We start from the raw sequence: 44,831 nt of genomic DNA, 5'->3' as shown, positions 1-44,831 counted from the left end.
CAACACAACCACTCACGAGCACGCGTTTCCCCAGGTCAACGTGGTTACTCAGGACACAGTGCCAGCACGGTCAGTTAGTTGTAGCATGTTAATGATTGTAGAACTACAACGATTGGAGCCGGGTTGAGCGAGCTCTCGCGCCGTCGGCGGCTACTCATCCTCGCGATCTGCTGCATGAGCCTGTTCATCGTCGGGCTGGACAACACGATCGTGAACCTCGCGCTGCCGTCCATCAAACGCGAGCTCGGTTCCTCGCTGTCCAGCCTGCAGTGGACCATCGACGCTTACACGATCGTGCTCGCGAGCCTGCTGATGCTCTCCGGTTCGGTTGCCGACCGGGTGGGCCGCAAGCGCACCTTCCAGATCGGCCTCGTGCTGTTCGGCATCGGCTCGCTGCTCTGCGGCATTGCCCCGAACACCGGCCTGCTCATCGCGTTCCGCGCGCTGCAGGCGATCGGCGGCTCGATGCTGAACCCGGTGGCCATGTCGATCATCACGAACACCTTCACCGACCCGCGCGAGCGGGCGAACGCGATCGGCGTCTGGGGCGGGGTGATCGGGCTGAGCATGGCGCTCGGACCGGTGCTCGGCGGGGTGCTCGTGGACGCGGTGAGCTGGCGTTCGGTGTTCTGGATCAACGTCCCGATCGCCGCGCTCGCGGTGCTGCTCGTGGCCCTGTTCGTGCCCGAATCGCGCGCCCAGCACGCCCGCAGGCTCGACCCGGTCGGCCAGGTCTCGGTGATGCTCGTGCTGCTCGGCCTGACCTTCGGCATCATCGAGGGCCCGCACACCGGCTGGACGAGCCCGTTGATCCTCGGCTGTTTCGCGGTGGCCCTCGCCGCGCTCGTGTTCCTGATCGGCTACGAGCGCCGGATCGCCGAACCACTGCTCAATCCGCGGTTCTTCCGCAGCATCCCGTTCTCCGGGGCCACGCTGATCGCCATCTGCGCGTTCGCCGCGCTGTCCGGATTCCTGTTCCTCAACATGATGTATCTGCAGTCGGTGCGCGGATTCTCGGCGCTGCACGCGGGGCTGCTCACCATTCCGATGGCCGCGGCGAACGCGATCTTCGCGCCGCTCTCCGGCCGGATCGTCGGCAGCGTCGGGCCGCGGATCCCGCTGCTCATCGCGGGCGCGAGCATCCTCGGCGGCGGGATCATGCTCACCGGGATCGGCACCCAGACCTCGCTGCTCTACCTCGGCGTGGCCTACCTGCTGTTCGGTATCGGGTTCGGCATGGTCAACGCCCCGATCACGAACGCGGCCGTCTCCGGAATGCCGCGCGCGCAGGCGGGTACCGCGGCCGCGGTCGCCTCCACGAGCAGGCAGGTCGGCGCCTCGCTCGGGGTCGCGGTCCTCGGCTCGGTGGTGACCTCGAACATCACCGGCCCGTTCGGCAGCGGTTTCGTCGACGCGAGCAGGCTGACGTGGTGGATCATGGCCGCGATCGGCGTGGCTATCGTGGTGCTCGCGCTCCTGACCACCGGCCGCAGGGCCGTCGCGAGCGCCGCAGCCGTCGTTCCCCAGGAGCCAAGCGAGGTCCGGTCCGCATGACGACACCCACCGAGGTATGGCTGCTCATGCGCGGCTTCACGATGGACCGCCATGAGCGCAGGCGCGAGGTCAGCGAGGCCACCGATCTGCCGTTCGTCCGGGTCAAGGCGCTGCGCTGGATCGCCCGTGAACCGGTCACCCTCGGCGAACTCTCCCGGATGCTCGTCAACGACCGCCCCTACACCACACTGATCGTGAACGCCCTCGAGGAACGCGGACTCGTGACCCGCGAGGCGCATCCCGAGGACCGCAGGCGCAAGCTCGTCACCATCACCGAGGCCGGAAAACGGGTCGTGGAGAAGGCCGAGGCGATCCTGTTCGCGCCTCCCCCGGAGCTGAGCGCGCTCGACCCGGATGACCTCGCCACCCTCGACCGGATCATGCGCAAGCTCTGATCATGCCGTCCCAGCCGAGCATCGCCGCATCGATCACCTTGTGCAGCCCTGCCACCGAGGCACCGTCCTTGGCCTGCACGGACAAGCCGAAGAGCACGGTCATCGCGTAGTCGGCGAGCGCGTCGAGATCAGCACAGGCGGGGATCTCCCCTTCGGCCGCGGCGAGCCGGGCGCGCACCGATTCGCCGACCGCGCGCCGCCGCTGCTCGAGGAACAGCCGCACCGATTCGTTGTCCGCGCTGACATTCGTGGCCGAGAGCACCACCATGCAGCCGCGCGGACTTTCCGGATCGGCGTAGATCTCCGCGTTGTCGCGCAACATCGCCTCGATCGCGGCGCGCGCGCTCGGTGCCGTCTCGAGTGCCCGCTCGGTCGCGGTGCCCAGCCCCGGGGTGCATCCGTAGAGCTCCACCGCTTCCCGGAACAGCTCCTCCTTGCAGCCGAAGGCCGTGTACAGGCTGCGCGCGCCGATCCCCATCGCCTCGGTGAGTTCGCTGATCGAGACGGCCTCGTAGCCACGCTCCCAGAACAGGCGCAGCGCCGAACGCAGTGCCGCGTCGCGGTCGAATCCGCGTGGCCGGCCGGGTGCTGGCATGGCGCTCCTCTCCGTTGTTGACCTCCTAGCCTAGTCGATGCTATCCATTGTGCAGTGACCGTTGCAGAATTACGAGGAGTTCAGATGGGTATTGCAGGTAAGGTTGCGCTCGTCACCGGCGGCAGCAGGGGAATCGGCGCGGCCATCGCGACCCGGCTCGCCGAGGAGGGGGCGGATGTCGCGCTCACCTACAACAGCTCGGCCGAGCGGGCCCAGGAAGTGGCGGGCAAGATCGGTGCGCTGGGCCGGAAAAGCCGCGCGATCCCCGCACCCGCGCGGGACATGGCCGCGGTGCGCGATGCCGTCACCCGTACCGTTGACGAGTTCGGCAGGCTCGACATCCTGGTCAACAGCGCGGGAATCTTCCCGACCGGGCGCATCGACGAGATCGGGCTTGACCAGTTCGACGAGGCCATCGACGTGCACCTGCGTTCGGTGTTCGTGGCCGTGCGCGCGGCGGTGGACCACCTCGGCGACGGCGGGCGCATCATCAGCATCGGCAGCTGCCTCGCCGAATACGTCGGCACCGAGGGACTGACCAGCTATGCGACGAGCAAATCCGCGCTGAGCGGGTTCACCAAGGCCATCGCGCGTGACCTCGCCCCGCGCGGCATCACCGCCAACCTGGTGCACCCCGGGAACACCGACACCGAGATGAACCCGGCCAGCGGGGCCGACCAGAGCAAACTGGCGAGCATCCCGATCGGGCACTACGGCGCCGCCGAGGACATCGCCGCCACGGTCGCCCACCTCGCAGGCGATGGCGGCAAGGTCATCACCGGTACCGCGATCACCGTGGACGGCGGGGTCAACGCGTAGCGGTCCGGGAATGCCGGAGCGGGTGCGCCGTGTTCGTGATCACATGGAGCTTGGGATCTCACTGCCGCAGTTCGGCGCACACGCACAGTACGCGGACCGGGTCGGCTGGTTCGCCGACCGAGCGGAACAGCTGGGGGTGCACAGCCTGTGGGTCGCCGAGCGGCTGATCGCCCCGGCGCAGCCGTCCGTGCCCTATCCGGGAACCTCCGGGATCCCGAAGCAGTACCGGCAGCGGCTCGATCCGTTCGCGCTGCTCAGCGTGGCCGCGGCACACACGGACCGGGTCCGGCTCGGCAGCAATGTGCTGGTCTCCCCGCTGTACCCGCCCGCGTTCCTGGCCCGCATCCTGACCACGATCGACCTGATCAGCGCGGGACGGTTGCTCGCGGGTTTCGGCATCGGCTGGTCCCCAGAGGAGTACGCGGCCATGGGAGTGCCGTTCGAACGGCGCGGCAAACGGCTCGACGAGAGCCTGGACGCGCTGGAAACCCTGTGGACGGAGAGCACCGCGGAGTACACGGGGCAGTTGTGGACCGTCCCGGCGACCCGGGAGGAACTGCGGCCCGCGCAGCGACCGCATCCGCCGGTCTACCTCTCGGCGTTCGGCGATGCGGCGCTCGACCGGATCGGGAAACGCGCGGACGGCTGGCTGCCCATGGTGACCGATGCCGAGCCGGACACCATCCGGCTACTGCGCGAGCGGCGGGAGCGGATCGACGAGCAGGCGCGCGCGGCGGGCCGGGATCCCGCGCGCATCGAGACGGTGCTGCGGATCAACCCGCCGGCAAGCGCGGACCTCGATACGGTCATCGCGCTCACCGGCGGGCTACTCGACGGAACCGGAATCGAGCATGTGCTGGTCAACCTGCAGAGTGTGACCGGGGAACCGGAACAAACCCTCGATCACGCCGAGAAGTTGCTCGCGGCCCTGCGCTGAACCGCTGCCTGCTCACATGCCGCGGCAGGGGTTCGGGAAGTCGGGCAGGCCGATGTCCGGGCCGTTCGGGATGCCGATCTTGAGCATCAGCTCGTAGGCGGTGTTCAGCACGGTGTTCACCACATCGCAGAGCGGGTTGCCCGCGGTGACCTTCGGCTGTGCGAGCACCGAGTTCAGCATCGAGCGCGCCGCGTCGACCTGCGCCTGCTTCGGGGAGTTCGCCGGAAGCTTGACCGCTTCGAGCTTGCCGAGCAGCGCGCGGGCCTTGTCCTGCAGGCTGTGCGCCTGATCGGCGGCGGGCTGCACCACGGCGACCGGGTTCACCGGCTGCTCCTGCGCGCTCGCCGTCGCCGCACCCACCGCACCGAAGGTGCCGAAGGTCAGGGCGGTAAGGGCCGCGGTCGCGATGGTCCGTTTCCACATATCGATACTCCCTATTGATGACGACTGCGCCGGAACCTATCGCACGAAATTGATCCAGCAAGCCGAAACCACCCGAAGGAGGGGCGCCCGAATCGACGGGCGCCCCTCGCGGTATGGGAGTGAGTTTCGGTTCTCAGCCTGCCGGGACCGGCTTCGGCAGATCCGGTGCGCCGGGTACCGAGGCGCACAGTTTGCCCACATCGGGCAACGGAAGCCCGGCACCGAGCAGGCTGTTCAACAGGTTGCCGACCACACCGGCAACCGAGGCGATCAGCCCGCACAATGGATTGCTACCACCTGCTTTCAGCGTACGATCGGGCAACTTCGCGGTCAGGGAGCGCGCCTTGGTGAACTCCTTCGCCTGGGCAGGCGAACGGGTCTGCGGGAGACCGTCGAGGATGTGGCTCGCGGTCTGTTTCACCGTAGGGGCGTCCCGCTGCTCGGCCGCCGAAGTCAGTTCGTGCCACAGCTTTTTCGCCGTGCCCTTGTCGAGAACGTGGGTCGAACTCGTGGCCACCCCGCTTCCGGCCTGTGGCGCCGCGCTCGCTACGCTGACGCCCGATACGGCGATGACAGCGGCGGTCGTGGTCGCGACCAGCGCCTTCATCAAAGGTTTCGTGGACACCGATGCCCTCCCGGGGTTCGGAAAAACGTCGTGGACGGCACATATCTTGCGGCCGCACTCGACCCGCGCACCACCCCCGGGAAAATGCGTCACGCCTTTTTCGAATACGGTGCGCTACCGCGATATTCACTCACTATCGGTTCGGGTACTCCCCTGGCGTGTGACGCGTAATCGCGATTGTGCGCGTGCTGAACCCACACGGGTGGAAACCGTCACCGCGGCAGGGAATCAATTTCCCCGAACGAATTATTCGACGGGAGCCCCGATCGTGCGTACCTCGATCGCACTTTCCTTTCCAGTAGGAATAACAATACGGATTGGTAACCGCTAAAATCACGCACCCTGCCGGGCAACCGCGCCCGGACAACCGAACGGCCCGGCGACCATGGAGGTCACCGGGCCGTTGTGGCTACCGCGAACGCGGAAGGATCACTTGCCGAAGCTGCTCGCGATCCGGTCGCCGATCGTCTTGTCGACATTGCGCCAGTACTGCAGCGCACGGTCGAGGACCTCGCCTTCCACGCCGCCGGAGAGGTGCCCGGTCACATTGCCGATGAGGCGCTCGCGCTCTTCCTCGTTCATCACCTTGTTCACCAGGGTGTTCGGCTGACCGAAGTCGTCGTCCTCGGAGTGCAGGCGGTAGGCGGAGCGGACGATCTCCTGCTCGATGCCGTAGGTCGCCACATCGTCGTTCACGGCCGCGCGCGCCCCGCCGAAGGAGTTCGGCGAGTACACCGGGTCGCCGGTGTTCTGGAACCGCATCGCGCCGTCCTTGGCGTACGAGTGCACCGGGGACTGCGGACGGTTGACCGGAAGGTCCATGTAGTTCGTGCCGATGCGGTAGCGGTGCGCGTCCGCGTAACCGAACAGCCGGCCCTGCAGCATCTTGTCCGGGGAGGTCCCGATTCCGGGCACCAGGTTGGACGGCTCGAACGAGGCGAGCTCGATGTCGGTGTGGTAGTTCTCCGGGTTGCGGTTGAGCACCCAGCGGCCGACCTTGATCAGCGGGTAGTCGCCGTGCGGCCACACCTTGGTCAGGTCGAACGGGTTGAACCGGTAGTCCGCCGCGTCCTCGTACGGCATGACCTGCACGTACACGGTCCAGCTCGGGTGGTCCCCGCGCTTGATCGCGTCATAGAGGTCCCGGATGTGGTAGTCCGCATCGGTTCCGGCGAGCTCATCGGCCTGGGACTGGGTGAGGTAGCCGATGCCCTGGTCGGTCTTGAAGTGGTACTTGACCCAGAACTTCTCGCCGCCGGCGTTCTCCCACAGGTAGGTGTGCGAGCCGTAGCCGTTCATGTTCCGCCAGGAATCCGGCAGCCCGCGATCCCCCATCAGCCAGGTCACCTGGTGCGCCGACTCCGGGGTGAGCGACCAGAAGTCCCACTGCATGTTGTTGTCCCGCAGGTGGGTGTCCGCGCGGCGCTTCTGCGAGTGGATGAAGTCGGGGAACTTGATGGTGTCCCGGATGAAGAACACCGGGGTGTTGTTCCCGACGAGGTCGTAGTTGCCCTCTTCGGTGTAGAACTTCATCGCGAAACCGCGCGGGTCCCGCCAGGTGTCCGGGGAACCGTTCTCGCCCGCGACGGTGGAGAACCGCACCAGGGAGTCGGTCTTGGCACCCTTCTGGAAAAGCGCGGCCTTGGTGAACTGGCTGACGTCCTCGGTGACCTCGAGGAAACCGAACGCGCCACCGCCCTTGGCGTGCACGACCCGCTCCGGCACGCGCTCCCGGTTGAACTGGGCCAGCTTCTCGATCAGGTAGTGGTCCTGCAGCAGGATCGGGCCGTTCGTGCCCGCGGTGAGCGAATGGTCATCGCTGCCTACCGGAATACCGGCGTTCGTGGTGGTTGGCTTGGCGGCAGTCACGCCGATGCCTCCTTCATCATCGTGGTGGGTGTTCCGTCGATTTCCCGTACACGGCGGCAGTCCGGGCAGTAGCCCCAGAAGATCACCTCGGCCTCGTCGAGGCTGAAGCCCGCGGTGTCGGCCGGTTCGAGACAGGGCGCCGGACCGACCGTGCAGTCCACATCCTCGGTACGGCCGCAGCCCCGGCACACCAGGTGATGGTGATTGTCCCCGGTTCGCGTCTCGTACCTCGCGGGATGCCCGGCCGGTTCGATCCGGCGCACCAGCCGCGCGCGATTGCACGCGTGCAGCACGTCGTAGATCGCCTGCGTGGACACCGTGCCGAGTTCATCGCGCACCCCGCCGGCGACCTGATCCGCCGTGGTGTGCGGGTGATCGGCGAGCCAGCGCAGCACCGCGAGCCGGGGCGCGGTGACCCGCAGACCGGCCGCGCGGAGTCGTTCGACATCCGCGTTGTCTGCGTAGTGGATCGAGGGAACCATGATGCCCCAACCACATCACGTTTTCTGGAATTAGTCAAGTTAACTCGCCCGGAGGTGCGGCCGGAACCCGCTTGCACCTGCGTACCAGAATGGAGGGTGTGTCGCTGAGGTCGTATCGGGAAGTGTTCGCCGCCAAGGGAGCGGTGACGTTGTTCGCCACGCTGATGTTCGCCCGCATCCCGCTCGTGGCGACGGGCATGGTGATGACCCTGCACGTGGTGCTCGGCCTCAAACACGGCTACGCCGCTGCGGGGTTCGCCGCCGCCTCGGTGACGATCGGGGTCGCGGTCGGCTCGCCGTTGCTCGGCAGGGTGCTCGATTCGGCGGGCCTGTACAAGCTGCTCGTGGTGACCGCGGCAGCCGAGGCGGCGTTCTGGGGCTTCGCCTGGATGCTGCCCTACGGCGCGCTGTTGCCCGCCGCGTTCGTCAGCGGGGTGCTCGCCCTGCCGGTGATGTCGGTCGGCAGGCAGGCGGTCGCCGCACTGGTGCCGATCGCGCAGCGCCGCTCGGCCCTTTCGCTCGACTCCATCTCGGTCGAGCTGACCTACATGATCGGGCCCGCGCTCGGGGTCTGGTTGTGTACCACGCTTTCCACGAACATCGCGATGATCGCGGTCGGGGCCGCGATGGTGCTCGCCGCGATCGCGCTCGGCGTGCTCAACCCGAGCATCCGGCGCGGGGACGAACAGGTCGAGGAGGCCCGCCCACCGCGGCGCACCTGGCTGCGCGGGCCGATCATCGGGATGTTCGCCATCGGGATCGGCGCGATGTTCACCCTCACCGGGGCGGAGCTCGCCGCGGTCGCGATGCTGCGCGAGGGCGGCGAGGTCGGCTGGACGGGTCTGGTCGTCGCGCTGATGTGCGTGGCATCCGCGACCGGCGGGATCATCTACGGGGCGCGGCCGAGCGGAATCTCCCCGGTGATCCTGCTGCTCGTGCTCGCCGGGCTCACCGTTCCGGTCGGGCTCGCCGGGCACGACTGGTGGGTGCTCGCCATCGTCTGGTTCCCCAGCAATCTCGCCTGTGCCCCGACGATCGCCACCTACAACGAACGGGTCATGGCGCTGGCTCCGGTGCAGGCGCGCGGTGAGGCGATGGGCCTCGCGGCCTCGGCGAACACCCTCGGGCTCGCCATCGGCCAGCCGCTGATCGGTGCCGTGCTCGACGCGGCCGGTCCGGTGTGGGGCTTCGTCGCGTCCGGGGCGGGCGGGCTGCTGCTCGCCGGGGTCGGGGGAATCCTGCAGATGTCTCGGGGTCGGGATCAGCCCAGAGGGGCACCCGAGGTGCGACCGCAGATCGATGCGGGCTGACTAGCGCACCCAGGAAAGTGGTCCGCGCACCGATTACCGGAAGGGACCACCGATGAAAGGCGTCTATCTCGGCCTCGGCCTCGTCATCCTGCTCGGCGCGGGCCTTGCCGTGGCGGAGATCTTCGGCGTCGGCGCGCTGCGTGCCGCCGCGCAGCGCTTCGGCGAACAGGCACTGCGCGGCGCCCGGCTGACCGATGTGGAACTGCACGGGTTCCCCAGGATTCTCCAGGAAGTCGCGCACGAGTCCGAGCAGATCGATTTCCTCGGCGAGACCGTGGACAACACCGCGGACATCCACGCCATCGCGTCCACTGTGGACCTTCGCGGGCAGCACGCGCGCAAGCTGAGCTATGTCATCACCGTGCGGAACTTCGCGGCGGGCGCGCAACCGACGGCGAGCACCAACTCCCCGGCCTTCGCCCTCGGGAACCGGCACTATCGGGCCATGGTGGCGCGGGACGGCGCGGCCGTTCAGGTCCGTGCTCACCCCGAGGACCAGACGCTCAGCGATATCGGCCCGCTGACCGTGCGGCTGCCGTTCCTGCCACCCGAGGCCCGTATCGGCGCCCCGTCCGTGGTGCCCGCGGGAATCCGCTTCGAGGCGACGGTCGATGCACGGTAGACCGACCGTGGTCCAATGGATCCATGCGAGAACTGTGGAGCCAGGTGGACCAGTTCATCGACGGCGCGCTGATCGATTCCGACCCGGCGGCGCCGGCCAGGGCTGCCGCGGAGGACGCGGGACTACCGCCGATCGCCGTCACCGCCGGAATGGGCAAGTTCCTCTCCCTGATCGCGGGTTCCATCGGGGCCCGCTCGGTGCTGGAGATCGGCACGCTTGCCGGGTACTCGACGATCTGGTTCGCCGAGGGAATCGGCGAACAGGGGCGCGTGGTGACCTTGGAGGCGGACCCGAGGCACGCCGAGCTCGCCTGGTCGAACCTGCAGGCCGCGGGGGTCGCCGACCGGGTGCGGCTCGAGGTCGGGCCCGCACTGGACGCGCTGCCCAAACTGGAGGCCGAATCGGTCGGCCCGTTCGACCTCGTGTTCATCGACGCGGACCGGAAGAACAACCCCGAATACCTCGGCTGGGCACTGCGCCTGTCCCGGGTGGGAACCGTGATCATCGTGGACAACGTTGTCCGTGCGGGCGCGGTGCTCGACGAGGAGACCGAGGATCCGGACATCCAGGGTGTCCGCGGCAGCTACGAACTGCTCGCCGCCCACCCGCGGATCGAGGCCACCGCGCTGCAGACGGTGAGCGGAAAGAACTACGACGGCTTCATCTACGCCGTGGTCCGGCGGTGAAATCCGGGATGTCCCCGATCAGCTTTTCGCCGGTATCGGGCAGACTGACGCACGGTTGTCCACAACCCGAAGGGGGCACATGAACATCGACGCGTGGCTTATCCACATCCCGCACCTCGCCGTGTACCTGCTCGTCGGTGTCGTGGTCGGGATCGAAAGCCTCGGCATCCCCATTCCCGGCGAGATCGTCCTGGTCAGCGCGGCACTGCTGTCCGCGCGGGCCGAGCTCAACGTCGCCTGGGAATGGATCGCGCTCTCCGGGGTGATCGGCGCTGTCGTCGGTGACTCGATCGGCTACGCGCTGGGCCGCAAATTCGGGCACAAGCTGTTCGACTGGCTGGGCAAGAAATTCCCCCGGCACTTCGGTGAGGACCACGTCGCCTATGCCGAGCACATCTTCAGCAAATGGGGCGCGCTCGCGGTGTACTTCGGCCGGTGGATCGCGATCCTGCGGATCTTCGCCGGGCCGCTCGCCGGTGCGCTGCGCATGCCCTACCCGCGGTTCCTGTTCGCGAACGTGCTCGGCGGGATCACCTGGGCGGCGGGCACCACCGCGGCCATCTACTACCTCGGCCAGGCAGCCGAGGTGTTCCTCAAGCGCTTCTCCTACATCGGACTCGGGGTCGCCGTGCTCGCCGGGATCGCCATCGGTCTGCTGCTCAAGCGCAAGATGAACAGCCTCGTCAAGGCGTACGCGGAGAAGCGCCGCGCCGAGCAGGACCAGCCGGCGAACTAGATGAACCGGACGGCACTGCCCGCGCTGCTGATCATCGGCGCACTCGCCGTTGCGGGATGCGGCGGTGCGCCATCCGGGCATGCGGGCGACCACCAGGCGGCGCCCTCCAGCACGGCCGCGAGCAGCACCACCCAGCCACCCGCGAGTGGATCCGCCTTCACCATCGAGTACGAGAATGGCTATCGCACCGTGGTGACCTTCACTGCCGAGCAGCTCGGCAGGCTCACCGGCCAGCGGCTCGAGGCAGGCACGGTCGAAGCCGTCACCGCCGAACTTGGGAAGGCAGAGACCTGGACTGCCCAGGGGAAACTGGCCGGATACGCAGGCCAGCTCAGCAGCGCAGCGCGAGCCGAACAGTCCCGGATCAAGCGGACGCTCGGTGACCTCGTCTCCGGCAAGGCCGACCGGCTACGCGCGCACATCGGGCACAACCGGCACCAGACGCGCGCCCACTTCGGCACCGAGCACGGTTAGCCGGGGGAGGTCAGGAAGCCGAGGTCTCCAGCGTGCGGGCGAGATTGCGCCGCGGCAGGCGCTTGCCGATCAGGCCCGAGACCGCGGCGAGCAGCATCGCCAGGCCGAGGCCGACACCGATGCCCAGCAGCGGGCGGCCGGTGATCGAGGTGCCGAGGTAGCCGAGCAACGCGGCGTACACCGTCCACATCCCGGCGCCGAGCAACGAGATCGGCAGGAACTTGCGCATCGGGAACCGGGTCGTTCCGCACAGTGCCGCGGCCAGGATCCCGCCCATCGGCAGGAACCGCGCCGCGACCAGGATCAGCACCGGCCTGGTGTGGATGCGCTCGGATACCCAGTCGAGCACCGCGGCCGAGGCCTTGCGGCGCCGCGCCCTGGTGACCGCGAGCGGACCGATGAACCGCCCGATTCCGTAATTCACCAGGTCCGAGGTCGCGCAGCCGAGCGCGCCGACCACGAGCACCAAGGGGAACGAGAGCGTGCCACCCGCGGCCAGCGCACTCGCCGAGATCAGTACCGCCTCGGTCGGGGCGAACGGCACCGCGGCGACCACGAACAGAGTCGTCAGGATGGCAAACGTCGTTCCCGGAATGAGCTCGCTCCCCGCGTTTTGATCGCGATTCGGTATCACGATCCTGCCGACCAGGTTAACGACCCTGGCGCAGCCGCCACCGAACGGGTGACAGATGGGCTCGTGCGTGGTTGTGTTGGTTAGAACCAACACAACCACGCACAAGGGGCTGTTTACCCTGGTCAGCGCGGTGCGAGGTAGCCCAGGGTGAGCAGGATGTTGGCGTAGAGGCGGTCGTCACCGGAGGCGATGCACACGGTGAGGTCGGGCTCGCGGCAGCGTTCGTAGAAGGCGAACCGTTCCAGTGGCCGCAGCGGGAGTTCGGGGCCGAGCAGGTCCCGGTAACGAGCGAACACGGCCGGGGTTGTGCCGTCATCCGGGCTCATCACCTGAACCGACTCCACGGGGACTGCGGTGAGCAGGGTTTCCAGGATGTCGTCGGCGGCGACCAGTCCGGGGCGCAGGTTGAGGTGGATGCGCTCGGCACGCGGGTGGGCGTTCGCGTCGTGCGCGTAGTTGGCATCGGCGATGAGCACCTTGGAGCCATGCCCCGCGGTGGCCAGGGCGCGCAGCAGCGGCGGATGCAACAGCGGGTAGCGCAGCATGATCAGGCTCCGATCCGGTAGACGTGCGCGGCGGTTCCGGTCCAGACACGTTCGCGTTCGGCAGGTCCGAGCCCGGCAAGCAGCTGCCCGGTGAGTTCGACGACCCGCGGGTAGTCGGCGGCGAGCAGGCACACCGGCCAGTCCGAGCCGAACAGCAACCGGTCCGGCCCGAACACCTCGATCGCATGGGAGGCATAGGGCTGGATCGTGGCCCGGTCCGCTGTGCCCGCCTCGGTGACCAGGCCGGAGAGCTTCGCGTACACATTGGGGGCCTGCGCGAGCACCCGGATCCGGGCCGCCCAGGGCTCGAAGCCGCCCGAGGCGATCGGTGGTTTGCCGAGGTGATCGAGCACGAAGGTCAGCTCGGGCAGCGCACGCGTCACCTCGATCGCGGCGGGCACTTGGTGCGGCAGCACGAGCAGTTCGTAGACCAGTCCGGCCGCGGCGACCGCGCGCAGTCCGTTCCGCACATCCGCGCGGCCGAGCCAGTCCGGATCGGGCTCGCCCTGCACCTGGTGCCGGATCCCCTTGAGCAGCGGTCCGTGCACCGCGGCCAGCCGCTCGGCCATATCCGGGGCGGTCAGGTCGACCCAGCCGACGACCCCGGCGACCAGTTCGGTCCGTTCGGCGATGGCGAGCAGTTCCGGGGTCTCCTCGGGCACGGTCACCGTCTGCACCAGGATGGTCCGGTCCACACCAGCGGCGGCGGCCTGCGGCAGGAGTTCGGTGACCGGGAAATCCCGCAGGATCGGGCCCATCGTGCCCGGGTCGATCCACTCCTGTGGTCGTACGCCCAGGTCCCAGACGTGATGGTGCGCGTCGATCATGCGAGCTCCGCCCAGACGACCTGCGGAATGTCAACATTCAGAAGTTCGACATCCAGACGTAGTTCCTCCGGAGTGCGCACTCCGACGACCACCGAGGTGACGGCCGGATGGCGCAGTGGGAACTGAATGGCCGCGGCCGCGAGCGGAACCCCGTGCCGGGCACACACCGCGGCGAGTTCGCGCGCCCGCTCGAGCGTGGCCGGATCGGCGGGCCGGTAGTCGAACCGGGCCCCCTCGGCCGGATCGGCGAGGATGCCGCCGTTGAACACTCCGGCCACCAGCACCCCGACCTGCCGCTGCGCGCACAGCGGGAGCAGTTCGTCCGCGCCGGTACGGTCGAGCAGGCTGTACCGGCCGGCGAGCATCACGCAGTCGATATCGGTCTCGCGCACGAACCGCGCGGGCATCTCGGCCTGCATCATCCCCACCCCGATCGCCCGCACGGCACCTTCGGCGCGCAATCGCTCGAGCGCCGGGTAGGCCTCGTCGATCGCCTGTTCCCAGTGCTCATCGGGATCGTGGATCAACAGGATGTCGAACCGCTCGAGCCCGGTGCGCTCCAGGCTTTCCGCGACCGAGGCGTACACCCCCTCCGTGCGGTAATCGCGCACCCGCACCAGATCCGGGGTGCCCCAGAACTCGGCGTCCCCCTGCCGCGCCCGGCCGGGCCGCAGCAATCGTCCGACCTTCGTGGACACCACCGCGCCGGTCTGCTGCTCACCCAGGAAGGCACCGAGCCTGCGTTCGGCAAGCCCGAGCCCATAGTGCGGTGCGGTGTCGAAATGCCGGATCCCCGCTTTCCAGGCCGCCTCCAGGGTCGCCGCGGCCAGTTCGGGTTCGACCTCGGCGTACAGCCCGGCGATGGGCGCGGTACCGAAACCGAGCTGGGTCACCGAAACCCCGCTGCGGCCGAGCTCGCGCTCGACCCGGTGCCGCCCGCTCATGCCGCGCCGAACACCTGCCTGGCCCGGCCGAGCCGGTCGATCTCCAGCTCGACCACGTCCCCGGCGCGCAGGAAGGGGCCACCGCGGCCGAGCGCAACTCCGGCCGGGGTTCCGGTGTTGACCACATCGCCGGGCCGCAGCACCAGGAACTGGCTCAGATACCAGATGATGTGGTGCACCCCGAAGATCATGTTCGCGGTGGTCCCGTCCTGGCGCTGTTCCCCGTTGACCCACAGCCGCATGCCGAGCCGCTGCGGATCGCCCACTTCGTCCGGAGTCACCAGCCACGGACCGAGCGGATTGAACGTCTCGCAGCACTTGCCCTTGTCCCACTGGCCACCGCGGTCCAGCTGGAAACTGCGCTCACTCACATCATTGGCGATCGCGTACCCGGCGATCACCGCCGCCGCCTCGGACTCATCGCGCAGATAGCGCGCCGTCGCACCGATCACGACCGCGAGCTCCACCTCGTAATCGGTGCGCTCACTGCCTCTCGGCACGAGTACCTCATCGTTCGGGCCGATCACGGTATCGCTGGTTTTCAAGAACAGCACCGGTTCGGCGGGCGGGTTCGCCCCGGTTTCCGCCGCATGATCGGAATAGTTCAGCCCGATGCAGGCGACCTTGCCCGGCCGCGCGATCGGCGCCCCGATGCGCTGCCCGGCCGGATCGAGCTCCGGCAGCTTCCCCTCGGCCAGCGCACGGGCCGCCCGGTCCAGCCCGCCATCGGCGAGCGCCGCGCCGTCGATGTCCCCGAGTACCCCGGACACATCCCAGCAGCGCCCCGCCTCGTCGAGTACCGCGGGCCGTTCGGCGCCGACCGCACCGATGCGCAGGAACCTCATAACCCCAGGACGGTACAGAGATCAGATGTATCAAGTCAACGGGCTCAGCTCTGTCGGGAAACTGGACAGGAACGCCTCGGTGCAGCTAGAAATACATCAGATGTTTGGTGAAGGAGCGTGGGCATGGCGGACGTGATCGAGGCCCTGGAGACCGAGGATGTCCGGTTCCCGACCTCGCGGCAACTCGACGGCTCGGACGCGATGAACCCGGCGCCGGACTACTCGGCCGCCTACTGTGTCCTGCGCACATCCGCCGGGGAACGCGGCCACGGCCTCGTGTTCACCATCGGCAGGGGCAACGAGGTGGAGCTCGCCGCGCTGCGCGCCCTCGAACCGCTGGTGCTCGGCCGTTCCGTGGAGGAGATCACCGCGGACCTCGGTGGTTTCGCCCGCAGGCTGGTCTGGGACAGCCCGTTGCGCTGGCTCGGTCCGGAAAAGGGTGCGATGCACATGGCCGCAGGGGCGGTGATCAACGCGGCCTGGGACCTCGCCGCTCGCCGAGCGGGGAAACCTGGCTGGCAGTTCCTCGCCGAACTCTCCCCCGAGCAACTGGTGGACACGGTCGATTTCCGCTACCTGACCGACGCGCTGACCCCGGATGAGGCCCTGGATCTGCTGCGTGCGGCCGCGATCGGACGCTCCGAGCGCACCGAGCGACTGCGCGCGGACGGCTACCCCGCCTACACCACCACTCCCGGCTGGCTCGGTTACGACGATGCGCAACTGGTGCGCCGCTGCACCGAGGCGGTCGCCGAGGGCTTCGACCTGATCAAGCTGAAGGTCGGCGCCGACCTCGACGCGGACCGGCGAAGGCTGCGCCTGGCACGGGAAACCGTCGGGGACAAGGTGCGCATCGCGATCGACGCCAACCAGGTGTGGGGGGTGCCGGACGCGATCGGCTGGCTGCGCGCGCTCGCCGAATTCGAGCCATACTGGATCGAGGAACCCACCGCCCCGGACGATGTGCTCGGGCACGCGGCGATCCGCAAGGGCGTGCACCCGATGCGCGTGGCCACCGGGGAACACGTGCAGAACCGGGTGATGTTCAAGCAGTTCCTGCAGTCCGAGGCGCTCGATGTGGTGCAGTTGGACGCCTGCCGGGTCGGCGGGATCAACGAGAACCTGGCGATCCTGTTGCTGGCGGCCAAATTCGGTGTTCCCGTCTGCCCGCACGCGGGTGGGGTCGGGCTGTGCGAACAGGTGCAGCACCTCTCCATGTTCGACTACCTCGCCGTCTCCGGAACCACCGAGCAGCGCGCCATCGAGTACATGGATCACCTGCACGAACACTTCATCACACCGGTACGTATCGAATCCGGGCGCTACCTCGTCCCGGCCGAGCCCGGTTTCGGCGCGGCCATGCATCCGGAATCCGTTGCCGCGTACCGGTTTCCCGATGGACCGAAGTGGACGGAGGTACGGTAATGGAATTCACCGGGTTGCGTGCCCTGATCACCGGCGGAGCATCCGGAATCGGTGCGGCCACGGCGGAACTGCTCGCCGAATCGGGCGCCGCGGTCGCGGTGCTCGACCGGGAGACCGAGACCGGATACCGCGCCGATGTCACCGATGACGCAGCCGTCCGCGCCGCGGTGGATGCGGCCGCGCGTGATCTCGGCGGCATCGACATCCTGGTCAACAACGCCGGAATCGGTGCACAGGGCGGGATCGCGGACAACGATGACGAGCAGTGGCGGCAGGTGCTCGACGTGAACGTGCTCGGTATGGTCCGGGTGCTGCGCGCCGCACTGCCCTATCTGCGCGAGTCCGCGAACGCCGCGGTGGTGAACACCGGTTCGATCGCGGCCACCGCCGGGCTTCCGGACCGCGTGCTGTACTCCGCGAGTAAGGGTGCGGTGCTCGCGATGAGCCGTGCCATGGCCGCGGACCTCGTCGGTGAGGGAATCCGGGTCAACTGCGTGAATCCGGGAACCGCGGACACCCCGTGGATCGGCCGGTTGCTCGACGCGGCACCGGATCCCACTGCCGAACGCGCCGCACTCGAGGCGCGGCAGCCCATGGGCAGGCTGGTCAGCGCGCGCGAGGTGGCCTCGGCGATCGCCTACCTCGCCAGCCCGCGCAATGCCGCGACGACCGGGGCCGAACTCGCCGTCGACGGAGGAATGCAGGGTTTGCGGTTGCGCAAGTAGGGAGCGGAAGCCATGGCAGGTTCGGAGTTGTCCCGGCGAACGATGCTCGCCGGTGGTACGGCCGGTATCGCGGCACTGCTGACCGGGGCTCCCGCGGCGGCGGCACCAGTCCACAATGGACCGGTCCGGCAGGTCGCGCCAGGCGATCCGGCGGCCCGCAGGCTGGCCAAGGCCGCACACGTGGCACCCCGCCCGGAACAACTCGCCTGGCAGCGCAGGGAAATCACCGCGTTCACCCATTTCGGCATGAACACCTTCACCGACCGGGAGTGGGGTTCGGGCACCGAGGACGAGGCCTGGTTCGCCCCGGACCGTGTCGAGATCGAGCAGTGGATGCGCGCCTATGCTTCGGCAGGTGCGAAACAGGTCATGCTGACCGTGAAACACCACGACGGCTTCGTGCTCTATCCGAGCCGCTACACCAACCATTCGATCATCGCCAGTCCATGGTGGACACCGCGGGCCGATCCGGCCCGGGACCGGGCTGCGGCACGCCGCGGGCACGATCAGTCGGCGTACTGGCAGGCTCGGCGGGCCGGGCAACCGAATCCACAGGGTGACCTCCTGCGGTCATATGTGGACTCCGCACGGCGCAACGGACTGCGGGTCGGCGTCTACCTCTCCCCCGCGGACGGCGCCGAACTGCCCCACGACTGGCATGCCGGGTTCGTGCGCACGATCGTCGCCAAACACGATTCGGGACAACCGCTCAGCATCGAGGAACAGGCCACCTATGCCGACCGGGCGCGTCGTCCCGCGGGAATGGGCCGGTACGGCGACCGCAGCCCGCGCGTCCCGCGCCCGATCCCCACCCCGGTTCCCGGCGAGGATCGCGCGCCCTGGCGCACGGTCACCGCAGACAACTACAACGCCTACTACCTCAACCAGCTCTACGAACTGCTCACCGAGTACGGCCCCATCGACGAACTCTGGCTGGACGGCGCGAATCCCTGGCGGGACTACGGAATCGAGCAGGAGTACGACTTCGCGGAGTGGTTCCGGCTCATCGCCGAACTCTCCCCGAGCACCCTCGTGTTCGGCGGACCGGCCGGGATCCGCTGGGTCGGCAATGAGGACGGCATCGCGCGCGAAACCGAATGGAGCGTCATCCCCACCGAGCTCGATCCACGCACCGCCAAGGATCCCTTGGTGGGCAACGACTTTCCCGAGCACGATGCCACCGCCTACGATCCGGCGAAGCCCGCCCCGGACATCGCCTCCCGCGCCGTGCTCGAAGACCCGCGCACCCGGTACCTGGAATGGTTCCCCGCCGAGGCCGACGTCTGCCTTCGCGGGCATCACTGGTTCTGGCATGCCGGAGAACAGCCGAAAACCGTGCCCGAACTCCTGGATCGCTACGAGACCACGGTCGGCCGCAATGCGGTGCTCCTGCTCAACGCCGGACCGGACGTGCACGGCAGGATCGAGGAGAACGACGTGCGCGCACTCGCCGAATTCGGTACCGCACTGCGCACCTGCTACGGACACGATCTGCTTGCCGAGACCGCGGCCGCACCACGGGAAACCGTCCGGGCACTCACATCCGGGCGGCTGCACACCGCATGGCGCCCCGGGCCGGACAACCTGCTGGAGCTCGGTTTCGACAGGCCGCTGCGCTTCGATCGCATCCGGATCGGCGAGGACATCACGCACGGCCAGCGGGTGGAATCCTTCGCCGTGCACGCGAGTACGGACGGGGTGCACTGGTCACGTCTCGCCGAGGGGACCACGATCGGCTACGCGCGCATCCTCCCGGTGCACGAGGAAGGCATCCGGGCGCTGCGCCTGGAAATCGGTTCGGCGCGGGCCCGGCCGCGGATCTCCAGCCTCGGCCTTTACCTGCGATCGCGCTGATCCTCAGGCCAGGGTGCTGCGCAGCCACTGCTCCACCCCGGCAACGTGCACCGTCGCCCAGGAGCGGGCCAGATCCGGCTGGCGCGCCGCGATCGCCGCGTAGATCATCTCGTGCTGTTCGTGGGTGCGGCGCACCGCGTCCTCCTCGGTGATCCCCCGCCACACCCGCGCCCGCGCGGTCGGGCCCGAGATCCCGTCGAGCATCGAGGACAGCACCGTGTTCCCCGAACCGTCCGCGATCAACCGGTGGAACTCCAGATCGTTCTGTACCAGTTCCTCCACGGTCGGCGACTCGTCCACCGCGTCCAGCACCGTGCGCAATCGCTGCAGCTGCTCGGCGTCCATGTGCTGCGCCGCGAGCGCGGTGGCCGCCGGTTCCAGGATTCCGCGCACCTGCAACAGATCCAGCACCGTGTCGTCCTGGTGGAAGTCCACCACGAAGCTCATCGCCCCGAGCAGCAGCGAAGGCTCCAGACTGGTCACATAGGTCGCATCGCCCTGACGCACATCGAGCACGTGGATCAGCGAGAGCGCCCGCACCGCCTCCCGCAGCGAACTGCGGGAAAGGCCGAGCTGGCGGGCGAGCTCGGGCTCCTTCGGCAACCGGTCACCGGGCCGCAGCTCGCCGGAGACGATCATGCCCTTGATCTTTTCGATGGCCTCGTCGGTGACCGGCAACCGCGCTCCCCTTACTCTCCACCCTGCATCATTCCAACGATCGTTGATTCTCACGATCGTTGGAATATGGGCGATGTTCTGTGCACACTCATTATCGGGTCAGCTTGCCGTGGCCGCGGCCCGGTCTCGCCAGTAGCCCTCGATCTCCTCGAGTGAGCGGCCCTTGGTCTCCGGAACCCGGGCACGGATGTACCAGGCCGCGATTGCCGAGAGGACCGCGAAAAACCCGAAGACCGCACTGCCGGACCAGGCGAGCACGCTCGGGAAGACCAGCGCGGAAAGGGAGTTGAACAGGTACTGGGTGAAGGTGATGACGCCCATGCCGAGAGCCCGTGCACGCAGCGGCAGGATCTCCGGGCAGAACAGCCAGAACACCGGGCCGAGACCGAAGCCGAACGCGCAGGTGTAGACGAACACGCACACGATCGCCAGCCAGGTCACGTGCGGGAAAATGGCGAGCACGATCATCGGCGGCACTTGCCCGGCCAGGCTCGCCGTCAGCAGCGGAACCCGGCCGAGTCGTTCGATCAGCGGGAGCGCGACGGCCGTGGAGAGCACGAGCGCGGTCCCCACGCCGTAGTTGGCGATGGTGCCCGCCGAAGTACCGCTGCCGGTCGCGTCCTCGAAGATGATCGGCGCGTAGTAGACGACCGAGTTGATCCCGGTGAACACCTGGAAGAAGGTGAGAATCAGCGCCATCACCACGGCGGGCCGGTAAGTGCCCAGCAGGTCCCGGAATCCGGCGTTTTGCCTGCGCAGGCTGCCCTGGATCTCGCGCAGTTCCTCCTCGACCCCGCTGGCGCGCAGCCTGCCGAGCACCGCGCGCGCCTGCGCTTCCCGCTCGCGCATCAGCAGCCAGCGCGGGCTCGCCGGGGAGATCGTGATGCCGATACCGAACACCAGCGCGGGGAGCGCGCCGAGTCCGAGGATCCACTCCCACGCCCCCGAGGAGGCGAACACGCTGCCGACCACGTACGCGCCGAGGATCCCGATATTCACCGCGAGCTGATAGAGCGCGGTGAGCAGTCCGCGAATGCGTTTCGGGGCGAGCTCGCTGAGGTAGATCAGGCCGAACTGGTTCGCGATCCCGCACGCGGTACCGAGCACGAAGCGGAACACCATCAGGGTGCCCGCGTTCGGGGCGAGCGCACAGCCGATCGAACCGAGAGTGAACACCGCTCCGGCCACCATGAGCAGATGCCTCCGGTCGAAGCGGCGTGCTGCCAGCGTGGCACCGACGATCGCGGGCAGCGCACCGAACAACAGCATGCTGGTGACCAGGCCCTGACCGGTCGAACTGAGCCCGAAGTCCTTGGTGACCAGCGGAAGCGCACCGGACATGGAGCCCGAGTCGTAGCCGTACAGGATCCCGGACATGCCACCGAGAACCGCGACGAGGTAGACGAACCTCGGAATCGGTTCCCGGACCGCGGACTGCTCCGTGGAGACGTTCGACATCCTTGTCCTCTCGCCGCGTCAGCACGACGCCCGCACCGTAAACCTCCGATGTCTGGGTACGCAACGGCCATCCTGGTGATAGCGCGGCAATTCCTGGCCGCTCACTGATTTTGGAGGGTTCGATACCCACATTGACCCGATGAATAGGACGCTTGACGCCGAACATAGCGCCCTGCCACAGTATTTTGCCGGAGATACATCGGACGAATGACAGGATCCACGGGGGACACACCTGGAGGAGTCCATGACCGCGCACGAACCGCATTCGCGTCCCGCTCCGTTCGACAGGAGGCGGTTGCTCGCCGCAGGTGGCCTCGCGGCGGGCGGACTCGCCGCCGGTGCCCTGTTCGGCTCCCCGGCCACACCGGCCTTCGCCGGGCAAAAGAGCTGGGTACCTACCTCGACCGGGCCGTACACACCCACCGTCGACTCGCTGCGCGGCCACCCGCTGCCCGACTGGTTCGACGACCGCAAGTTCGGCATCTTCGTGCACTGGGGGCTCTATTCGGTCCCCGCATGGGCACCGGTCGGCAAAGAGTACGCCGAATGGTACTGGTCGCAGATGAACGACCGCAGTGATCCGACGTTTCGACACGAGTTGGACACCTACGGACCGCGAGCGGCCTACGACGACTTCATCGCCGGGTTCACCGCCGAACGGTTCGCCCCGCACTCCTGGGTGCGGTTGTTCGAACGTGCCGGGGCCGGCTACTTCGTGTTCGTCACCAAGCACCACGACGGGTTCGCCCTGTTCGACACCGCGGCGAGCGGGCGCAGCTCGACCAGGCTCGGTCCACGGCGCGACCTGCTCGGCGAACTGTTCCAGGCGGCGCGGACCAGCGCACCCGGCCTCAAGCGCGGCACCTACTACTCGCTTCCCGAGTGGTACAACCCGGCCTATCCGGGGTACCAGGACAACTTCCCCGGTGGCGCCCCGAAGCAGTACTACACCGGCGAACCGCTGCCCTACACCGGAGCGACCCCGATCCGCGATTACGTCGAGGAACTCCAGGTCCGGCAGATGGTCGAACTGATCGAGCGCTACGACACCGACATCCTGTGGGGCGATATCGGCGGGCCGAACAACAGCCTCCCGCTGCTGGCCCACTACTACAACCGCGCGGCACAGCGCGGCAAAGAAGTCGTGGTCAACGACCGGATGGGGGTCGAGGTCGCCGACTTCACCACCCCGGAGTACGAACCGAACCCGCCGTTCCACGCGAAGAAATGGGAGGGCACCCGGGGCATCGACCCACACTCCTTCGGCTACAACGCGGCCACCCCGATCAGCGAGTACGCCACTGCGGAGAACCTGGTGCACACCCTCGTGGACAGCGTCAGCAAGAACGGCAACCTGCTGCTGGACATCGGCCCGCGCGCGGACGGCACCATTCCCCGAGTCATGGTCGAACGCCTGGAGAGCATCGGCGACTGGCTGCGAATCAACGGCCCGGCGATCTACCGTTCCCGCTACTGGAGCACCCAGGCCGAAGGCAAGCTGCGGTTCACCACCACACCCGGGGCCTTCCACATCATCAGCCTCGGCTGGCCGGGGCGAACCCTCGAGGTGAACGCACCCGTCCCGATCGCCGCGCACGCACCCATCCGTCTGCTCGGCCACCACGGACCGTCACTGCCCTGGTCGCGGTCAACAGGCAAACTCGTGGTCACCCTCCCCGAGGAAGGCCCCGCCTCGACCACCAGCAAGTACGCCTACACCTTCACATTCCCGACAAAGCACTCGTGAGTGGTTGTGTTGGTTAGAACCAACACAACCACTCACGAGCACCCGTTTGTCCAGGTCAGCGATTGGCTCGGTTGATCGCGGATGTGACGGCGCGCAGGGAGGCGGTGACGATCGAGGGGTCGATGCCCACGCCCCAGAGCACGGTCCCGTCCACGGCGCACTCGATGTAGGAGGCGGCGCGGGCGTCGTCACCCGGAGTCATGGTGTGTTCGGAGTAGTCGAGCAGCCGGACGTCGTAGCCGATGCTGGCGAGCCCGTCGAAGAAGGCGGCGATCGGGCCGTTGCCGTGGCCGCTGATCTCCTGGGTGTCCCCGTCCACCCGCACGGTCGCGCTCAGCGAGTACTCGCCGTGCCCTTCATCGGTGACGTGCTGGCGCACCAGTTCGAGCGGGGTGCGCTGCTGGAGGTACTCGGTGGAGAAGATGTCCCACAACCGCTCGGGCTCGACCTCGCCGCCCTCGTCATCGGTGTAGCGCTGCACCACCTTGGAGAACTCGACCTGCAGTTTGCGCGGCAGTTCGAGCTGGTGCTCGGTCTTCATCAGATAGGCGACGCCGCCCTTGCCGGACTGGGAGTTCACCCGGATCACGGCCTCGTAGGTGCGGCCCACGTCCTTGGGGTCGATCGGCAGGTACGGCACTTCCCAGGGGTGCTCGTCGATCGGCACCCCGGCCGCTTCGGCCTCGCGGGACAGCGCGTCCAGTCCCTTGTTGATGGCGTCCTGGTGTGAACCCGAGAACGCGGTGTACACCAGGTCGCCGCCCCAGGGATGCCGCTCGTGCACCGGCAGCTGGTTGCAGTACTCGACGGTGCGCCGGATCTCGTCGATGTCGGCGAGGTCGATCTGCGGGTCCACGCCCTGGCTGAACAGGTTCATACCGAGCGCGATCAGATCGACGTTCCCGGTGCGCTCACCGTTGCCGAACAGGCAGCCCTCGATCCGGTCGGCCCCAGCCTGGTAGCCGAGCTCGGCGGCGGCGATCCCGGTGCCCCGGTCGTTGTGCGGGTGCAGGGACAGGATGATCGAGTCGCGGCGTGCCAGGTTCCGGCTCATCCACTCGATCGAGTCCGCGTACACGTTCGGCGTGGCCATCTCCACGGTGGAGGGCAGGTTCACGATCACCGGCTTTTCCGGGGTCGGCTGCCAGATCTCGGTCACCGCATCGCAGATCTCCACCGCGAAGGACAGTTCCGTTCCGGTGTAGGACTCCGGGGAGTACTGGAAGATGAAATCGGTGTCCGGCTGCTTCTCGGCGAGCTCGCGCACCAGGGTCGCGGCCTCGGTGGCGATCTTCTTGATGCCTTCCTTTTCCTCCCGGAACACGACCTTACGCTGCAGGATCGAGGTGGAGTTGTAGATGTGCACGATGGCGTTCGGTGCCCCGCGCAGCGCCTCGAAGGTGCGCTCGATCAGTTCACCGCGGCACTGGGTGAGCACCTGAATGTGCACATCCTGCGGGATCGCGCCCTCTTCGATCAGCTCGCGCACGAAGTCGTAGTCGGTCTGGCTCGCCGCGGGGAACCCGACCTCGATCTGCTTGTAGCCCATGCGCACGAGCAGGTCGAACATCTTGCGCTTGCGGGCCGGGGACATCGGGTCGACCAGCGCCTGGTTCCCGTCCCGCAGGTCGACGGCACACCACAGCGGTGCGGTGTCGATGACCTTGTCCGGCCAGGTCCGATCGGGTACGGACACCGGCTCGACCAGTTCGGCGAACGGCCGGTACCGGTGGAACGGCATCGAGGAACCGCGCTGGTTGTTCCACGGGCGCTGCCCGGGAGCCGGCGGCCGGGACGGTGTTCCGCCCTTGCGCGCACTGGATTCGTGGCTGTTGATCAGGGAAGTCATAACGGAGAACTCCTGCTTGGTCGTCTGTTCCAACCGGGCTGACGACCGGCGTCACAAAACTCCGCGGCGAGGCGCCGGTCTGGTCAGACCTCGTCGCGGCAGCGAAGCAGGAGGGCACGTGCCACGTCTTCGACCGTACCCGCCCGAACCCGTCCTCGTGAAACGGGGGCGGAATCACCCTGCTGGGGACGGTCATCAATTTGTTGTTACGGCTGAGTAGCCATCCGCCGTTCAGCGTGTAAGACTGCGCGCATGGCAGCGCACGAACAGAAGCCCGACAACGAGGCCGCGGCCGCGAGAGAGGCGGCAACGGAGGAGCCGAAGACCACCGTCGCCAAGCCCGTCGGCAAGTCGGCCGGTCAGCGTGCGCTCGAGCTCCGCGCCCCGATCATCAATCTGGTCGCGGGCCTCGTGCGCTGGGTCGGCGTGATCTTCGCCGTCGTGCTCGTCGTGCACATCATCCTGGTCATCGGCGAGGCCAACCCCAACAACGGCATCACCGGGTTCGTCCGCAGCTTCGCGGACACGGTCGCGATCGGGTTCAAGGACCTGTTCACCCCGGACGACGCCAAGCTCGCGGTGCTCGTCAACTACGGCATCGCGGCGATCTTCTGGCTCATCGTCAGCGCGCTCGTGGCCCGCATCCTCAAGCGGTTCGCCTAGAGAGCGGGTTCGCCCCAGGTCCGCCCGAACGCGAGCTCGCCAAGCTCCAGCCGCTTGCGGGGGGCTCGTTCGCGGTCCCGCTTGTCCTCGGGGAGCAGGTCCACCGGTCCGAGGCGGCCGACCGCGATCGCGACCAGCGGGCTCGCCCAATCCGGGACCGCGAAGGCGGCGCGCACCGCTTCCGGATCGAACCCGGCCATCTGGTGCGCGACCAGTCCCTCGTGCACCGCCTGCAGCACGAGGTTCTCCACCGCGAGGCCGAGGCCGTACTCCGCGTAGGGCACCTCGCCCTTCTCGTTGCGCCGCACCGCGATACCCACGAGCAGCAGCGCGGCCCGGTGTGCCCAGCGCTGATTCCCCGGAGCGAGCGCATCCAGGATCGCCTGGAACGCCGGGTCCGCACGCCTGCCGAGCACGAATCGGGCGGGCTGCGTGTTGCCGTAGGACGGAGCCCAGCGCGCCGCTTCGAGCAGGGCGTGCAGCGATTCCGTGCCGACCACCGCCTCCGGGTCGAGTGCCCGCGGACTCCATCGCGCCGCCATCAGTTCGTGCACGAATCCTCCTCGTGCGTGGTTGTGTTGGTTAGAACCAACACAACCACTCACAAGCACCTCCCCGACGCTCGGCCCTCGCGCGTGACCACGGCTGTGTCTTCGGTTCGCCTCGCGAGCCCGGCTCACGACATTTCTCAGATCGCGTAGGGCCAGACGTTGAGGGCATAGGCGCCGAGCCATCCGGAGGCGAGCAGCAACCCGAGCACGGTGCAGATCGCGGTGGGCCTGCTGCGCTTGGCCAGGCCGACCGCGACCGGGATGAGGAGCACGAACGCGGGCAGCAGCAGCCGGGCCCGCGCGCCCATGAGCCCGTTCATGCCCAGGTCCATCACCAGGATCCCGGCCGCGTACACGAGCAGTGGCCAGGGCAGCCGCCGGTAGATCGCGACCGCGAACAGCACCAGCGCGGCAAGGGCGAGCCCGACGGTGATCACCTCGAAGGCATTGCGCTGGGTGGTCAGCGCGGTGATGGCGAACCGAACCCCGGAGATGCCCCAGTCGAAGTAGGTGTCCCAGCCCATCCGTTGCAGCATCGGGTACCCGAAAACCGATCCCATCCGCGCGCCGACATAGGCCGCATAACCGACCACCCCGATCGGGGCGAGCAGGCCACCGAGCCAGATGCGCCAGCTCCGCGGCGAACGGATGACCCCGGCAAGGGCCGCGAGCATCACCGCGGCGGCGAGGGCGAGCCCGGAGGGCCGGACCAGTCCGGCGAACGAGCAGAGCAGCCCGGCGAGCACCCACTGCCTGCGCAGCAGGAAGACGAGGGACCACACCGCGAGGGCGCAGAACATCGCCTCGGCGTAGGCCATGGAGAACACGATCGACATGGGCATCGCGCCGACCAGGGCGACCAGCAGCATGCCGATGGTGCGCGAGCCGTGTTTGGGCAGTGCTTCACCGAGCCGCAGCAGTCCGTAGGCGAGCCCCACCCCGGAAGCGAGCGAGACGAGCAGGCCCGCACCGAGCAACCCGACCCCGGGAAGGTAGCCGAGCAGGTGCACCACCGAGGGATAGCCAGGGAAGAACGCGATCGGGGTCTCCGGGCTGCGCATCCCGTGCGCGTCGGTGAGGTACCCGGGAACCCCGGAGTACCCGCCCGCCGCGATGCCCAGGTACCACTGGCCGTCCCATTTGGTGAGCGCGTTCGGCACCGAGCCGGGGGCGAACCAGGAGAGCAGCAGCACCCCGACCGCGCGGAACAGCAGGTAGAGCAGCGCGGGAGCGGCGAGGTGGTAGACGCGCCGCAGGGTGTCGCTCGCCGGGGCGTTCGCTTCCGTATCGGCCGCTGCGTCCACTCGCGTTCCCTCCGCTGATTACGCCTTCGGCCCGTCAGGCTAACGCGCAGTCACGAAAGCCCGCCTCCCCATGCTCGATTGTGACACCGCGGGCCACCCCGCTCAGGCGAACGCGCTGGGCACGAGCACCACCCGCCAGCCGTCCGGGTCCTCGAAGGCCAGTGCGCCGTGCTCGGCCCACCACGGGTTGTCCAGCTCCACCGGCCGGTGCCCCGCCCGCTCGAGCTTCCCGGACACCTCATCCCGGCTCGGCGCATCCGGGAAATAGAGCACGAGCAGATGCTCCCCGCTCGGCGCCTCCCCCGGGCTGCCCGCCACGTGGGAGGTGAACTCGAGGTGATAGTCGACACCCGGTAAACCGATACCGACCACTTCGTAGCCGGCGTCCGCATTCCGGAACAGCACCGGGAGACCGAGCGTTCCGGAATAGAATTCCACCACGTCAGCGAGCTTGTCGGTGGGCCGCGCGATCCGGACCTGGGCCACCGGCCACTGTTCAGTACCCATGCGGCCGAGGTTAGAACCTCAAGCTTGGTCGAGGTCAATGGAGCAGGTAGGCTCTCCGCCGAGGACGTAACCGACTTCGTGGAGGTATCGCCGTCGTGGCGCTCGTCGTGCAGAAGTACGGCGGTTCGTCGCTGGAAAGCGCGGATCGCATCAAACGGGTCGCCGATCGGATCGTCGCCACGAAGAAGCAGGGCAACTCCGTGGTCGCGGTCTGCTCGGCGATGGGTGACACCACCGATGAGCTGCTCGACCTCGCCCAGGAGGTCAACCCGGTCCCGCCGGAGCGCGAGATGGACATGCTGCTCACCGCGGGTGAGCGCATCTCGAACGCGCTCGTGGCCATGGCGATCAGCGCGAAGGGCGCCGAGGCGTGGTCGTTCACCGGATCCCAGGCGGGCGTGATCACCACATCGGTGCACGGCAACGCACGGATCGTCGAGGTGACTCCCGGCCGGGTGACCGAGGCACTGGACAACGGCTACATCGCGCTCGTGGCCGGATTCCAGGGCGTCTCCCAGGACACCAAGAACGTCACCACGCTCGGCCGGGGCGGTTCGGACACCACCGCGGTCGCGATCGCCGCGGCACTCGATGCCGATGTGTGCGAGATCTACTCCGATGTGGACGGTGTCTACACCGCGGATCCGCGCATCGTGCCGAACGCGCGCCGGCTGGAGACCGTGCCCTATGAGGAGATGCTCGAACTGGCCGCGTCCGGTTCGAAGATCCTGCACCTGCGCTCGGTCGAGTACGCCCGCAGGTACGGCATCCCGCTGCACGTCCGTTCGTCGTACAGCACCAAACCCGGAACCATCGTCACCGGATCCGTCGAGGAGATCCCCGTGGAACAGGCACTGATCACCGGAGTCGCGCACGACAACTCGGAGGCCAAGGTCACCGTGACCGGGGTGCCCGACCACGCGGGCATCGCGGCGAGCATCTTCCGCATCGTCGCGGACAACGAGATCGACATCGACATGGTGCTGCAGAACGTGTCCAGCACCTCGAGCGGTCGCACCGACATCACCTTCACCCTGTCCAAGGCCAACGGCCCGAAGGCGGTCACCGCGCTGGAGCGCGCACGCGATGAGCTCGGCTTCGGCCAGGTGCTCTACGACGACCACGTCGGCAAGGTCTCCCTGGTCGGCGCGGGCATGCGCTCGCATCCGGGCGTCACGGCCAGCTTCTGCGAGGCGCTCGCGAAGGCCGGGGTGAACATCGAGATCATCAACACCTCGGAGATCCGGATCTCCGTGCTCATCCGCGACTCGCAGCTCGACGACGCGGTGCGCGCGATCCACGAGGCATTCGAACTCGGCGGCGAGGAAGAGGCCGTCGTCTACGCGGGAAGCGGGCGGTAAGCCATGGCACCAGTACTGGCACTCGTCGGCGCGACCGGCGCCGTCGGTTCGGTCATGATCGACATCATCAATGCGCGGGAATCCGTGCCGTGGGGCGAGATCCGGCTGATCGCCTCGGCGCGCTCGGCGGGCAAGAAGCTGACCGTGCGGGGCACCGAGCAGACCGTCGTGGAGCTCTCCCCGGAGGCCTTCGACGGCGTCGACATCGCCATGTTCGACGTGCCGGACGAGATCTCCGCGCAGTGGGCCCCGGTCGCCGCCGAGCGCGGGGCCATCGCGGTGGACAACTCCGGAGCTTTCCGGATGGACGCCGATGTCCCGCTCGTGGTGCCCGAGGTCAACGTCGACAAGATCGGCGAGCGCCCGCGCGGCATCATCTCCAACCCGAACTGCACCACGCTGTCCATGATGGCCGCACTCGGCGCACTACACCGGGAGTTCGGGCTCACCGAACTGGTCGTCGCCTCGTACCAGGCGGTTTCCGGCGCGGGTAAGGAAGGCGTGGACCGGCTCTACGCCGAACTCGAAGCCGTGGCTGGCAAGGGGCTCGGCGTGCGCGCCGGGGATGTCCGCGAAGCGGTCGCCGGGCTCGGTGACGACTCGCCGTTCCCCGCCCCGCTCGCACTCAACGTGGTGCCCTCGGCCGGTTCCTACAAGGGCGACGGCTGGTACTCCGAGGAGCTCAAGGTCCGCAACGAGGCCCGCAAGATCCTCGGCATCCCCGACCTCAAGGTCTCCGCGACCTGCGTCCGGGTTCCCGTGGTCACCACGCATTCCCTCGCCGTGCACGCCACCTTCGCCCAGCCGGTCACCGTCGAGCAGGCGCACAAGGTGTTCGAGGCCCAGCCCTCGATCGTGCTCGTCGACGATCCGGAACAGCAGCGGTTCCCCACTCCCGCGGATGTGGTCGGCGAGGACCCGACCTACGTCGGCCGGGTGCGCCAGGCGCTGGACTTCACCAACACGCTCGACTTCTTCGTGTGCGGGGACAACCTGCGCAAGGGCGCCGCACTGAACACCTACGAGATCGCCGAGGCCCTCGCCCCGACCGTCTAGGCACTCCACATCGGTTCGCAGCGTCACGGTTCATTCGCGCTCGGAACATAACGGACACTCTTCGGATTCGACTGCTTACCGGACCCCTCCGATCGTCCTCCCACCAGCGGGGGACCGAGCGGAATTCGGCTGCCTAATCCTGAACACCCCTGTACTCACCGGGTTCCGCCGTTTAGCGTCCACATCGGACAGTCGCCGGGACTGTCGGAACCGACACAAGGGAGTGCTGATGAGGGCAAGCATTCGAACCGCGGCCGTTGGCCTCGGGGCAGCGGCGGCGATCGCGTTATCCGGACAGTTCGGGTTCGCGGCCACGACTCCGTCGAACCCGCTCGAACCGGGGACGCACATCCCGGCGACGATGCTGAAGCTGAAGAACTGCGACTCGATCCCGTCCGATTACGACAGATCGGTGGCCAAGACGGTGTACGACACCGCGGTCGGCCGGGGCGTGGACGACCGCGTCATGCTTTCCACCTTCGAGACCGCCTGGGTCGAGTCGCACGTGAACAATCTGCCCTGTGGGGACGCCGATTCGCTCGGGGTGTTCCAGCAGCGGCCGAGCGCGGGCTGGGGCACCCCGGAGCAGGTCCAGGATCCGGTCTACGCCACCAATGCCTATCTCGACCAGGCCATCACCAACGCGGCGAACAACCCGGGCTGGTCCGCCGGTCAGGTCGCGCAGAGCGTGCAGCGTTCGGCCTACCCGGACCGCTACGACCAGAACGAGGACAAGGCGCGCGAGATCATCGGCGCTATGCAGGGCTGACCGAGTCCTGCACGGGGACTGTGTGCGGAGTGATCTCGCCCGCCGCGATCTCCTTCGCATAGTGGCAGGCGACCCGGTGCCCCGGGGCGAACTCGACCAGTTCGGGACGTTCCTCGGCGCACCGGGTTTCCTGGCGCCACGGGCATCGGGTGTGGAAGCGGCAACCGGGCGGCGGCGCCGAGGGTGAGGGCAGGTCCCCGGTGAGCAGGATCTGCTCGCGGCTGTCCTCGGTGACCGGATCGGGCACCGGAATCGCGGACAACAGCGCCTTCGTGTACGGGTGCAGTGGTTCCCGGTACAGCTGTTCCGAGGTGGTCTCCTCCACGACCCCGCCGAGATACATCACCCCGATCCGGTCCGAGATGTGCCGCACCACGGCCAGATCGTGCGCGATCACCAGATAGGTCAGCCCGAACTCCCGCTGCAGATCGTCCAGCAGGTTGATCACCTGCGCCTGCACCGAGACATCGAGCGCCGAAACGGGTTCGTCCGCGATGATCACGTCCGGATCGAGCGCGAGCGCGCGGGCGATACCGATGCGCTGGCGCTGCCCGCCGGAGAACTCGTGCGGGTATTTGCGCAGGGCGTTCGCCCCGAGCCCGACCGCATCCAGCAGTTCACGCAGCCGCCGCGCCGTTGCCGACTTGTCCGTGGCGAGCCCGTGCGCGCGCATGCCCTCGGTGAGCAGCGCCTCCACCGACTGCCGCGGATCCAAAGAGGACAGTGGGTCCTGGAAGATCATCTGCAGCCTGCGGCGGAACCGGCGCAGCGGCTCGGCGGCCAGAGTGCCCAGATCCGTGCCGTCCACCCTCGTCGTGCCCGCGGTCGGCTCGACAAGGCGCAGCATCGCCCGCCCGAGGGTGGACTTCCCGCAGCCGGACTCCCCGACGAGGCCGTAGGTCTCGCCGCGCTCGATGGACAGGCTCACCCCGTCCACCGCGTACACGTGACCGATCGTGCGGTCGAAGAAGACCCCTTGTCTGATGGGAAAATGGACCTTCAGGTCATCGACCTCGACCAAACTCACAACCGCACCTCGCTAGCGCTCGGTCCGGCCGTTCGCCGGGACTGCTGTGTCTTTGGTTCGCTCGCAAGCTCGCTCACGATTCCCCCTTCACCAGTGCGACCGGGTTGTGGCAGCGCAGCAGCCGCCCCTCGGTGTCGATCAGATCCGGCGCGGTCTCGGTGCACACCTCGATCGCGTTCGAGCACCGGGGTGCGAAGGCACAGCCGCCGGACCACGGGATGTTGTCGCCGACCGAACCGGTGATCGGATGCAGCCGCTCACCGCGCGGGGCATCGAGTCGCGGTATGGAGGCGAGCAAGCCGTTCGTATAGGGATGCCGTGGTGCGGCGAACAGTTCGTGCCGTTCCCCGCGCTCCACCACCCGGCCCGCATAGAGCACGTTGACCTCATCGCAGAGCCCGGCGACCACCCCGAGATCGTGGGTGATCATGATCAGCGCGGTATCGGTACCGGCGACGAGTTGCCGCAACAGCGCGAGGATCTGTGCCTGGATGGTCACGTCCAGCGCCGTCGTCGGCTCATCGGCGATGAGCAGTTTCGGTTGGCACGCAAGGGCGATCGCGATCAGGGCACGCTGGCGCATCCCGCCGGAGAGCTGGTGCGGGTATTCGCCGACGCGCCGGTGCGGGTCCGGGATGCCGACCTGGTCGAGCAGTTCGGCGGCCCTGGCGAGCGCCGCCTTGCGCTTGAGCCCTTCGTGGCGCTCCAGCACCTCGGCGACCTGCAGGCCGATGGTCACCACCGGATTGAGCGAGGTGAGCGGATCCTGGAACACCATGGCCAGATCGCTTCCCCGCCGATCCCGCAGCTGTTTGTCGCTCAACGAAAGCAGCTCGGTGCCCGCGAACCGCACCGAACCGCTGACCGTGTTCCCGCGTTTGGGCAGCAGCCCCATGATCGCCAGCGAGGTGACCGATTTCCCGCAGCCGGATTCGCCGACGAGACCGACGGTCTGTCCCGGTTCCACGGTGAACGAGACCTTGTCCACCGCGGTGAAGGGACGCTCGCCTTTCTGGGCGAAGGTGACGGTGAGGTCCTCTACTTCGAGCAGCGACACCGGGAATCACCTCCTGTTCTTGGGATCGAGCGCGTCCCGCGCGGATTCGCCCATCAACGTGAACCCGAGCGCGACGACCACGATCGCGCAGGCGGGCCAGAACGCGAGATCCGCGTGCCCGCTGGTGATGTACTGCTGGGCATTGGAGAGCATCTGCCCCCATTCCGGGCTATCGTCGTTCGGATTACCGAGGCCGAGGAAGGAAAGCCCGGCCGCGTCGATGATCGAGGTGGCGAGCACGATGGTCGCCTGCACGAACACCGGGCCGAGCGAGTTCGGCAGCATGTGCCGGAACACGATCCCGCTGCGTTTCACCCCGAGCGCGCGCGCCGCGAGCACGTGATCGCTGGCCCGCTGCGCGAGCATGGTGCCGCGCAACAACCTGGCGAACACCGGGATCTGCACGATCGCCACCGCCACGATCACGGTGAACTGGTTGGCCTGCAGGAAAAGCGCGCTGATCGTCACCGCGAGCAGCAGGTTCGGGATGGACAGCAGTACATCCACGAACCGCATCACGGTCGTGTCCACCCAGCCCGCGGTCGCACCGGCGAGCGTGCCGAGGATCAGTCCGCCGGTCAGCCCGATCAGCGTGGCCAGCACCCCGACCAGCAGCGTCTGCTGCGAGCCGACGAGCAGGCGGGAGAACAGATCCCGGCCGAGCTGATCACCGCCGAGCAGATAACTGCCCTGCGGCGGGGCGAACTGGTTCCGCGCGCGCACCGTCTGCTTGATCAGCTCCGGGATCTGCACGGCCGGATCGTGCGGGGCCAGCAGCGGAGAGAACAGCGCGATCAGTACGAACAGTGCCGTGATCACCGCACCGGTGAGGAACACCGGACTGCGCCGCAACCGCCGGAACGCCGAGGCGGCGAGGCTGCGCCCTTCGGTGCTGGTCGAGGCGAGCGCGTCGACCCGGTCCTTTTTCCGTGTCAGTACCATCGATGCCCTCCCCTCACCTGGTCCTGATCCGTGGATCGATGTAGGCATAGGACAGATCGACGATCAGGTTCACCACCACGTAGACCAGCGCGGCCGCGATGATCAGCAGCTGTAGCAGCGGATAGTCCTTGCGCTGGAACGCCGTCGCGAGCGCGTCGCCCACTCCGGGATAGGCGAACACCCGCTCGGTGAGCACCGCTCCGGCCAGCAACTGTCCTATTTGGATACCGATCGTCGTCACCACCGGCAGCATCGCGTTGCGCAGAATGTGCCGCCGCCGGATGATCGGGATTCGCAGGCCCTTCGATTCGGCCGTGCGCACGAAATCCTCCTGCTGCACGTCCAGCACGGCGGCCCTGGTGATCCGGAAGATCACCGCGAACGGAATCGTGGCCAGCGCCACCGCGGGCAGGATCAGGTGCTCCAGGGCATTCCATGCGGCATCCCATTCCTGGGTCAGGATCCCGTCCAGGATGAAGAACCCGGTGATCCGTGTGGCATCGATCGCGTCCTGGCGCCCCGCGGAAGGCAGGATCCCGGCCTTCACCGCGAACAGGTACTTCAGCAGGAATGCCAGGAAGAACACCGGGACCGCCACCCCGAGCAGCGAACCGCCGATCGAGAGGTTGTCCCATATACCGCCCCGGCGCCGCGCGGCGATATAGCCGAGCGGAATGCCGAACAGGATCGCCAGGATGATCGCGACCACGCTGAGTTCCAGCGTCGCCGGAAAGCGCTGCACGAGAATCTGCATCGCGCTGCTTCCCGGTTGCACGGCGGTCGACTGACCGAAGTCACCGCGCACCGCCCGGCCGAGAAAGTCGAAGTACTGCAGGAAAATCGGCCGGTCGAGGCCGAGCGTTTTGGTCAGCTCGGCACGTGCGGCCGGAGTGGCCCGGTCCCCGAGCAGTGCGGAGACCGGACCACCCGGCAGCGAACGCAACCAGGCGAACAGCAGTATCGAGAGCACGAACAACACGACGACCATTTGTCCAAGTCGTCGAACGGTATAACGAAGCACGAATCAGCTTCCGCTCTTGGTCACCAGCTCGAATTTCTCATTGGAGAGCGGGCTCGGCACCAGTCCCTTGATATTGTCCTTGACCGCGATGTACGAGGGCGCGGACACGATCGGGACCGCGGGCAGATAATCCTTCTGGATCTGCCCGTTCAGCTCCTTGTACCCCTGCTCCCGCGCCGCCTTGTCCGCGGTCGCGTCGAGCTGCTTGACCCGCTCGGAAAGCGAGGCACCCCAAGGGGAAGCCGCCGCGTAGAACCGGTTGGTCGGGGTATTGAAGAACTGCGAGAAGAAGTTGTCGGCATTGTTGAAGTCGCCGTTCCAGCCCATCAGGAAAAGGTCCGGCTTGTGTCCCTCGACATCGTCGAGATAGCCGCCGTTCCACGGTTCACTCTTCTCGACCACCTTGATACCGGCCTTTTCCAGGTCACCCTTCATCGCGGTGAACTGATCACGCGGGCTCGGCAGATACGGCCGGGTGACCTCACTCGGCCAGTAGAAATTCACCGTGAGACCTTCCGCGCCCGCTTCCTTGAGCAGCTGCTTGGCCTTGTTCGGATCGTAGTTGTACTCGGGAACGTTCGGATTGAATCCCGCGATGCTCGGCGGCAGCATTTCCTTGGCCACCACCGCCTTGTCCGGGAACTGCGACTTCACCAGCTGCGGGCGGTTGATCGCGTACGCGATGGCCTGGCGGACCTTGAGATCGCGCAGCTTCGGGTTGTTCTTCTGGTCGATGCCCAGATACATGATGTTGAACGGTTCCCGCTCGAGCAGCTTGTTCCCCTGATCGCGCAAGGACTGATAGTCCTGCGGCTGCGGCAGATCGTAGCCGTCGATCTCCCCGGCCTGCAGCGCCTGCCTGGTGCCCGCGGTGTCCTTGTAGATCTTGAACACGATCTTGGCGAGTTTCGGCTTCTCGCCCCAGTAGTTGTCGTTGCGCACCAGCTCGACCGTGCCGTTGGCCTGGTCGTACTTGCTGAACTTGAACGGGCCCGTTCCGGTGGGATGTTTGGTCGCGTAATCCGGATAGGTGAAGCTGTCGCCCTCGGCTTTCACGTCGTTGGCGTGGTATTTGTCCATCGCGGTCGGGCTCTGGATCGCCCAGGACGCGAGGCCGAGAATATCGGGCATCTTCGAGGACGCCTTGGTCAGTTTCAGCGCCATCCGGGTCGGGCTCTTGACCTCGCACCCCGCGTACAGCGAAGGCTGCTTCTTGTCCGCGAATCCGCCGAAGTTGTCGTTCCAGTACTGGGATACCGCGTTCGAGGTCCCCGCGCCCTTCTGGTTGTACATCCGCTCGAAGTTCTTGCAGACCGCGGTCGCGTCCATCGCGGTGCCGTCGGTGAACTTCACGTTCTTGCGCAGATTGAACGACCAGGTCTTACCGCCGTCGCTCGGCTGCCAGTCGGTGGCCAATCCCGGCCTGACCTCGCTGCCACCCGTTTTGAACTCGACCAGATTGTCGAACATCTGCTCGGTGATCCGGAACGTCTCGCCATCGGTGGCGTAGAACGGGTCGAACAGTTTCGGCGCGCTCGCCTGGCCGAAATTCAGGGTCGCGCCGTTGTCCCCGCCGCTTCCCCGTTCGGACTGCGCACAGCCGGAGACCACGAGCAGCACTGCGCCCGCAGTACCGGCCGCGGCAACCCAGCGACGCTTCCTGTCCATCTGCATGTGTACCCCTTTGAACACAAGGCTGGATCGCAGTACGTGTTCGTACCTTGATGGCGCACTGTAATGCCTGAACCCGTTCCCAGGATCCGGTCGCCGGTTACGATCCGGACACACGGGCCCGAAAATCTGCGCAGCGCACACGGGGTATCACGCGATGAGATCACCCTCGGTCAACTGTGAATGGTGAATTCATAGGCCCCCGCACAGTTACCCTCGGTACTTGGCCGGTGCCGTTATCCGGCGAATCGGCCGCGCGCTTCCGCCGGGATCAGCGGTTTGCTCGCGCGGACCTTGAGCTCCTGCACCGCCCAGGTGTTGCCGTCCGGATCGGCGAACCCGAAGAAGGTGCTGCCGTCCTGCTCACCGAACCGCTGCAGCTCGCTCACCTCGACCCCACGCGAGGCGAGCTCCGCACGTGCGGCCGTGGCATCGGCGACGCAGAGCTGGAGCCCCTTCAGCGAACCCGGCTGCATCTCGGTCTGCGCGGGCAGGTCACCGAAGACGATCGAGCACCCCGATCCGCGCGGGGTCAGCTGCACGACATGCATGTGCTCGGTGACCGTGTCATGATCGAGCTCGAAACCGACCCGGTCGCGATAGAACTCGATCGATCGCTCAATATCGCTGACGGGGAGCACAACCACCTCGAGGGTCCAGTCCATGATCCGGACAGTACCCGCAAGCAGGCCACTGAGCTGCGAATATCCCCCTTGTGAGCGGAAATGTTGGTTCTAACCAACACAACCGCGCACGACCAAATCAGCGCGGGATTCGGGGCGGTCCACGGCGAACCATCCGGCCTCGGTGCGCTGCCACGCGGCGAGGTTGGCGCGCTGGTCCTCCCCGTCGCGGGCCACCGAACGGGCGAGCCGCTGTTCCGGGGTGCCGTAGCTGATCCACACGGTGAGGCTGGCCCGGTCGGCGACGGCGCGCCGGGCAGCGGAGACCCCCTCCAGAATCAGGGTTTCCGGCACCTCGACGGTGCGCCACCTCCCGGGAAAGGGCGCGCCCTCGCTCCACTCCACGCACTGGTACCCGCCGGGAACACCCCGGCACAGCGGTTCGAGCACGCCTTCGTGCAGCCGCGGCCACCAGGCGAAGGGCTCATCCCAGGTGGCGAAGTCGTCGGTGGACACGAGCACGCAGCCGAGCAGTTCCCGCAGCCGGGTGGCGAACACGGTCTTGCCCGAGCCCGATGGCCCGTCGATGACCACGAGGCGGGTGCCACCGAGCCGGGCAGGGGCGGCGCGCACCGCGGCCGCGGCCCGTTCGAGCTCAGTCACACCGCACGGCGGCCGGTGAACGCGCGACCGAGGGTGAGCTCATCGGCGAACTCGAGGTCCCCGCCCATCGGGAGACCGGAAGCGAGCCGGGTGACGCTCAGCCCGGGGAAATCGCGCAGCATGCGCACCAGATAGGTGGCCGTGGCCTCGCCCTCGGTGTTCGGATCGGTCGCGATGATCACCTCGGTGATCTCGTCCCTGCCGATCCTGCCGAGCAGTTCCTTGATCCGCAGCTGATCGGGCCCGACCCCGGAAAGCGGGTCGAGCGCGCCGCCGAGCACGTGATAGCGCCCCTTGAACTCCCTGGTGCGCTCGATCGCGAGCACATCCTTGGGTTCCTCGACGACGCAGACCAGCAGCGGATCACGGCGCGCGTCGCCGCAGATCCGGCAGGTCTCCTCGGCCGCGACGTTGCCGCAGATCTCGCAGAACCGCACACCCTTCGCGACCTGCTGCAGTGCCGTGATCAGCCGGTTGATGTCCGCCGCATCGGTGGCGAGCAGGTGGAAGGCGATGCGCTGGGCGCTCTTCGGCCCGACTCCGGGAAGGGCGCCGAGCTCATCGATCAGGTCCTGGACCGGTCCTTCGTACACCGCTACATGCCCGGGAGGCCGAGCCCGCCACCGAGTTCGCCGAGCCCGCCGGCGACCGGTCCGAGCTTCTCCTCGGTGAGCTTCTGCGCGCTCGCGTTCGCGTCCCGCACGGCGGCGACGACGAGATCGGCGAGCGTCTCGGTGTCTTCCGGGTCGACGACCTTGGGGTCGATGGACAACGACTTCAGTTCGCCAGAACCGCTGACGGTCGCGCTGACCATTCCGCCACCGGCGGTCCCGGTGACCTCGCTGTTGGCGAGTTCTTCCTGCGCGGCGAGCATCTGCTGTTGCATCTGCTGTGCCTGCGCGAGCAAGCCCTGCATGTTGCCGGGCATCTGACCGTCCATGCCGGCTCCTTTCGTCGGCGGAGCGCGCCTGTCTTGCGCGCGTCTTCCAGGGTAGTCGTCCCCGGCCGTGGCAACGTGTACGGCGTGTCGAAACCGATCCGACCTGCGCTGCTCGCCGCCCTGGGAACCACGCTGCTGCTCAGCGCGTGCGGGACCACCGCGGACAAGGCCGCCCCGAGCAGTCCGGCCGCCGCCCCGAGCACCGCACCCTCGAGCACCAGTTCGCCCGCCCCGAGCAGCAGCGCACCGCCCAGCGCGCCGCGGCAGCCGCAGCGGGTCGTGGTGCTCGATCCGGGCCACAACGGCGGGAATGCCGAGCACCCGGAACAGATCAACCGCAAGGTGCCCGCGGGCCGTGGCGTCCTGAAGGCCTGCAACACCACGGGAACCTCGACCAATGCCGGTTATCCGGAGCACGCCTTCACCTGGGACCTCGCCGCCAAGATCCGCGCGAGCCTGGCCGCGAAGGGGGTGCGCGTGGTGCTCACCCGCGATTCGGATTCCGGGGTCGGGCCGTGCGTGAACGAGCGCGCGGCGGTCGGCAACAAGGCCGAAGCCGATGCGGTGGTGTCCCTGCACGCGGACGGGGCGAACTCGGCGAAGGCGCACGGTTTCCACGTCTCCTATCCCTCCCCGCCGCTGAACGCCGAACAGGGCGAGCCCTCCGCGCAGCTGGCCGGTTCGGTCCGCGATGCCATGCGCGGGGACGGGCTCGCCACCTCCACCTATCTCGGCGAGAACGGGATTTACCCGCGCAAGGATCTCGGCGGACTGAACCTGTCCACCCGCCCCGCGGTACTCGTCGAGTGCGGGAACATGCGCAACACCAGCGATTCCGCCACCTTCACCTCCAGTGCCGGACGGCAGCACTACGCCGACGCGATCACCGCAGGCATCCTCGCCTACCTCGACAAGGAACACTGAATGCTGCGCGAACTGCTCGAACTGACCACCTGGCGCGCCTTCGACGTGCACACGGACGGGCGGGTGCTCGCCGGGCACGACGAATCGGGGACCACGCAGCTGGTCGAGATCGGCACCGACGGCACGGTACGCAAGCTGACCACGCTGGACGGAGCGTGCAGCGGGCGGTATGTCCCCGGCACGGACACGGTGCTGGTCAGCCACGACACCGGGGGCAACGAGCGGGCGCAGATTTCCCGGCTGCACCTGGATTCGAGCCCGCTTCCGTCCACAATGGACGATCTGGAGGCCGTGGTACGCGATCCGTCATACATCCACGGCATCGGCGAGGTCACCGGGACGCGCATGGTGTACCGCACCAACCGGCGCAACGGGGTGGACTTCGACATCGTGGTGCACGAGCTGGCCACGGGCACCGAATCGGTGATCTACGACGGTGGTGGCTGGGCCGCGGATCCCGCCGTGCACACCGATGGCCGCCGGGTCGCGCTCACCAGGCCGGGCAGGTACGCGATGTCCGATCAGCTGCTGCTGGCCTGCGGCGGCGAGGTCACCGAACTGACCGGGGAACTCGAGCGCGCGCAGTACCACACCGTGCACTGGGTCGGCGATTCGCTCGTGCTCACCACGAACCGGGACCGCGAGTTCACCGGGATCGCGCGCTACACCCCGGAAACCGGGGACTGGCGATGGCTGGTCACCGATGACGCGCACGATGTGACCGGCTGGCCATCCCCGGACGGCACGCTGCTTCTGGTGCACACCAACGTGGGCGGGGTGTCCCGGCTCGCCGTGCACGATGCCGACGGCAACCCGCTGCGCGAGGTCCCGCTTCCGGATGGCTGGCTGCTTTTCCCGCTGCCCGAACCGGTGTGGGCCGCGGATTCGCGTTCGGTCGCGCTCACCCTTTCCGGTCCGGAGATTCCCGGGGACGTGCTCGTGGTGGACGCGGGCAGCGGGACCACGCGCGCGGTCACCGATTCCGCGGCCGCGCTGCGCGGGCTCGCCGGGCTCTCGGTGCCGGACACCCACTGGGTTCCGGGCGCGGGCGGGGACATCCCGTGTTACGTGTACCGGCCGAGCGCGACCGCGGAACCGTTGTCCGGTGCGGCGGTGCTGCTCATCCACGGCGGACCGGAGGGGCAGTCGGCGCTCAACTTCAACCCGATCGTCCAGGGCCTGGCCGCGGCCGGGTTCACCGTGCTGGTGCCGAACGTGCGCGGTTCGGTCGGCTACGGGAAGGCCTGGTACTCCGCCGATGATGTGCGCGCCAGGATGAACTCCGTGGACGATCTGGCCGCGCTGCACGACTGGCTGCCGAGCCTCGGCCTGGACCGCGCGGCGTTGTGGGGCGGTTCCTACGGCGGGTACATGGTGCTGGCCGGGCTCGCGTTCCAGCCGCAGCTGTGGTCGGCCGGGGTGGACATCGTCGGGATGTCCTCGCTGGTCACTTTCCTGGAGAACACCTCGGTGTACCGGCGCGCCCAGCGGGAGCGCGAGTACGGTTCGCTTGCCGAGGACCGGGAGTTCCTGGAGTCCATCTCACCGCTGTCCCGGATCGCCGACATCCGGGCACCGCTGTTCGTGATCCATGGCGCGAACGATCCGCGGGTCCCGCTCTCCGAGGCCGAGCAGCTGCACACCGAGCTCGGGAACCGCGGAGTAGCGTGCGAGCTGTGCGTGTACGCCGATGAGGGGCATGGGCTGGCGAAGCGGGTGAACCGGCTGGACGCCTATCCGCGGGCGCTCGAGTTCCTCACCGCGCGCCTCGGCCGGTGATCAGCCCGCGTCGAACCGTTCACGCAGGCGCTTCGGGGCGCGCAGCCGCCAGGCCTCGGTGAGCACTTCGGTGAGGTGGTCGGGGTCGATCCTGGCGAGGTCCACGACCACCATCGAGGAATTGCGGTAGTGCTCCGGGACCGAGAAGGTCTCCGGGTCCTCCTGGGGCAGGGCGAGCTTGTCCTCCGGGCTGACCAGACAGGCGAGGCCATGCCACTCCTGTCGGTACGCCGCGAAGATCTTGTCCCGCACCCGGAAACACGGAATCCCGTACGCCGCCCGCTCGGTGGCCTCCGGCAACTCGAGTGCAACACCCCGAACCCACTCCAAAGAAACCACAAGACCCCTCCGCATCCCTCCACGCTGGTTCCGGCGCGCTCCACACCGTGGGGGCGTGGGGGCTCGGCCCCCACAAATCATGGCGAAAGAGTAAAGCCCCAGGCATCCCCGGGGCATGACTATCCGAACTCTGGAGCGGACGACGGGACTCGAACCCGCGACCCTCACCTTGGCAAGGTGATGCGCTACCAGCTGCGCTACGTCCGCATTGCCCCGTCAGCATAGCGGGGCCGACAACCCGCGCTGCAGGCGGGGCGTCATCCGAGGAGTTGATCCACCTCGGCGAGCCGTTCCACGGGCAGCCGCCATTCCCAGAGCGGGCGCACCCGCTCGGCTATCCGGTCCGGGAGCCGTTCGGCGATCTCGTGGCGCAGTTCCCAGTCGTCGAAGAGGTGTTCGTAGAAGCTGACGATCGCGGCGTCGGCGAGGAATCGCCGCGGCTGGTCGAGGCACCACTTGGCGAAACCGTAGGCGCGGTCGAGGGTTTCGGTGTCCGCATCCCGGTGCGCCTTGCGCACGATGTCGAGCAGTTCGGTGAGGAACACGTGCACCGACCATTCGGCTCCGCAGAGGGATTCGAGCTCCGGGAACGCCGCACGGGCCTCGACACGCCAGTCGACGCCACACTGCGGCTCGTCCTGCGTCGTCGTATTGGCGTTCACGGCAGGGACTGTAACGAGGCCCGGCGGGCCCGACGCGCCCGGCTTGCCGATCGACGCCCAGCTGTGACCAGGCTGATACGACTGGTAAAGGTTTGGTTGTTTATTTTTCTCCACTGCCCAGATCGCCGATTCGTGTGGCATGTTTGACGCGATCGGATGATCGCAGGTGGCTCACAAGGCCGTCGGGGATGCGAGGAGGTGGTCGATCGTGCTGCGCTCACCACAGGAGGCAGTCACGAGAGCACCCGAATCCGTTGTCGATTACACCGAGCTCGACGACGGCGAGTTGCTCGCCCATATGGGGGATGGGGACGAACTCGCCTTCGCGCAGTTGTTCCAGCGGCACGTCGACGCGGTCCGCTCCTATGCGCTGCGTACTTATGCCAATGCCCTCGATCCGGACGATCTCGCCGCCGAGGCGTTCTTCCGCGTCCTGCAGGCCGTGCGCAGGGGTTCGGCGCGGATCGAGCATCCCCGCGCCTACCTGCTCACGGTGACCCGCAGGGTCGCCATGGAGTGGACCGCGCGCCACCGGGATGTCCCGGTCACCGATGAGGAGCTCTCCAGCAGGGTCGAGGCGGCCAGCGATCGCAGCACGTCCTCGGTGGAACGCCACCTGATCGCGCGGGCGTTCGCCAACCTGCCCGAACGCTGGCGCAATGTGCTCTGGCGCGTCGAGGTCGAGGGGGAACGCCCGTCCGCGGTCGGCGGCCACCTCGGGCTCTCCGCGAACGCGACCGCGGCGCTGGCCAGGCGCGCCAGGGACGGCCTGCGCGCTGCCTATCTGCAGGCGCACCTCTCCGATGCGCGCGGGCCGGTCGACTGCCGCTCGGTCGTGGACAAGCTGGGCGCCTTCACCACCGGTTCGGTGCGCGGATCCGAGCGCCGCAGGATCGTTCACCACCTCGAGGAATGCGATTCCTGCGCCGCACTGCACGCCGAGCTCGCCGATGTGTGCGCCGGGCTGCGGGCGCACGCCAGCTACGTCGGGCCGCTCGTCGGGCTCGGCACCGCGGTAGCCGGGAAGACCGCTGCCGGATCCGTGCTCGGTTTCGGTGGCAAACTCGCCCTGCTCACCGGGCGGATGAAGGCCGCGTTCACCGCGAGCGCGGTCGTCGGGGTCGGCGCTTTCGGACTGGTCGCGAGCGGGATGCTGCACGGTCCGGTCGTGGAATCCGCGCCCGACTACACCGGCGGCCGCGGGGACCAGGTGCTTCCGGTGTGCACCACCTGCACCCCGGGCACGAAGGGCCCGGTGCCCAGTCCCACGCCGACCAAGCACGCGCCACCGAACAACGTCCAGGCGCCCGTTCCGCACATCCCGCACCAGCGCTCCACGGAACAGAACACTCAGCGCACTGCGGAGTACGCCGGGCACAACCGATCGAGTCCCGATCGCGCGGACACCGGGAACACCCAGGAGAACCGGGACCAGCCGGCGGGTCATCATCAACAGCAGCAGGAGAAACCGCCGCACTCCGCGACGGTCGAGTCCGACAAGGGCGGCCCCCACCTGCAGAGCAGCCATGTCCCCGATTCCACACTGCCCGGCCATCCCGGGACCCCGGATCCGGACAACTCGACCTTCACCTCTACATCCCGGGGCGAGCCCACGCACTCCTCGTCGGGATCCTCGGAGTCCTCGGACTCCACACGCTCCTCGGAGTACTCGTATTCGAACTCCTCCACGGACTCGTCCTCCGAGTCCTATTCATCCCGTTCGTACCGTTCGCACTCCTACTCGGGGGATTCGACCGACCCCGAGCCGACCCGGTCACTCGGCGAAACCCTCCTCGGCAAGCACTCCGACTCCGCGCCGAGCTCCGAGCGAAAAGGCCTGCTCAACCACGTGGTCGTGGTCGTCATCTCCCTCCCCTAGCAAGCCCTGAACGACGCTCGTGAGTGGTTGTGTTG

47 protein-coding genes and 1 tRNA gene are annotated in these 44,831 nt (G+C 67.8%); 20 read left to right on the top strand and 28 right to left on the bottom strand.

Features of this window, described 5'->3' with window-relative positions:
- The first annotated feature begins 123 nt into the window (after positions 1-123).
- Both AD72_RS28570 and AD72_RS28565 read left to right on the top strand, forming a co-directional pair.
- On the top strand, positions 124-1,554 hold the full coding sequence (locus AD72_RS28570) for an MFS transporter (RefSeq protein WP_031469725.1): 1,431 nt from the start codon (positions 124-126) through the stop codon (positions 1,552-1,554).
- Positions 1,551-1,949, top strand: a complete 399-nt coding sequence (locus AD72_RS28565) for a MarR family winged helix-turn-helix transcriptional regulator (RefSeq protein ID WP_031469724.1) — start codon at positions 1,551-1,553, stop codon at positions 1,947-1,949. The genes AD72_RS28570 and AD72_RS28565 overlap by 4 nt, the downstream gene beginning before the upstream one ends.
- Here the strand turns inward: AD72_RS28565 and AD72_RS28560 are convergent.
- A complete protein-coding gene (locus tag AD72_RS28560) occupies positions 1,933-2,544 on the bottom strand; it encodes a TetR/AcrR family transcriptional regulator (protein WP_031469723.1) in 612 nt (203 codons plus the stop codon). The two genes, AD72_RS28565 and AD72_RS28560, sit on opposite strands and share 17 nt — an antisense overlap.
- Positions 2,545-2,628: 84 nt before the next feature.
- Here AD72_RS28560 and AD72_RS28555 point away from each other — a divergent pair, with 84 nt between their 5' ends.
- Entirely contained in the window at positions 2,629-3,363 is a 735-nt protein-coding gene (locus tag AD72_RS28555) for an SDR family NAD(P)-dependent oxidoreductase (RefSeq protein ID WP_031469722.1), read from the top strand.
- 43 nt (positions 3,364-3,406) lie between these two features.
- Positions 3,407-4,300 carry a TIGR03619 family F420-dependent LLM class oxidoreductase gene (locus tag AD72_RS28550; RefSeq protein WP_031469721.1) on the top strand — a complete coding sequence of 298 codons (894 nt, stop codon included), beginning with the start codon at positions 3,407-3,409 and terminating at the stop codon, positions 4,298-4,300.
- A 12-nt stretch (positions 4,301-4,312) separates the two neighbouring features.
- On the opposite strand, the gene AD72_RS28545 is transcribed toward AD72_RS28550, so the two are convergent.
- The 4 genes from AD72_RS28545 to AD72_RS28530 form a co-directional block, all read right to left on the bottom strand.
- Positions 4,313-4,723 (bottom strand): hypothetical protein, encoded by a 411-nt coding sequence (locus AD72_RS28545; RefSeq protein WP_031469720.1) that lies wholly within the window; start codon positions 4,721-4,723, stop codon positions 4,313-4,315.
- Positions 4,724-4,856: 133 nt separating this feature from the next.
- Positions 4,857-5,348: a hypothetical protein gene (locus AD72_RS28540; RefSeq protein ID WP_156365407.1), complete on the bottom strand. Its 492-nt coding sequence runs from the start codon at positions 5,346-5,348 to the stop codon at positions 4,857-4,859.
- A gap of 429 nt (positions 5,349-5,777) precedes the next feature.
- A complete protein-coding gene (locus AD72_RS28535) occupies positions 5,778-7,217 on the bottom strand; it encodes a catalase (RefSeq protein ID WP_031469718.1) in 1,440 nt (479 codons plus the stop codon).
- A complete protein-coding gene (locus AD72_RS28530; RefSeq protein WP_037347648.1) occupies positions 7,214-7,699 on the bottom strand; it encodes a Fur family transcriptional regulator in 486 nt (161 codons plus the stop codon). The genes AD72_RS28535 and AD72_RS28530 overlap by 4 nt, the downstream gene beginning before the upstream one ends.
- A gap of 98 nt (positions 7,700-7,797) precedes the next feature.
- Here AD72_RS28530 and AD72_RS28525 point away from each other — a divergent pair, with 98 nt between their 5' ends.
- The 5 genes from AD72_RS28525 to AD72_RS28505 all read left to right on the top strand — a co-directional run bounded on the left by AD72_RS28525 (position 7,798) and on the right by AD72_RS28505 (position 11,527).
- Positions 7,798-9,009, top strand: a complete 1,212-nt coding sequence (locus tag AD72_RS28525) for an MFS transporter (RefSeq protein WP_197285105.1) — start codon at positions 7,798-7,800, stop codon at positions 9,007-9,009.
- A gap of 52 nt (positions 9,010-9,061) precedes the next feature.
- Entirely contained in the window at positions 9,062-9,631 is a 570-nt protein-coding gene (locus AD72_RS28520; RefSeq protein ID WP_031469715.1) for a hypothetical protein, read from the top strand.
- Between the two features lie 23 nt (positions 9,632-9,654).
- Entirely contained in the window at positions 9,655-10,317 is a 663-nt protein-coding gene (locus tag AD72_RS28515) for an O-methyltransferase (RefSeq protein ID WP_031469714.1), read from the top strand.
- 79 nt (positions 10,318-10,396) lie between these two features.
- Positions 10,397-11,053, top strand: a complete 657-nt coding sequence (locus AD72_RS28510; RefSeq protein ID WP_031469713.1) for a DedA family protein — start codon at positions 10,397-10,399, stop codon at positions 11,051-11,053.
- Positions 11,054-11,527: a hypothetical protein gene (locus AD72_RS28505; protein WP_031469712.1), complete on the top strand. Its 474-nt coding sequence runs from the start codon at positions 11,054-11,056 to the stop codon at positions 11,525-11,527. It begins immediately after the preceding gene.
- A 10-nt stretch (positions 11,528-11,537) separates the two neighbouring features.
- Here the strand turns inward: AD72_RS28505 and AD72_RS28500 are convergent, their stop codons facing one another.
- From AD72_RS28500 to AD72_RS28480, 5 genes are all read right to left on the bottom strand, one after another.
- Complete coding sequence (locus AD72_RS28500) at positions 11,538-12,083, bottom strand: DedA family protein (protein WP_197285104.1); 546 nt, start codon at positions 12,081-12,083, stop codon at positions 11,538-11,540.
- 200 nt (positions 12,084-12,283) lie between these two features.
- Entirely contained in the window at positions 12,284-12,706 is a 423-nt protein-coding gene (locus AD72_RS28495; RefSeq protein WP_031469710.1) for an RbsD/FucU family protein, read from the bottom strand.
- A gap of 2 nt (positions 12,707-12,708) precedes the next feature.
- Positions 12,709-13,533, bottom strand: coding sequence for an amidohydrolase family protein (locus tag AD72_RS28490; protein ID WP_031469709.1), 825 nt, complete (start codon positions 13,531-13,533; stop codon positions 12,709-12,711).
- Entirely contained in the window at positions 13,530-14,477 is a 948-nt protein-coding gene (locus AD72_RS28485) for an aldo/keto reductase (protein WP_031469708.1), read from the bottom strand. The genes AD72_RS28490 and AD72_RS28485 overlap by 4 nt, the downstream gene beginning before the upstream one ends.
- Positions 14,474-15,322, bottom strand: a complete 849-nt coding sequence (locus tag AD72_RS28480) for a fumarylacetoacetate hydrolase family protein (protein ID WP_031469707.1) — start codon at positions 15,320-15,322, stop codon at positions 14,474-14,476. Before AD72_RS28480 ends, AD72_RS28485 begins: the two co-directional genes overlap by 4 nt.
- Before the next feature lie 123 nt (positions 15,323-15,445).
- Between AD72_RS28480 and AD72_RS28475 the strand changes: the two genes are divergently transcribed.
- From AD72_RS28475 to AD72_RS28465, 3 genes are read left to right on the top strand one after another with little or no spacing between them, the layout of a single operon-like run.
- Entirely contained in the window at positions 15,446-16,747 is a 1,302-nt protein-coding gene (locus AD72_RS28475; RefSeq protein ID WP_031469706.1) for an enolase C-terminal domain-like protein, read from the top strand.
- Positions 16,747-17,472: an SDR family NAD(P)-dependent oxidoreductase gene (locus AD72_RS28470; protein WP_031469705.1), complete on the top strand. Its 726-nt coding sequence runs from the start codon at positions 16,747-16,749 to the stop codon at positions 17,470-17,472. The genes AD72_RS28475 and AD72_RS28470 overlap by 1 nt, the downstream gene beginning before the upstream one ends.
- A 12-nt stretch (positions 17,473-17,484) precedes the next feature.
- Positions 17,485-19,326, top strand: coding sequence for an alpha-L-fucosidase (locus AD72_RS28465; protein ID WP_082469206.1), 1,842 nt, complete (start codon positions 17,485-17,487; stop codon positions 19,324-19,326).
- Positions 19,327-19,329: 3 nt separating this feature from the next.
- Here AD72_RS28465 and AD72_RS28460 read toward each other — a convergent pair whose 3' ends face one another.
- Entirely contained in the window at positions 19,330-20,004 is a 675-nt protein-coding gene (locus AD72_RS28460; RefSeq protein ID WP_031469703.1) for a FadR/GntR family transcriptional regulator, read from the bottom strand.
- A gap of 99 nt (positions 20,005-20,103) precedes the next feature.
- Positions 20,104-21,462 (bottom strand): sugar porter family MFS transporter, encoded by a 1,359-nt coding sequence (locus tag AD72_RS28455; protein ID WP_031469702.1) that lies wholly within the window; start codon positions 21,460-21,462, stop codon positions 20,104-20,106.
- A 244-nt stretch (positions 21,463-21,706) separates the two neighbouring features.
- On the opposite strand from AD72_RS28455, the gene AD72_RS28450 reads away from it, so the two are divergent.
- Positions 21,707-23,209 (top strand): alpha-L-fucosidase, encoded by a 1,503-nt coding sequence (locus tag AD72_RS28450; RefSeq protein ID WP_051899117.1) that lies wholly within the window; start codon positions 21,707-21,709, stop codon positions 23,207-23,209.
- A gap of 55 nt (positions 23,210-23,264) precedes the next feature.
- Here the strand turns inward: AD72_RS28450 and leuA are convergent, their stop codons facing one another.
- On the bottom strand, positions 23,265-25,058 hold the full coding sequence (gene leuA, locus AD72_RS28445; RefSeq protein ID WP_197285103.1) for a 2-isopropylmalate synthase: 1,794 nt from the start codon (positions 25,056-25,058) through the stop codon (positions 23,265-23,267).
- Positions 25,059-25,310: 252 nt separating this feature from the next.
- On the opposite strand from leuA, the gene AD72_RS28440 reads away from it, so the two are divergent.
- The gene (locus tag AD72_RS28440; protein WP_031469699.1) at positions 25,311-25,721 is read left to right on the top strand and encodes a hypothetical protein; all 411 of its coding nucleotides are present in this window, start codon (positions 25,311-25,313) and stop codon (positions 25,719-25,721) included.
- Here the strand turns inward: AD72_RS28440 and AD72_RS28435 are convergent.
- The 3 genes from AD72_RS28435 to AD72_RS28425 form a co-directional block, all read right to left on the bottom strand.
- A complete protein-coding gene (locus AD72_RS28435) occupies positions 25,718-26,263 on the bottom strand; it encodes a nitroreductase family protein (protein WP_031469698.1) in 546 nt (181 codons plus the stop codon). The two genes, AD72_RS28440 and AD72_RS28435, sit on opposite strands and share 4 nt — an antisense overlap.
- Before the next feature lie 146 nt (positions 26,264-26,409).
- Complete coding sequence (locus tag AD72_RS28430) at positions 26,410-27,576, bottom strand: hypothetical protein (protein ID WP_037347643.1); 1,167 nt, start codon at positions 27,574-27,576, stop codon at positions 26,410-26,412.
- Positions 27,577-27,678: 102 nt separating this feature from the next.
- Positions 27,679-28,083: a VOC family protein gene (locus tag AD72_RS28425; protein ID WP_031469696.1), complete on the bottom strand. Its 405-nt coding sequence runs from the start codon at positions 28,081-28,083 to the stop codon at positions 27,679-27,681.
- Positions 28,084-28,178: 95 nt separating this feature from the next.
- On the opposite strand from AD72_RS28425, the gene AD72_RS28420 reads away from it, so the two are divergent.
- The 3 genes from AD72_RS28420 to AD72_RS28410 all read left to right on the top strand — a co-directional run bounded on the left by AD72_RS28420 (position 28,179) and on the right by AD72_RS28410 (position 31,269).
- The gene (locus tag AD72_RS28420; RefSeq protein ID WP_031469695.1) at positions 28,179-29,444 is read left to right on the top strand and encodes an aspartate kinase; all 1,266 of its coding nucleotides are present in this window, start codon (positions 28,179-28,181) and stop codon (positions 29,442-29,444) included.
- Between the two features lie 3 nt (positions 29,445-29,447).
- Positions 29,448-30,500: an aspartate-semialdehyde dehydrogenase gene (locus AD72_RS28415; protein WP_031469694.1), complete on the top strand. Its 1,053-nt coding sequence runs from the start codon at positions 29,448-29,450 to the stop codon at positions 30,498-30,500.
- 229 nt (positions 30,501-30,729) lie between these two features.
- Entirely contained in the window at positions 30,730-31,269 is a 540-nt protein-coding gene (locus AD72_RS28410; RefSeq protein ID WP_051899116.1) for a hypothetical protein, read from the top strand.
- On the opposite strand, the gene AD72_RS28405 is transcribed toward AD72_RS28410, so the two are convergent.
- The 9 genes from AD72_RS28405 to AD72_RS28365 form a co-directional block, all read right to left on the bottom strand.
- Complete coding sequence (locus AD72_RS28405; protein WP_031469692.1) at positions 31,256-32,296, bottom strand: ABC transporter ATP-binding protein; 1,041 nt, start codon at positions 32,294-32,296, stop codon at positions 31,256-31,258. The two genes, AD72_RS28410 and AD72_RS28405, sit on opposite strands and share 14 nt — an antisense overlap.
- Positions 32,297-32,369: 73 nt before the next feature.
- On the bottom strand, positions 32,370-33,353 hold the full coding sequence (locus AD72_RS28400; RefSeq protein ID WP_031469691.1) for an ABC transporter ATP-binding protein: 984 nt from the start codon (positions 33,351-33,353) through the stop codon (positions 32,370-32,372).
- A gap of 6 nt (positions 33,354-33,359) precedes the next feature.
- Positions 33,360-34,295, bottom strand: a complete 936-nt coding sequence (locus AD72_RS28395; protein WP_031469690.1) for an ABC transporter permease — start codon at positions 34,293-34,295, stop codon at positions 33,360-33,362.
- A gap of 13 nt (positions 34,296-34,308) precedes the next feature.
- Positions 34,309-35,316, bottom strand: coding sequence for an ABC transporter permease (locus AD72_RS28390; RefSeq protein WP_031469689.1), 1,008 nt, complete (start codon positions 35,314-35,316; stop codon positions 34,309-34,311).
- A 3-nt stretch (positions 35,317-35,319) separates the two neighbouring features.
- Positions 35,320-36,990, bottom strand: coding sequence for an ABC transporter substrate-binding protein (locus tag AD72_RS28385; RefSeq protein ID WP_031469688.1), 1,671 nt, complete (start codon positions 36,988-36,990; stop codon positions 35,320-35,322).
- Positions 36,991-37,223: 233 nt separating this feature from the next.
- Positions 37,224-37,652 (bottom strand): VOC family protein, encoded by a 429-nt coding sequence (locus AD72_RS28380; RefSeq protein WP_031469687.1) that lies wholly within the window; start codon positions 37,650-37,652, stop codon positions 37,224-37,226.
- Between the two features lie 69 nt (positions 37,653-37,721).
- Positions 37,722-38,273, bottom strand: a complete 552-nt coding sequence (locus AD72_RS28375; RefSeq protein ID WP_197285102.1) for a uridine kinase family protein — start codon at positions 38,271-38,273, stop codon at positions 37,722-37,724.
- Positions 38,270-38,866 carry a recombination mediator RecR gene (recR, locus tag AD72_RS28370; RefSeq protein ID WP_031469685.1) on the bottom strand — a complete coding sequence of 199 codons (597 nt, stop codon included), beginning with the start codon at positions 38,864-38,866 and terminating at the stop codon, positions 38,270-38,272. The genes AD72_RS28375 and recR overlap by 4 nt, the downstream gene beginning before the upstream one ends.
- A 2-nt stretch (positions 38,867-38,868) precedes the next feature.
- Positions 38,869-39,213 (bottom strand): YbaB/EbfC family nucleoid-associated protein, encoded by a 345-nt coding sequence (locus tag AD72_RS28365; RefSeq protein ID WP_020496854.1) that lies wholly within the window; start codon positions 39,211-39,213, stop codon positions 38,869-38,871.
- A gap of 84 nt (positions 39,214-39,297) precedes the next feature.
- Here AD72_RS28365 and AD72_RS28360 point away from each other — a divergent pair, with 84 nt between their 5' ends.
- Complete coding sequence (locus AD72_RS28360) at positions 39,298-40,137, top strand: N-acetylmuramoyl-L-alanine amidase (protein ID WP_051899115.1); 840 nt, start codon at positions 39,298-39,300, stop codon at positions 40,135-40,137.
- On the top strand, positions 40,138-41,916 hold the full coding sequence (locus AD72_RS28355; protein ID WP_031469683.1) for an alpha/beta fold hydrolase: 1,779 nt from the start codon (positions 40,138-40,140) through the stop codon (positions 41,914-41,916).
- Here AD72_RS28355 and AD72_RS28350 read toward each other — a convergent pair whose 3' ends face one another.
- The 3 genes from AD72_RS28350 to AD72_RS28340 all read right to left on the bottom strand — a co-directional run bounded on the left by AD72_RS28350 (position 41,917) and on the right by AD72_RS28340 (position 42,917).
- The gene (locus AD72_RS28350; RefSeq protein ID WP_197285101.1) at positions 41,917-42,216 is read right to left on the bottom strand and encodes an MmcQ/YjbR family DNA-binding protein; all 300 of its coding nucleotides are present in this window, start codon (positions 42,214-42,216) and stop codon (positions 41,917-41,919) included.
- Between the two features lie 170 nt (positions 42,217-42,386).
- A tRNA-Gly gene (locus AD72_RS28345) sits at positions 42,387-42,462 on the bottom strand.
- A gap of 50 nt (positions 42,463-42,512) precedes the next feature.
- On the bottom strand, positions 42,513-42,917 hold the full coding sequence (locus tag AD72_RS28340) for a DUF7674 family protein (RefSeq protein ID WP_037347640.1): 405 nt from the start codon (positions 42,915-42,917) through the stop codon (positions 42,513-42,515).
- Between the two features lie 208 nt (positions 42,918-43,125).
- Here AD72_RS28340 and AD72_RS28335 point away from each other — a divergent pair, with 208 nt between their 5' ends.
- Entirely contained in the window at positions 43,126-44,796 is a 1,671-nt protein-coding gene (locus AD72_RS28335; RefSeq protein ID WP_051899114.1) for a sigma-70 family RNA polymerase sigma factor, read from the top strand.
- The last annotated feature ends 35 nt before the right edge of the window (positions 44,797-44,831 follow it).

It is taken from the genome of Sciscionella sediminilitoris (assembly GCF_000737195.2).
Taxonomy (GTDB): Bacteria; Actinomycetota; Actinomycetes; order Mycobacteriales; family Pseudonocardiaceae; genus Sciscionella; species Sciscionella sediminilitoris.
Note: the sequence above shows the minus strand (reverse complement) of the source record. Positions and strands in the feature narration are given on the sequence as shown.

Coding starts and splice junctions, on each gene's coding strand:
- AD72_RS28555 (WP_031469722.1), top strand. CDS start 2,629: ATGGGTATTGCAGGTAAGGTTGCGCTCGTCACCGGCGGCAGCAGGGGA.
- AD72_RS28465 (WP_082469206.1), top strand. CDS start 17,485: ATGGCAGGTTCGGAGTTGTCCCGGCGAACGATGCTCGCCGGTGGTACG.
- AD72_RS28565 (WP_031469724.1), top strand. CDS start 1,551: ATGACGACACCCACCGAGGTATGGCTGCTCATGCGCGGCTTCACGATG.
- AD72_RS28440 (WP_031469699.1), top strand. CDS start 25,311: ATGGCAGCGCACGAACAGAAGCCCGACAACGAGGCCGCGGCCGCGAGA.
- AD72_RS28355 (WP_031469683.1), top strand. CDS start 40,138: ATGCTGCGCGAACTGCTCGAACTGACCACCTGGCGCGCCTTCGACGTG.
- AD72_RS28425 (WP_031469696.1), bottom strand. CDS start 28,083: ATGGGTACTGAACAGTGGCCGGTGGCCCAGGTCCGGATCGCGCGGCCC.
- AD72_RS28410 (WP_051899116.1), top strand. CDS start 30,730: ATGAGGGCAAGCATTCGAACCGCGGCCGTTGGCCTCGGGGCAGCGGCG.
- AD72_RS28455 (WP_031469702.1), bottom strand. CDS start 21,462: ATGTCGAACGTCTCCACGGAGCAGTCCGCGGTCCGGGAACCGATTCCG.
- AD72_RS28475 (WP_031469706.1), top strand. CDS start 15,446: ATGGCGGACGTGATCGAGGCCCTGGAGACCGAGGATGTCCGGTTCCCG.
- AD72_RS28550 (WP_031469721.1), top strand. CDS start 3,407: ATGGAGCTTGGGATCTCACTGCCGCAGTTCGGCGCACACGCACAGTAC.
- AD72_RS28385 (WP_031469688.1), bottom strand. CDS start 36,990: ATGCAGATGGACAGGAAGCGTCGCTGGGTTGCCGCGGCCGGTACTGCG.
- AD72_RS28380 (WP_031469687.1), bottom strand. CDS start 37,652: ATGGACTGGACCCTCGAGGTGGTTGTGCTCCCCGTCAGCGATATTGAG.
- AD72_RS28435 (WP_031469698.1), bottom strand. CDS start 26,263: ATGGCGGCGCGATGGAGTCCGCGGGCACTCGACCCGGAGGCGGTGGTC.
- AD72_RS28545 (WP_031469720.1), bottom strand. CDS start 4,723: ATGTGGAAACGGACCATCGCGACCGCGGCCCTTACCGCCCTGACCTTC.
- AD72_RS28560 (WP_031469723.1), bottom strand. CDS start 2,544: ATGCCAGCACCCGGCCGGCCACGCGGATTCGACCGCGACGCGGCACTG.
- AD72_RS28480 (WP_031469707.1), bottom strand. CDS start 15,322: ATGAGGTTCCTGCGCATCGGTGCGGTCGGCGCCGAACGGCCCGCGGTA.
- AD72_RS28365 (WP_020496854.1), bottom strand. CDS start 39,213: ATGGACGGTCAGATGCCCGGCAACATGCAGGGCTTGCTCGCGCAGGCA.
- AD72_RS28490 (WP_031469709.1), bottom strand. CDS start 13,533: ATGATCGACGCGCACCATCACGTCTGGGACCTGGGCGTACGACCACAG.
- AD72_RS28530 (WP_037347648.1), bottom strand. CDS start 7,699: ATGGTTCCCTCGATCCACTACGCAGACAACGCGGATGTCGAACGACTC.
- AD72_RS28520 (WP_031469715.1), top strand. CDS start 9,062: ATGAAAGGCGTCTATCTCGGCCTCGGCCTCGTCATCCTGCTCGGCGCG.
- AD72_RS28505 (WP_031469712.1), top strand. CDS start 11,054: ATGAACCGGACGGCACTGCCCGCGCTGCTGATCATCGGCGCACTCGCC.
- AD72_RS28415 (WP_031469694.1), top strand. CDS start 29,448: ATGGCACCAGTACTGGCACTCGTCGGCGCGACCGGCGCCGTCGGTTCG.
- AD72_RS28515 (WP_031469714.1), top strand. CDS start 9,655: ATGCGAGAACTGTGGAGCCAGGTGGACCAGTTCATCGACGGCGCGCTG.
- AD72_RS28450 (WP_051899117.1), top strand. CDS start 21,707: ATGACCGCGCACGAACCGCATTCGCGTCCCGCTCCGTTCGACAGGAGG.
- leuA (WP_197285103.1), bottom strand. CDS start 25,058: ATGACTTCCCTGATCAACAGCCACGAATCCAGTGCGCGCAAGGGCGGA.
- AD72_RS28485 (WP_031469708.1), bottom strand. CDS start 14,477: ATGAGCGGGCGGCACCGGGTCGAGCGCGAGCTCGGCCGCAGCGGGGTT.
- AD72_RS28495 (WP_031469710.1), bottom strand. CDS start 12,706: ATGCTGCGCTACCCGCTGTTGCATCCGCCGCTGCTGCGCGCCCTGGCC.
- AD72_RS28470 (WP_031469705.1), top strand. CDS start 16,747: ATGGAATTCACCGGGTTGCGTGCCCTGATCACCGGCGGAGCATCCGGA.
- AD72_RS28395 (WP_031469690.1), bottom strand. CDS start 34,295: ATGGTACTGACACGGAAAAAGGACCGGGTCGACGCGCTCGCCTCGACC.
- AD72_RS28510 (WP_031469713.1), top strand. CDS start 10,397: ATGAACATCGACGCGTGGCTTATCCACATCCCGCACCTCGCCGTGTAC.